This window comes from Paraburkholderia phytofirmans, assembly GCF_046028095.1.
GTDB lineage: Bacteria > Pseudomonadota > Gammaproteobacteria > Burkholderiales > Burkholderiaceae > Paraburkholderia > Paraburkholderia phytofirmans_A.
The window spans coordinates 805,389-863,059 of the sequence record NZ_JAQQDJ010000002.1; the positions used below are offsets into that span (position 1 = coordinate 805,389).

Here is a 57,671-nt window from a genome sequence, read left to right on the forward strand (position 1 = left end):
TCGCCGAAATCCAGCACGGCGGCGATGCGATCCGTGCGTGGCGCGAGCACTGCGAGCCGGTGCCGAAGTCGCGCAAGCTGCATCGCACCGTGGTGACGACCTTCGGCACCGACTTCGCCACCGTCAGCACCGAGTTCACCAGCGACGCCACGCATCTGCTCGGCCGCCAGATGCAAACCTGGGCAAGACTCAGTCCCGACGAAGGCTGGAAAATCGTCGCCGCGCACGTGAGCCTGATCAATTCGCCGGCCGGCCCATGAAACGCCGATAATAAGAAAAAAGGGACCCTGGCATCATGAACGACGACCCGACGAATCTGCTGGAGACGCCTGCCGCGCCGGCCGCGGCCAATCCGCTTGCCGAGCAGGTGTACCAGCAGCTCAAGACCGATATCTTCAGCTTTCGCCTGTTTCCCGGTGACCGCTTTTCCGAGAACGGCATCGCGCAGCACTACGGCGTGTCACGCACGCCGATGCGCGACGGCCTGTTTCGTCTGCAACGCGAAGGCTACCTGGAAGTCGGTTTCCGGCGCGGCTGGAAAGTCTCGCCGATCAACTTCGATCAGCTCGATCAGCTCTACGATTTGCGCATCGTGCTGGAAGTCGCGGCGGTGGAGCGGGTGGGCACGGGCGGTGACGTCGCGCATGCGGCCGTCGAGGAATTGAAGGCGGTCTGGTGCGTCGCGCCCCAATTGCGCGAGAGCGATCCGGTGAAAATGTTCGGCATGGACGAAAACTTTCACCGGCAACTCGTCGCCGCCACGGGCAATATGGAAATGCTGCGCGTGCATAACGAAGTGACCGAGCGCATCCGCATTGTGCGGCGGCTCGATTTTCTGAAACCGCACCGCACCAGCGCCACTTACGACGAGCATTCCACCATGCTCAACCTGATCGAACGCAACCGCCTGACTGAGGCGATCATTCTGCTGCGCGCGCATATCACGCAGAGCAAGCTGGAAGTGCGCAAGATCACACTGTCGATGCTCGCCGCGGCGCGCGATAGCAAACTGCCGTTCGTTTCCTGAGCGGCTTGAACGGCCTAAGCGGATCGATCCGCTGCAAAGCTCAATCGTAAGAGAACGCGCCGCCGAACTTGTCGATGCGTTCGAGCGCCATGCCCGAACCGCGCACCACGCACGTAAGCGGCGCTTCGGCGACGAACACCGGCAAGCCGGTTTCCTCGGCGAGCAACCGGTCGAGATCGCGCAGCAGCGCGCCGCCCCCCGCCAGCATGATGCCGCGCTCGGCGATATCCGCGCCCAGTTCCGGCGGCGTCTGCTCCAGCGCGATCTTCACGGCCGAGACGATCTGGTTGAGCGGATCGGTCAGCGCTTCGAGAATCTCGTTGCTCGACACCGTGAAACTGCGCGGAATCCCTTCGGACATATTGCGGCCCTTGACTTCCATCTCCTTGACCTCGGAGCCCGGAAACGCGGAGCCGATTTCCTTCTTGATCGCTTCGGCCGTTTGCTCGCCGATCAGCATGCCGTAGTTGCGGCGGATGTAGTTGACGATGGCGTCGTCGAACTTGTCGCCGCCCACGCGCACCGAGCCTTTATAGACGATGCCGCCGAGCGAGATAACGCCCACTTCCGTCGTGCCGCCGCCGATATCGACCACCATCGAGCCGGTCGGGTCCGACACCGGCAGGCCCGCGCCGGTGGCCGCGGCCATCGGCTCCTCGATCAGATAGACCTGCGAGGCGCCGGCGCTGTGCGCCGCTTCCTTGATCGCGCGCCGCTCCACCTGGGTCGAACCGCAAGGCACGCAGATGATAATGCGCGGCGACGGCGCGAACATACGCGACTCGTGCGCCATCTGAATGAAGCGCTTGATCATCTGCTGGGTGATGTTGAAGTCGGCGATCACGCCGTCCTTCATCGGGCGGATCGCCTCGATATTGCCCGGCACCTTGCCGAGCATCTGTTTTGCTTCCTTGCCGACGGCCAGAATGATCTTCTTGCCGTTCGGACCGCCTTCCTGGCGAATCGACACCACCGAGGGTTCGTCGAGCACGATGCCCTTGCCGCGCATGTAAATCAGGGTGTTCGACGTGCCGAGGTCGATTGCCAGGTCATTGGAAAAATAGCCGCGCAGAAAACCGAACATGCAAATTCCTGTCTCTCGGAAGTCGGGCGCAAAGCGCCGCTTGGAGTGCCGCCCGAAGGCGGCAGGCGACCAGTTGACGGTCGGGAGAGACGCAAGAATAACAGTTTCGGGTCCGCGGGCTGTCTAGCGGTTGTGATTGCGGCGCCTGGCGGGCCGCTTACTGCGCGTTGGCAAGCGTCGGATCGATATAGGCGCTCACGTTCTGCGACTGTTTGTACACGGCGTTGCGCACGTTGAACTTGTCGGCGTTCACGCTCGAACCGTACACGGAGTCGAGTCCGTCACCCTTGGTGAAGGCCTTTTTCGCCGCCGCCGAGTCGAGCAGATGCGTGCCTTTCAGCAAGGGCAGGTACTGCGCCGGCGTGAGGCCGACCCGCGCGGACATGATCTTGACCGCGTCCGGTTGCGTCTTCGGATCGTTGATATAGGCTACGCAGCGATACCAGACCTTGATCACCTTGGCCCAGTCGGCCTTGCGCGATTGCAGGCTGACGGGATTGACCGTGATTGCGTCGTAGATCAGGCCGGGGGCGTCGGCGGAGGTGAAGATCGGGCGCGAGCCCGGCACGCGCTTGAGCGCTTCGCCGGCGTTCGGTTGCCAGGCGCCGACCGCGGCGACGTCGCCGGATGAGGCGAGCACTTGCGGCAATTCGTTGGTCTTCGCGTTGACGAGGGTGAGGTCCGATTCCTTCAGCGCATGTTTTTCGAGCGCGGTGTCGAGCAGCAGGTGATCGACGAGGCCCATTTCGACACCGACCTTCTTGCCCTTCAATCCTTCCACCGTGCGCACCGGCGGCTTGGCGACGATCATGTCGTTGCCGCTCGAATAGTCGGTGAGCAGGATCATCACGTTCTTCGCGCCGCTTGCGCCGGTCACGAGCGCGTCGCCGTTGGTCGCGCCGACCGCGTCGAGCTTGCCGGCAGAAAATGCATCGAGCGACGCGGAGTAGTCGAACCATTGAAAATTGACGTCCACGCCGGCTTCCTTGAACCAGCCTTTTTCGATGGCGATCTGGAACGCGACGAAGCCGGGCCAGTCGCTATAGCCGATGGCGAGCGGTGCGGCCGCGGCTTGCGCCGGGCTGGCGGCGGGACCCGCGGCAAGACCGACAGCGAGCGCGGCGGCGGCCACAGCAAGGGCGCCGCGCGCGCGCAGGGCCGAAGCGAAGCGGGCAGGCGAGGCGAGCGAAGCGCGGGAAGTGCGAGACGTCAGGGCGGATTCGAAGCGTTTCATCGTTTTCTCCAGGAGACCGGTCAATTGCGATTGTTGAGTTGGATCGCGCGGCGACTGCGCGATGAAACAACATGACCGGTTCCCGCGAGAGAACGAGCAACAGAGCTCGAACGACAAAGCGCGGAAACTGCGGGAGACAAACACCGGCCACGGAGAGGCACGATAGACATTGCTATCGCCAATCTCCCGGGCTTTTGTCCCGCCGTGTAGTGCGGCCGGCGGTTCGTGCTTGCAATGAAAAACTCGCAATCGAACCGCCGGCGCACCGGGCTGCTCTCGGACCAGACATTCTCGCGAACCGGAACCCTAGCATCCCTAAGATGCGACGCTGCCGCACCTCTCGGTGAGTTATCTAGCGAGAAATATGCCAGCGGGTTGCGACGTCAATCCAACGCCGCGAACCGTTGATGCACATAGGCAAGAAACTGCTCCAGGCGTTCCTCGATCGACGCCGCGAGACTCACCTGCTTGATACGGCGATCCTCGGCGGAACTCGTTTCCAGCAGCCAGCCGCTGTCGATCAACTCCTGCACGTACCGCACGGCGGTGCGGCGGCTCACGCCCGGCATGAATTCATAGAGCGCGGTCTTGGCGAAGTAATCGCCCTGATCCACCCACATGCGACAGAACAGGTCGCTGTAGTTCAGGTCGTTCAGGCCGAGATCGCCGAAATGCGCCGACCACTGCCAGTCCATGTCGAGAATGGCGCGCGCGACGGCTTGCCCCTTGGTACGCGCAATTTTCTTCTTCATCGATTCACCACGAGGAGGAGGGCTGCACAGTTTAAGTGCTAATTGAGCCGGAAATCGGGCGCGCGAAAATAATCCGCGACTCTGTATGGATAGTTTATTGACTCGCACATTTCATGTGTACTATTGCATGCAATTTTGCATGTAAATGGAGAGGCGATGAAATTCGAATTGTTCAAGACGTTCTGGGGATTCGACGGCGGTCCTCGCGATGCCGCGCCGCTCGTGCGGGCGGCGGGCTTCGATGGTATCGAAGCGCCGGTGCCGGCCGGCGGCGAAGCGCGCGACGCGTTTGCGCAGGCGATTGCCGACGAAGGCCTGGCATTCATCGCGGAGATCACGACGGCCGGCAGCTATGTGCCGGAGCGCTCGGCGACGCCGGCCGATCATCTGCGGGACTTCGAGGAGAAGATCGTGTGGGGCAAGCCGCTCGAGCCGCGCTTCTTCAACGTGATGGCCGGTTGCGACGCGTGGCCGGCCGCGACCCAGGTGGACTTCTTCGCGCGCGCGGTGGAGATCGCCGCGAAGCACGACGTGACGTGCAGCTTCGAAACGCATCGCGGGCGCTCGTTCTTCAACCCCTGGATTACTCGTGACGTCGCGCGCGCCGTGCCCTCGCTCAAGCTGACCTGCGATTTCAGCCATTGGGTGTCGGTGTGCGAGCGGCTGCTCGACGGCGAGTGGGACACGATCCTCGAATTGGCGCCGCATGCGCATCATCTGCATGGGCGTGTCGGCTATCCGCAAGGTCCGCAGGTGCCGCATCCGGCGGCGCCCGAGTACGCGGACTGCGTGGCCTCGCATCAGCGGATCTGGGAAGCGCTATGGAGCGCGCAGATCGAGCAGGGCTACACCGTCACGACGATGACACCGGAGTTCGGTCCCGACGGTTATCTGCATACGCTGCCGTTTACTAACGCGCCGGTGGCCGATCTGTGGGAGATCAATACATGGATGGGGCGCGAGGAGCGGCGCCATCTGGCTGAGTTCCTTGCCGAGCGCGAAGGGCGCGGCGGGCGCGGCGGGCAAAATGAGCAAACGCAATCTCAAACCATCTCGCAGCTTGTCTAGGCACCTCTCATGAACTCAACCCATACGAGCTTTCAGCAACTACCCATTGTCGACGTGAGCGGCCTGTTCAGCGATGACGACGCCCAGCGCCTCGCCACCGCGCGCGAACTCGATCGCGCGGCACGCGAGGCCGGCTTCTTTTATGTCACCGGCCACCAGGTGTCACGCGCGCAACAAAGCGCGTTGATCGAGCAGGCCAAACGCTTTTTCGCGGCCGAACACGAATGGAAGATGCGCTACTACATCGGCAAGTCTACGGCGCATCGCGGCTATGTGCCCGAAGGCGAGGAAGTCTTCGCGGGCGGCAAACGCGACAGGAAAGAAGCCTTCGACACCGGCCGCGAACTGCCCGCCGACGACCCCGACGTGCGCGCCGGCACGCCGATGCTCGGCCCGAATAGCTGGCCGGAACAAGCGGGGTTTCGCGAAGCGGTGGGCGGCTACTACGAAGCGGCGTTCGAACTCGGCCGCGCGCTGTTTCGAGGTTTCTCGCTCGCGCTCGGCTTGCCTGAACAGCACTTCGATCAGTATCTGCGCAAGCCGCCGAGCCAGTTGCGTTTGATCCACTATCCGCTCGATCCGTCGGCGGAAGACCGGCCCGGCATCGGCGCGCATACCGACTACGAGTGCTTCACGATCCTGCTGCCGACCGCGCCAGGACTCGAAGTGATGAACGGCGAGGGCGAGTGGATCGATGCGCCGCCGGTCGAGAACGCGTTCGTCGTGAATATCGGCGACATGCTGGAAGTGTGGACGGGCGGGACCTATGTCGCGACGTCGCATCGCGTGCGCAAGGTGCGGGAAGAGCGCTACTCGTTTCCGCTCTTCTTTGCCTGCGACTATCACACGGTCGTCGCGCCGCTGCCGCAATTCGCGACGCCCGAAGCGGTGGCGAAATACCCGCCTGTCTCGGCGGGCGACCATCTGTTCGCGCAGACGGCGCAGAGCTTTACGTATCTGAAGGAACGTCTTGAACGAGGAGAACTAATGTTGCCCGATGGTTCGAAAGCGTTGGCAAGCTTCGGGCAACAGGCGCGCTATGCGAGCGCGGAGCTGGATGTTCAAGACTGAACGCTGAAGGCTGAGCGAAAAGGCGCTGTGATCGAATAAGCAAATGCCGGGATGCGCAGCATCACGACAACAGCGCCGCTCCAGTTACGAGCGGCGCTGTTGTTTTTGCAACTCGATGAAACGTGCCGACATCAAGGTGTATAGCGCGCGTCGAATGGCAGCAAGCGTCGGCATGGTCGTGTGAGGAAGGGAGTGGACGTGGCGCATTGTTACGCACACACCATGCCATCGTTCGGAGCCATGTACCGCGGTTGCGCACGCCTGGTTCGAGCCCAATCGTGGTGCCCGGCGCATCCATGTGGTGCGGATTCACATGCGGCGCTGGTGCGCAAGCGATCGGCCCACACATGTCTACCGGCCACGCGCATCGCATCCAATCCCTTGCCACGTCACACTTGCTGCATGTTCACCACATCCCTGGCACACAACTCGCTTAGCTACGCAGCGAGAGGTGCGAAGTAATTTGCATCATCTTCAGGATCGCTAGGGTTCCGGTCGTGCGAGTTTCAATGCGCATGATGCCTGGTCCGAGAGCAATCCGGTCTTGCCGTTCACCTTCTTTCAAGGCGCCGGCGAGGCTCCACGGAGGGATAAAAGCCCGGGAGGTCGCGATGTCGGTCAATCGCCCTCTCATGCTTATTCCCAACCGATACCTGGAGCCTCCATGTCGACGCAATCCTCTGTCGATCTCGCACCGATCCCGCACGCTGCATGGGAAACGGTGATTCCCGCCGGCACGCACTGGTCCGGCGTGCTGCGCCGTGGCATGGCGTTGCGCGTCGTCGATAGCGAAGGTGGCGCGAATCTGGCCGCCGTGTTCTACCGGCACGACGCACCGCTCGAACGCTACAACATGGCCGATACGCTGAAGGCGCAGCACACCGCGCATCTGACGCGCGGCCACGTGCTCTACTCGGACATGGGGCGCGTGCTGGCCTCGATCACCGCCGACACGCTCGGCTGGCACGATCCGCTCGGCGGCATTGGCGACGCGGAACTGTTCGCCGCGAAATACGGCGAGGCCCGCTATCAGCAGCATCGCAATGCAATGATCCGCAACGGCCGCGACAGCCTGCTGCTCGAGCTGGCGAAGCATGGGCTCGGCACACGCGACCTCGTCGCCAATATCAACTTCTTCAGCAAACTCGCGATCGCCGAAGACGGCGCGCTGAGCTTCGTGGCGGGCCATTCGCCGGCCGGCGCCGCGTTCGATCTGCGCTTCGAAATGGACACGCTCGCCGTGTTCTCGACCGCGCCGCATCCGCTCGACCCTTCATCCGAATACAAGCCTCGGCCCGTCAAGCTGATCGCGTACCGCGCGTATGCGGCCGACGCCTGCGTGCCGTCCGACGATCCGTGCCGTTCCGCATGCCCCGAGAACGGGCGCGGTTTCGTCAACACCGACCGTCTGTTCGTTTAAGGAGACCCGCGATGCCTATCATCGAAAGCAAGCTCGAACTCCGTCATGCGGTCTACGACCTCACGCTGCCCTCGGGCGAGCCGTGGCTGCATGAAGTCAAGCGCGGCCAGGTGTTCCGCATTCTCGACCTGGAAGGCAATCAGGCGGTCGACACGCTGTTCTACAACAGCGCCGATCCGCTCGAACGCTATAGCGCGCAGGACACGATCCGCGCGCAGCGCAATCTCTATCTGTCCGCCGGCAGCGTGCTGATGTCGAACCTCGGCAAGCCGATGCTGAGCATCGTGGCCGACACGTGCGGGCGCCACGACACGCTCGGCGGTGCTTGCGCGGCCGAGAGCAACACCGTGCGTTACTCGCTCGACAAGCGCCATATGCATAGCTGCCGCGACAGCTTCCTGCATGCGCTCACGCATTGCACGTGCGGTGTGGGCGCGCAACTCGGCAAGCGGGACATTGTCAGCAACATCAACTTCTTCATGAACGTGCCGGTTACGCCGCTCGGCAAACTGACGTTCGAAGACGGTATCTCCGCACCGGGCAAGTATGTCGAGATGCGCGCCGAAATGGATGTCACGGTGCTCATCTCCAACTGCCCGCAGTTGAACAATCCGTGCAACGGCTACAACCCGACGCCGGTGCGACTGACGATCTGGGATGCCCAATGAGATTCCACAAAGTCCTGATCGCCAATCGCGGCGAGATTGCCTGCCGCGTGATTCGCACGCTCAAGCGGCTGGGCATCGCGTCGGTCGCGGTGTATTCCGAAGCCGACCGCCACGCCATGCATGTGATGCTTGCCGACGAAGCCGTGTGCATCGGCCCGGCGCTCGCGGCGCAGAGCTATCTGAACAGCGCGGCCATTCTTGAAGCGGCGCGCGCGTGCGGTGCCGACGCCGTGCATCCCGGCTACGGTTTCCTGTCCGAAAACGCGGCCTTTGCGCAAGCGTGCGACGAGGCAGGCATCCGCTTCATCGGGCCGACTCCGCAGCACATGCGCGAGTTCGGCCTGAAGCATACGGCGCGCGAACTCGCGCAAGCCAACGACGTTGCCTTGCTGCCCGGCACCGGCTTGCTGCCCGACGTCAGCGCGGCGTTGCGCGAGGCGGAGTCGATCGGCTATCCGGTGATGCTGAAAAGCACCGCGGGTGGTGGCGGAATCGGCATGTCGCTGTGCCGCGACGCGGCGCAACTTGAAGGCGTGTTTGCATCGGTCGCGCGGCTCGGCGCAGCGAACTTTGCCAATGCGGGTGTGTACGTCGAGAAGTTCGTCGAAAACGCACGCCACATCGAAGTGCAGATTTTCGGCGACGGCAAAGGCGGCGTGATCTCGCTCGGCGAACGCGATTGCTCGGTGCAGCGGCGCAACCAGAAGGTGATCGAGGAGACGCCCGCGCCGGGACTTACCCACGCGGAACGCAGCGCGCTGCATGCGAGCGCCGTGCGTCTCGCTCAAGCCGTGAAGTACAAATCGGCGGGCACTGTCGAGTTCGTTTTCGATGCCGACACGCGCCGTTTCTATTTCCTCGAAGTGAATACGCGATTGCAGGTCGAGCACTGCGTGACGGAAGAAGTCACCGGTATCGATCTGGTCGAGTGGATGATTCGTGAAGCCGCGGGCGAGCTCGCGCCGCTCGATACGCTTGCGCCCTTGGCGAAAGGCGCGAGCATCCAAGTGCGGCTGTACGCGGAAGACCCGCACAAACAGTTTCAACCGAGTGCGGGCGTCCTCACGCATGTCGCATTCGCCGCCGATGCGCGGGTCGATACATGGGTCGATTCCGGCACGGAAGTCAGCGCGTTCTACGATCCGTTGCTCGCCAAGCTGATCGTCAAGGGCGAAACGCGCGAAGCCGCGCTCGCAGCGCTGCGAGCCGCGCTGGAACAAACGCAGTTGTACGGCATCGAGACCAACCTCGACTATCTGCGCGCCATTGCCGGCTCGGCGACGTTTGCGCGCGGTGAGCAGACCACCGCGTTCCTCGGACGCTTCATGTTCGCGCCGCACACGATCGACGTGCTCGACGGCGGCGTACAGACCACCGTCCAGCAGACGCCGGGACGCACCGGCTATTGGGACATCGGCGTGCCGCCGTCGGGCCCGATGGACGATCTGTCGTTCCGCCTCGCCAACGAACTGCTCGGCAATCCCGCCGACGCCGCGGGGCTCGAATGCGCGATGGTCGGCGCGACGCTGCGCTTCAATACCGCGACGCTTTTCGTGCTCGGCGGCGCGCCGCTCGCCGCCACGCTCGACGGCGCGCCGGTCACGCTCTGGCAAGTCACGCGCGCACCGGCGGGCGCCGTGCTCAAGCTTGGCGGCGTGACGGGCGCCGGCATGCGCGCGTGTCTCGCGTTGAAGGGCGGCCTGCAGGTGCCGGACTATCTGGGCAGCAAGGCGACCTTCACGCTCGGCCAGTTCGGCGGCCACGCGGGGCGCGCGCTGCGCAAGGGCGACGTGCTGCATCTCGCCGACGACGCGGGCAACGGCGAAGCAGGCGCGCAACTGGATAGAGCGCGCGTGCCGGTCCTGACGCACGACTGGACGCTCGGCGTGCTCGACGGCCCGCACGGCGCGCCCGACTTTTTCACGCCCGACGACATCGCGATGCTCTACGGCACGCGCTGGACCGTGCACTACAACTCCAGCCGCACGGGTGTGCGCCTGATCGGCCCGAAGCCGCAATGGGCGCGCACGGACGGCGGCGAGGCGGGGCTGCATCCGTCGAATATTCACGACAACGCGTATGCGGTCGGCGCGGTGGACTTCACCGGCGACATGCCTGTGATTCTCGGTCCCGATGGTCCGAGCCTCGGCGGTTTCGTGTGTCCGGTGACGGTGGTGGGCGAGGAGTTGTGGAAGCTCGGTCAACTGCGTCCGGGCGATACGGTGCGCTTCGAACGGGTGCCGGTCAAAGCGGTGCTTGCGTCGCCCGAGCACGCTATGCAGGCCAGCGAAGCGGCGGCTCACGATTGCATCCTTTATCGCGACCCGACGGCGGGCGAGGGCACCGGCGTGGTCTATCGCCGCTCCGGCGATCAGAACGTGCTGATCGAATACGGTCCGCTCGTGCTCGACCTGAACCTGCGCTTTCGCGTGCATGCGTTGATGAACTGGCTCGACGCGCACCGCTTGCCGGGCATTATCGATCTGACGCCGGGCATCCGTTCGCTGCAGGTGCATTTCGATCGCCGCGTGCTGTCGCACGACGCGTTGCTCGCGCATCTGCAGCAAGCCGAGCGCGAACTGCCCGCCGTGGACGCGATGCGCGTGCCGAACCGCATCGTGCATCTGCCGCTCTCCTGGGACGACCCGTCGACACGTATTGCAATCGAGCGCTACATGCAATCGGTGCGTCCCGACGCACCGTGGTGCCCGAGCAATATCGAGTTCATTCGCCGCATCAACGGACTGAATAGCATCGACGACGTGAAGCGCATTGTGTTCGACGCGCGCTACCTCGTCATGGGTCTCGGCGACGTGTACCTCGGCGCGCCGGTCGCGACGCCGCTCGACCCGCGTCACCGGCTCGTCACCACCAAATACAACCCGGCGCGCACGTGGACACCGGAGAACGCGGTGGGCATCGGCGGTGCGTATCTGTGCGTGTACGGCATGGAAGGGCCCGGCGGTTATCAGTTCGTCGGCCGCACCGTGCAGATGTGGAACCGCTATCGCACCACGCGCGAGTTCGAAGCGGGCAAGCCGTGGCTGCTGCGCTTCTTCGATGAGATCCGTTTCTACGAAGTCAGCGAGTCCGAACTGGCCGAGTTGCGCACGGATTTCATCGCGGGCCGCGCGAGCCTGAAGATCGAGGAGTCCGTGTTCGATCTGGGCGCGTACAACCGCTTCCTGAAGGACGAAGCCGAGTCGATCGCCGCGTTCAAAAGCACTCAGCAAGCCGCGTTCGACGCGGAACGCGAGCGCTGGGACGCGGCTGGGCATGCCGCGTACGTCGGCGAAACGGATGGCGATGCAGCCGCTGCCGGCAACCCGGCAAACGACACACTCGCGACTGGCCAGCAAGGTATCGTCGCCGACGTGTCGGGCAGCGTGTGGAAGCTGCTCGTCAAGGAGGGCGAACGGGTCGGCGACGGCCAGGTGCTCGCGATCGTCGAGTCGATGAAGATGGAAATCTCCGTTACCGCGAGCGGCGACGGCGTGATCGAAACGATCGATTGCGCGGAAGGCGCGCCGGTCGTCGCGGGTCAACGATTGATGGTGATGCGCGCCGGCATTGCAGCCGACGCCACCGAGGAGGCTACGTGCAAATGAAATCCCACGACGATCTGTTCGAGTCCATGTCGATCGAAGCACTGCGGACGCGCTACCGCGCCGGCAGCCTCACGCCGGCGCAACTGGTGGAAGCCATCGCCGCTCGCACGTCGGGCGACGATCCGCATCACGCATGGATCCGCCCGTTGAGCCGCAACGAGATGATGCGTTACGCCGATGCGCTCGAAAGCCGCGACATCGACACGTTGCCGCTCTACGGCGTGCCGTTCGCCATCAAGGACAATATCGACCTGGCCGGCATTCCGACCACCGCCGGGTGCCCCGCTTATGCGTACACGCCCGAGGCCAGCGCGCCCGTAGTAGCGCGCCTGATCGCCGCCGGTGCGATTCCGATCGGCAAGACCAATCTCGATCAGTTCGCGACCGGTTTGTCCGGCCAGCGCTCGCCGCACGGTGCGTGTCGAAATGCGCTCGACCCGCGCTACGCATCGGGCGGCTCGAGTTCCGGTTCGGCGGTATCGGTCGCACTCGGGCTGGCGGCGTTTTCGCTGGGCACCGACACGGCCGGATCCGGTCGCGTGCCCGCGGCATTCCACGGCCTGCTCGGACTGAAGCCGACCAAGGGCGTGCTGAGCACGCTCGGCGTGGTGCCGGCGTGCAAGTCGCTCGACTGCGTGTCGATCTTCGCGCACTCGGCCGACGACGCGCAGTGCGTGTTCGACGCCGCTCGCGGTGTAGCGCCGAGCGATCCGTATGCGCGCGAATTCCAGCCGCCGCCGGCCGCCGCGCAGCTTGGCGCGCAACCGTCGCTGCGCGGTGTGCGGTTCGGCGTGCCGCGCGCGAACCAGCTCGAATTTTTCGGCGACACCTCGTACGCGCACGCTTTCGATGCCGCGCTGACGCGCTTGCGTGCAGCCGGCGCCGAACTAGTCGAGATCGACTTCGAGCCGTTCCTCGCCACCGCGCGGCTGCTCTACGAAGGGCCGTGGGTGGCCGAGCGGCTCGCGGCGATCCGCGAGTTCGTGGAGACGCAGCCCGACGCGCTGCATCCGGTGATCCGCGAGATCATCGGCGGCGCGGCGCGCTGGAGCGCGGCCGATGCGTTCGCCGCGTTCGACCGCCTCGCGTTCCTGCGCATGCAGGCGGCGCAAGTCTGGCAGCGGATCGACGCCATCGTCACGCCGACTTCGGCGACGACCGCCACCGTCGACGAACTGGAAGCGGACCCGATCCGCGTGAATTCGCGCTTCGGCTACTACACGAACTTCGTCAACCTGCTCGATCTGGCCGCGCTGGCGGTGCCGGCCGGCGTCTGCACGGTGGGCAAGCACGCGGGCTTGCCGTTCGGCGTGACCTTTGTCGCGCGCGCGCATGAAGACATCGTGCTGCTCGATCTGGCGCGCGCGTGGCTCGACGAAACGACCGCCGCTTCAGGGTCCGCATACGACGCAACCGCAGTCCGCCTCGGAGAATCACATGGCCGTCATTGACAGAACCGAATGGTTCGCGGTGCGCCGCGAACTCTCCGCGCGCGGCAAATGGTTCTTAGGGGCGGGCTCGTTCCTGTTGCCGCTCTTTGTCTGGTGTCTGGTCAGCTACGTGCCGTTCATCTGGCATCCGCAGGTGCTGATCGACACGCCGGGCAGCGTCGACTATTTCCAGCCGGGCATGCGCGTCGACAAAGACGTGTTCGCCGACGAACTCGCCCACGCGCGCGAGGCCCATGCGGCCTTGCCGGTCGGCGAGCCGGTCAATCCGGTCTATCTGCCCGCGCCGCATGAAGTGCTGCGCGCGTTCTACACCGCGTTCACCACGCCGCCCGCGTCGCGCGACGGCGTCTGGCTGCATCAGAGTCTGTGGCACAGCATTCAGGTGATTTTCTGGGGCTTCGTGCTGTCGTCGGTGATCGGCGTGCCGATCGGCATCGTGTGCGGCACGTACAGCGCGATCGCGCGCTTGCAGGAGCCGTTCTTCGAGTTCTTCCGCTACTTGCCGGCGCCCGCGTTCGGCGCGCTGATGGTGGCGATTCTCGGCATCTACGACGGCCCGAAGATCGCGATCATCGTGATCGGCACGTTGTTCCAGCAGGTGCTGATCGTGGCCAACACCACCCGCAAGCTCGAGTACGGCCTGTTCGAAGCCGCCATGACGCTCGGCACGAAGAAGCTCAAGCTGCTCACTCATGTGGTGATTCCGGGCATCCTGCCGGACCTGTACCGCGACCAGCGCATTCTGCTCGGCTGGGCCTGGACGTATCTGATCGTGGCGGAGCTGGTCGGCACCAGCTCCGGCATCACCTGGTACATCACCCAGCAGGCGCGCTACGAGCATTTCGACAACGTCTACGCCGCGATCATGATGATCGGCATCATCGGCCTGGGCACCGATCTCGTGCTGGCCTGGCTTGGCCGCAAGCTGTTTCCGTGGGACCGCACGCTCAAGGCGTAGCGGACGGCTTCGTGACACGGCTTATCGCATGCACCGCACCGCACCGCATTCAAAGGATTCCACTATGTTAAATCCGCAACCCGTTCCGTCGTACCTGATCCAGTCCGAAGCGGTACGCGAGCGTTTCGACCGTCTGAAATCGCGCGAGGTGATTCTGGAGGTGAAAGACCTCGGCAAGCGCTTCAAGGCAGCGCAAGGCGAGTGCACGGCGCTCGACGGCATCAGCTTCAAGACACACCGGCGCGAGTTCGTCTGCGTGATCGGACCGTCGGGGTGCGGCAAGTCCACGCTGATCCGCATTCTCGCCGGCCTGGAGGCGCAGACGAGCGGCAGCGTGCTGCTCGACGGCAAGCCGGTGCAAGGGCCGGGCGCCGACCGCGGCATGGTGTTTCAGGGCTACACGCTGTTTCCGTGGCTGACGGTCAAGAAGAACGTCATGTTCGGTCTCAAGATGAACGGCCACAGCACCCTGCATGCGGAACGCGAGGCGTTGCAATGGCTCGATCTGGTCGGTCTGACGAAATTCGCCAATGCGTATCCGCATCAGTTGTCGGGCGGCATGAAGCAGCGCGTGGCGATAGCCCGCGCGCTCGCGAACCGGCCGCGCATTCTGCTGATGGACGAACCCTTCGGCGCACTCGACGCGCAAACGCGCGCGAAAATGCAGACGCATCTGCTCGATATCTGGCGCAACATCGACGTGACCGTGCTGTTCATCACGCACGATCTGGACGAAGCGATCTTTCTCGCCGATCGCATCCTGGTGCTGAAGGCGAATCCCGGCGAGGTGCAGGAGTTGATCGAAGTGCCGGTACCGCGTCCGCGTGACTATTCGCAGGTCACGTCGCCCGAGTTTCTGGCGACCAAGGCGCGGCTCGAAGCCTTGATCCATCCGCCCACGGAGACCCGCGACGACGAGGACGACGTCGTCAAACCGCACATGATCCGTATGACCGATGTGGCGGATAACGTCGAGTAGAGCGCAGCGGGTGCGGCTTTTTTATGAGCGCGTGGCGACGTATCGGCACCGAAGCCGAAACCGCCGATACGTCGCATTGCGGCATGTGCGCCGCCCGCAACCCTTTCGCCCCGATTCTCGGCACACCGCTGTTGCGGTGCCGCATGGAGAAGGCGGCGCGACGCTGGCTCTGCAAAGTTCGTCGGCGACGCGCGCCGCACCTGCCGAGCGCAACGCATCAACATTACCGGATCGTAATCACCCGCCCGAGTGCTTGACGGTATGATTTCACCGTCAACGCCAAGCGGAGCAACCGATGCGAATCCTGGTGATCGAGGACGAGCTGAAAACAGCGGCCTACCTCAAGAAAGGCCTGGAAGAATCCGGCTATGCGGTCGATGTGGCCAACGACGGCCCGCAAGGGCTGATCCTCGCGCTGGAAGAAGAGTACGACGTGATCGTGCTGGACGTGATGCTGCCCGGCATGGACGGCTGGACCGTCGTCAAGACCTTGCGCGCGAAACGCACCACGCCCGTGCTGTTCCTTACCGCGCGCGACGACGTCGACGACCGTGTGCGCGGCCTCGAACTCGGCGCGGACGATTACCTCGTCAAACCCTTTGCCTTCGTCGAATTGCTGGCGCGCGTGCGCACGCTGGCGCGCCGTGGCCCGCCGCGCGAGAGCGAACTGATCAAGGTGGGCGATCTGGAAATGGACGTGAACCGCCGTCGCGTGAAGCGTGGCGGCACGCGTATCGACCTCACGCCGCGCGAATTCTCGCTGCTGCAACTGCTCGCGCGCCGTCAGGGCGAAGTGCTGAGCCGCACGCAGATCGCGTCGTATGTGTGGGACATGAATTTCGACAGCGACACCAATGTGGTCGAAGTCGCGATCCGCCGCTTGCGCACCAAGATCGACGACAACTTTCCCATCAAGCTGATTCACACCGTGCGCGGCGTGGGTTACGTGCTCGAACTGAAGGACGCCGCTTGATGCGCGGCCGCTCGCTTGCCGCGGCGCTCGCGCTGGCGTTCGGCGCCACTACGCTGACGGTTTTCGTGCTGGTCGGCAGTTTCCTGTATATCGCGCTCGAAAAGCAGATCAAGGCGCAGGACAATCTCGACATCGTGCTCGCCGCGCGTCACGCACGGAGGCTCGCTGAGGAACTGGAATCGGCGCAAAGCATTCGCGACCACAGCGAGCGCTTGACCAGCGTCGTGCTCGGCAACGAAGCGCTGTCGATGGAAGTGTTCGATCCCGACGGCAAGCGGGCGATCGAACACAATATCGCCGGCGCGCTCGCCGTGCCGGATGCGGCGAGCGGCGCCGCGACCATTGCGGCGTTGCCGCCGCTCACGCGTGTTGCCGCGACGACGCGCATCACGGAAGCCGATATCGGCGACTGGACCAGCCGCAACGGCGCACCGATCCGCGGCATTTTCACGGACGCGCGGCTGCGTAACGGCGACACGGCGAGCCTGCTGGTAGCGCGCAACATGAGCGACCGCTGGCTGCTGCTGGACCGCTATCGAGACAAGCTCACGCTCGCCGGCGTGGCCGGCGTGGTGCTGGCCATGCTGCTCGGTTACCTGCTGATTCGCGCCGCGCTGCGGCCGTTGCGCGATATGGCGGCGAGCGCGAGCCTCGTCACGGTGAATCGGCTCGATACGCGCATCGCGGTGGCGCGCGTGCCGAGCGAACTTGAAGCTCTGGTGGCCGCGCTGAACGCGATGCTCGAACGCGTCGAGCAGGGTTTCCAGCGTCTGTCGCGTTTCACCGCCGACCTCGCGCACGACATGCGCACGCCGCTCAGCAACATGCGCGGCGCCGCCGAAGTCGCGCTCGCGCGGCCGCGTTCCGTCGATGAATACGAAGCGCTGCTCGCGTCGAATCTGGAAGAGTGCGACCGGCTCTCGCGCATGATCGAGAGCGTGCTGTTTCTGGCGCGCGCCGAGCATCCGCAGTTCGTCAAGCAATTGCGCGCGTTCGACGCGGGGCAGGAGTTGACCCATATCGCCGAGTATTTCGAAGGAATTGCCGACGATGCGAATGTGCGTTTGCGCGTGAGCGGCACGGCTGCCGTGACTGCCGATCTCGAGCTGTTTCGTCGCGCCGTGAGCAATCTGCTCGCCAACGCCATTCGCTATACGCCGCCGGGCGGCGAGATCGTGCTGGACGCCAGCGAGTCGGCCGACGCGGTGCGCGTGAGCGTGGAGAACCCGGGACAGCCGATTCCCGCCGAGCATCTCGAACGGATTTTCGACCGCTTCTATCGGGTCGATCCGTCGCGCAGTTCGCTGCCGTCGGCGGGGCTGTCGCAAGGGTCCACGGGTTCGACCGGGCTCGGGCTCGCCATCGTGCGCGCGATCATGGAGCTGCACGGCGGTTCGGTGCATGCTGAGAGCGATGCGCGCGGGACGCGGTTCGTGTTGAGGTTTGCGCGGGTTGGGTGAGGGTGGGGAACGGCTCCCGCCGCTCCCGCCGCACTCTTCCCATCCTCACCCCAAGCCCCACCCAACGCCTTCAGCAGCAACACACTCGACTCCAGTTGCCGCGCGGCGATCTGATCCGCGATGCGCTGGTTCGTCAGCGCAATCGTCTGCGCGGTCACCACGTCGAGATAGCTGACCGCGCCCGCGTTGAAGCGGTTCGTCGTGAGCCGCAACGACAGGTCCGCGGCCGTGGTGGCGCGCTGCTGGCTGGCGGCTTCGTCGGCGAGGGAATGCAGGGCGGACAGGTTGTCCTCGACCTGCTGGAACGCCACCAGCACCGACTGTCGATAGTCGGCCACCGCGCCGTCGTACTGCGCGGTCGCGCCGTGCAGGGCGGCTTTGCGCTTGCCGCCGTCGAACAGCGTGCCGGCCAGTTGCGGACCGAGCGACCAGAACAGACTCGGCGCGCTCAGCCATGGCGCGAAAAACGTGCTTTCGAGACCCGCGCTCGCAGACAACACCAGATCCGGAAAAAACGCCGCATGCGCCACGCCGATCTGCGCATTCGCGGAAGCCACGCGCCGTTCGGCGGCGGCGATATCGGGGCGCCGTTCCAGCAGCTGCGAGGGGACACCAACTGGAATCGCAGGCGGTGCTACGGCCGAACCGTTCGGCGGCAGCGTGAAAGTCGATGCCGGTTCGCCGATCAGCGTCGCAATCGCGTGCTGCATCTGCGCGCGCGTCACGTCGATGTCGGTGACCTGTGTGCGCGTCGCTTCGAGTTGCGTCGTGGCCTGGGCGACGGCGGAGGCATCGATCGCACCGTTCTTCAGCTGCTGCTGCAACAGCTTCAACGCGGCGGCGTAGGCGTTCACGCTGTCGTCGAGCAGCTTCTTCTGCGTGTCGAGCGAGCGCAGGGAGAAGTAATCGGCGGCGAGGTCCGCGCTCATCGACAGGCGCACGCCTTCGAGGTCCGCCTCGCTCGCCTGAGCGTCGGCCTGCGCGCCGTTCACGCTGTCGCGCACGCGCCCGAACAGATCCGGCTCCCAACTCGCCGACACGCCCGCCGAGTAGTCCGGCACCGTCTTGCCCGCGAGCGATTTTCCTTCGACGTTCTGCGAGGTCCGGTAGCGGTCCTGCGCGACTCCGGCGGTGATGGTCGGGAAGAAACCGGCGCGCTGATAGTCCACCATCGAGCGTGCCTGCTGAACCTGCGCGACGGCCTTGCGCACGGTCTGGTTCGACACGTCGATGCGCGACTCCAGTTCGTTCAGCACGGGATCGTCGAAGATCGTCCACCAGGGACCGCGCGGAGTGGAGTCAGCCGGCGCGGCCTGCGCCCAGCCTGGCGCGTCGCTCGCTTGCACGGCGCCCGTATGCACGGCGCCCGCGTACTGCGCCGGAATGTCGGCGCTCGGGCGCTGATACGCAGGCATGGTCGAGCACGCGCTGAGCAGCGCGCCGATCAGCGTTGCCGCCAGCGCGCGGCGCGGCAAAGACCGGGGAAGAGACAGCTTGATCATCGGAAAATCCTTTTTCTGACGAAACACTCAGCCGCGCATGGCCGGCATGATCTGAACCATCTGGCCAGTGGAGATCGAATCGCCGGGGTTGTCGATCACGCGGTCGGTGGCGGCGAGTCCGGTCGTGATTTCCACGTGCGTGCCGAAATCGCGGCCGATATGCACGGTCTTGAGCAGCGCCCGGCCGTTGCTGTCGACGACGGCGACCGTCACGCCGTCCGGCCTGAACAGCAACGCGCTGACCGGCAGATCGAGCGCCGGCGTGGTCGACTGCAATTGCAGATGCACCTGCGTGTAAGCGCCGGGCAGCAGCGCGCCGTCCTTGTTGTCCACGTCGACCTCGACGCGCAACGTGCGGCTCGAAGGATCGATCGAACCAGTGCTGCGCGCCACCTTCGCCGCGATGCGGCGGCCCGGATACTGCTGTGCGGTCAGATACACGCCCGTGGCCGGCGTGACGTACGGCGCGTCGTTCTGCGGCACATCGACGAACACGCGCAGCACGCCGTTCTGCTGGATATGGAACAGTTCGCCCGACATGCCCGCGGCGCCGGGCGTGCCGCCCGCCGTCACCAGCGCGCCGACATCGACGTTGCGCGCGGTGATCACGCCGTCGAACGGCGCGGTGATCTTTTCGTACGAGACGAGTTCGGCGAGATGCGCGACGTTGGCCTGCGCCGACGCCAGCATCGCGCGGCGCGCTTCCATGTCGCTGACCTTGGTGTCGACGTCCTGCTGCGCGACCGATTGGGTCTTCAGCATGTCCTGCCAGCGCTGCGCGGTGGTCTTCGCGTAGTCGAAATTGGCTTGCGCGGTGGCTTCGTCGGCGCGGGCCTGGCGCAGTTGCGCGTCCAGATCGGGGGCTTCGATCGTCGCGAGCACCTGGCCGCTTTTCACCTGCGCGCCGATGTCGATGTTCCAGTGCGCGAGGTAGCCGCTGGTGCGCGCATAGATGGAGGCTTCGGCGAACGGCGTGACGGCGCCGGGCAGCAGCAGTTCGTTGACGGCCGGCGCAGCGCGCGGCGCGACCACCGACACGCTGAGCATGCTTCGCGCTTGCGTTTGCTCAGTCAGCGCGGCGCTCGCATGCAAGCGCGGCACGATGCCGATGATCAGCAAGACTGCTGCAAGTCCGCTCAGCGCGAACGGCCAGAGACGGCGGCGCGGTTCGGCGTGCGTGTCGCGGTGCGAAACGGCGTCAGCGGCCGTTCTGTCACGCGTGGATTCGGCGGCATGCGCGCGCGCGCCGCGGTCTGATTCCCGCGCGGGCGAAGCTGCCGGCGCGGGGGCAGCGGCATGAGCGACGTCTAGCGCGCGAGTTTCAGCGGCGTTGGCTGCCTGTTCGGCCTGCCCACCCAACTCCGGCGGAAGTGATGAATCGTTCATATAAAAGGTCTCGTCGAAATCAAAGAGTGCGGGCGATGGCTGTGGATTCGTGTTGTTCGCTGCGTGCCGCGCGGCGTTTGTCGAGCCACGTATGCACCATCCCGTAGACGACCGGGACGAACAGCAAGGTCGACACCGTGCCGAGCGCGAGGCCGCCGATCACGGCGCGACCGAGTGGCGCGTTCTGTTCGCCGCCGTCGCCGAGGCCGAGCGCCATCGGCAGCATGCCGATCAGCATGGCGAGGGCGGTCATCAGCACCGGACGGAAGCGGCTGAAGCCGGCTTCGAGTGCGGCCCGCAACGGGGGTTTGCCGCCGTGGTGAAGTTCACGCGCGGTGTTGACGACCAGGATGCTATTGGCCGTGGCAATGCCGATGCACAGAATGGTGCCGGTGAGCGCCGGCACGCTCAGGCGAGTGCCCGTGCTGAACAGCATCCACGCGATGCCGGCGAGCGAACCCGGCAAGCCGCTGATCGTGATGAACGGGTCGAGCCACGACTGGAAGTTGACCACCATCAGCAGATAAACGAGGCCGATGGCGAACACGAGACCGCTCGCGAGACCGCTGAACGAATCGTGCATGGCCTGCACCTGGCCACGTACGACGATGGACGCGCCCGGCGGCAATTGCGGCCTGATCTGTTCGACCAGCCGGTTGACGTCCGCCGCCACGCCGCCGAGATCGCGCCCTTGCGCCGACGCGAAGATATCGAGCACCGGCTGCACGTTGTAGTGCGAGACGACGGCTTGCTGGGTGCCGCGTGTCAGCGTGCTCAACGCGCCGAGCAGATTTTGCGGCGCGGGGCCGGAGCCGTTCGCCGAGGCCGTCGCGCTCGTGCCGGACTTGATGGCGCCGTTCTGCGCGACCGGAATATTGGCAAGCGCCTGCAACGAGTTGACGTCGTACTGCGGCATCATCGCCATCAACGGATAGCTCACGCCGTTGCGCGGATCGAGCCAGAAATTCGGCGTGGTCTGCGAACTGCCGGAGAGCGCGATCAGCAGATTCTGCGACACGTCGCGTTGCTGCAGACCGGCCTGAATCGCCCGTGTCCGGTCCACGTTGACGTTGATCGCGGGCGCGTCGCCGGGTTGTTGAATGCGCGCATCGACGAGGCCGCGCACGCCGCGCAGTTGCGCGAGCAGGCGGTTCGCCACCGCGCGGTTGGCGTCGAGCTTGTTGCCGACGATCTGGATATCGATCGGCGCGGGCAGTCCGAAGTTGAGAATCTGGCTGACGATGTCGGCGGGCAGGAAGGCGAACGTGACGCCGGGGAAATCCTTGGTCAGCGTGTTGCGCAGCGTTGCCACGTATTGCGCGGTCGGCTTGTGTTTCGGCGCGAGCGTGATCATCACGTCGGCATCTTCGGGGCCGATCGGGTCCGACGAGTCGTAGGTCAGATTGATGCCGCTCACCGGCACGCCGATGTTGTCGAGCACCGCCGCGAGCTCCTGCTTCGGAATCACGTCGCGCACGCGGGCTTCGACCTGGTCGGTAATGCTCGCGGTGTCTTCGATGCGCGTGCCGGTCGGCGCGCGCAGATGCAGGCGGATCTCGCCGGTGTCCACAGCGGGGAAAAAGTCGCGGCCGGTGAACGGCACCAGCGCGAGCGAGCCGAGGCAAAGCACGAGGAAGATTGCGATGAAGCGCTTCGGGCTCGCTATCGCCGCGCCGAGCACGCCGCGATAACGCTCGCGCAGCGCTTCGAAGCGCTGCTCGAACCCGGCCTGAAATCGGATCAGCCGCGCAATCGGCCCGTTGCCGTTGACCGGCGCTTTGCTGCGCGCGCGCATCAGATACATCGCGAGCGTCGGCACCAGCGTGCGCGAGAAGAAGTACGACGCGATCATCGCGAATACCACCGCTTCGGCGAGCGGCACGAACAGATAGCGAGCGACGCCGGAGAGCAGGAACATCGGCACGAACACGATACAGATCGAGAGCGTCGAGACGAAGGTCGGCACGGCGATTTCGCCGGAGCCGTTCAGGATCGCGTCCTGCAACGCTTCGCCGTTCTCCAGGTGATGCGTGATGTTTTCGATAGCGACAGTGGCGTCGTCGACGAGTATCCCCACGGCGAGCGCAAGCCCGCCGAGCGTCATGATGTTGATGGTCTGGCCGAGCGCGGACAGTGCGATCAGCGAGGTCAGCACGGCTAGCGGAATCGACACCGCGATGATGAGCGTGGCGCGCCAGCTGCCGAGAAACAGCAGGATCATCACGGCGGTGAGGGCGGCGGCGATGAGCGCCTCGCGCGCCACGCCCACCACGGCCGACTTCACGAACACGGATTGATCGGACAGCGCCGTGATATGCAGCGCGCTCGGCAGGCCGGCTGCGATATGCGGCAACATCGCCTTGACCTGCTGGATGATGGTCAGCGTCGAGGTGCTGCCGGATTTTTCGATTGTCAGAAGCGCGGCGCGTTTGCCGTCGCTGCGCACGATGTTGGTCTGCGGCGCATAGCCGTCGCGCACATGGGCGACGTCGCGCACGTACACCACGCCGCCGGCCACGGTCTTGATCGGCAGATCGTTGAGCGCGGCCACCGTGTCGGTGCTGCCGTTCATCTGAACGTTGTATTCCTTCGTGCCGATCTTCGCCGTGCCGCCCGGCAGAATCAGGTTCTGCGCGTTGACGGCGTTGACCACGTCGAGCGGGGCGAGTCCCTTGGCCTGCAGCGCGCGCGGATCGATATCCACCATGATCTGCCGCACCTTGCCGCCGAACGGCAGCGGCACCGACGCGCCTTGCACCGTCGCCAGTTGCGTGCGGATCTGGCTGTTGCCGAGGTCGTAGAGTTGCTGTTCGGAGAGCGTGTCGCTCGAGAGGCCGAGCTGCAGGATCGGCACCGTGGAAGCGTTATACGTAATGATGTTCGGCGGCAGCGTGCCGGGCGGCAGCACGCGCAGGATCGACGCCGAATTGGACGCCGCCTCCGCGATCGCGCGATTGATGTCCGCACCCGGATGAAAAAAGATCTTCACCACGGAGACGCCGTTCAGCGATTGCGACTCGATGTGCTCGATATCGTCCACGTCCGAGGTCAGCGCGCGCTCGTAGTTCGACGTGATGCGACTGGCCATGTCTTGCGCGGAGAAGCCGTTATAGCTCCAGACGATGCTGACCACCGGGATATCGATATTCGGAAAGATATCGGTCGGCGTGCGCAGTATCGCGAGCGGGCCGACGATAAAGATCAGCACGGCGAGCACCACGAAGGTATAAGGGCGGCGCAGCGCCAGCCTGACAATCCACATGACGGGTTCCTGAAAAAAGGCCGAAGGAGGCACGCGTCGCTGCAGTGCTGCGGAGCGCGTGACGCGGGCTTCGTGAGTCAGGAGTGTGGCGGGGCGGCGCTGACGGACTGCCGTCGGTTAGATTACCGTTCTGTTATGTCGATGCTGATTCGAAGGAACTGGGAGGTGGCATCGCCTCGCGTGGTGGTTCGCCGGGCGTGCATAGATAACAAAACGGTAATCTGAAGGTCAGTGCCCGGACAGGGGAAATGACAAGAATGGGAGGCGTGTTGCTACCCAGTCATTGCCTGCCCCTACCGGAGAGACATCATGAAATTGCTTAACGCTGTTGCCGTCACCGCGCTCAGCCTGGCGTTCGGCGCGAATGCCTTTGCGCAAACCAGCACGTCAGGTCTGACGCGCGCCGATGTGATGGCGCAGTTGAAACAGGCCCAAGCCGAAGGGTTGGTGCCGTCACATGATGACGACTATCCGCTGACGGATGCCGAAATAGCGCGAAATCGGGAGGTCTATGCGATCGAGCACCGCGCGGACAATGCCGCAACGGTGCGCACCGCGCAAATGCCGGCGGCGAATCGGGAGTCGGTATCGAATTGAGCCAATTCACCGCCGTATCAAACAGGCTGCTTCCGGCCGGCGAAAGATTGCCGACGCTATGACCGGTCGCGGTTGCGTGCCCGCGTCGCGCCGGTAATGACGGCAACGCCGAGCAGAATGACCGCCACGATGGCAATCGTATGTTGCGCGACGTGCATGGCCATCAATCCCCATGACACGCCGCCGATCAGAATGATCCAGCCAACCAGGTAAATAAGCAGGGTCATCTTTTCTCCTCGTTCGAATCGACGTAATGGCCTATCGAGTAGCAGGATTCGCGCCCGACGCCGGCTTGTTGCGCCGGCGTCCGCAAGCTGAAGGAGAGAGATGCGATACGAAGCGCGGCTCGTCCGCCTCAACCGCAAGCCGGCGCGGCCTTCTTGCACGCATCCGCCAGTTGCGGCGGCGGATCTTTCTTGAACACGGTCTTATAAGACTCGAGCACGTTCGACTGAACCACCGGCAACGATTGCACACCGATCCACGCCGGCGGTGTCTGGCCGATCAGCGCCTTCATCATCGCCATGGCCTCGGCGACGCCCTGATCGTACGGACGCTGCGAACCGGTTGCCTTCAGCGGTCCGCCCTTGGCGATTTCGATCGCGGATTGCAGGCCGAGATCGACCGTCGTCATTGGAATCGTCACGCCTTGCGCGCGCATCGACGTGAGTGTGTCGAGAGCCGGCTGGTCCCATACGGCGAACAGACCCTTCACGTCCGGATTCCCGGTGAGGAAGTCGCCCGCGATCTGGCCGACTTTAGACGGGTCCGTGAAGGCGACCTGCTTGATCTTGATGTCCGGACGGTTTTTCTTCAGCCAGTCGTTGACGGCCTTGGTGCGCTCCGTCGTGCTGAAATAATCCACGCCGAAATTCACGAGCCCGACCGTCGCGCCTTGCGGCACGCACGAGGCGAGCACCTTCGCCGCGATCTGGCCGTTGCCTTCGCTGTCCGCCGAGATCATCGCCGAATATTCCTCTGGATGCTTCAGGCCGGTCGGCACGTTGTCCATGAACACGAGCTTGATGCCGGCCGCGGACACTTTCTTGTAGGTGGCGGCCGTCGCCGTACCGTCGACTGGAATCGAGATGATGCCGTTCGGGTGGCGCTGGATCGTGTTCTCGATGTCGGCGATCTGCTTGTCGACCTGATATTCCGCCGACGCCGTGCCGATCACTTCCACGCCGTATTTCTTCAGCGTATCGGTAATGCCCGCCACCTGGAGCTGCGACCAGTCGAGATTCATGGTCTGCATCGAAATGCCGACCTTGAACTTGCCGGCCTTGATCTTGGCGATGTCGGCGTCGGTCAGTTTCACGGCATCCACCGAGGCGGCTTTCTCGCCGTTCGGTCCTTGCCCGACAATGCCCTTCGGGCCGATCGAGCCCGCGGGTATGCCGGTCACGCATTGCGCGTAAGCACCCGGGGAAGCCAGACAAGCGACGGCGGCCGCCGCCATGACACCGGCTAACGCTATTCTTGAACCACGACGTTGTTTCATGTTTCTCCTCCGTTGGTCTTCATGTCTGTGCTTCACGTCTTCACTTCCGGACTGCCTCGCTTCTTGCCTCGCGTCTTGCTACTTCCTGGTAAAGGCAACCGCCGCCACGATGATCACGCCTTTAATCACCAGTTGCAGCGATGAACTCACGCCGAGCAGCACCAGCCCGTTATTGAGCGTGCCGATGATCAGACTGCCGAGCAGCGTCCCCAGCACGAAGCCGCGTCCGCCGAACAGACTGCAGCCGCCGAGCGTGACCGATGCGATCACATCCAGCTCCATGCCTTGCACGACGTCGGGTCGCGCCGCATGCGAGCGCGCGGAGAGCACGAGCGCGGCGAGTCCGGCCAGCATGCCGGTGAGAATGAAGGCGAGGGTGGTCACGCGCCGCGTGTTGATGCCCGAATACAGCGCGGCGGTCGGATTGCCGCCCGCCGCGTAGATCTGCCGGCCGAATACGCTGTAGTGCAGCAGCAGAATGCCTGCGATCACGGCGAGCAGTGTCCAGATGATCGGCACCGGCACGCCGAAAATATCGCCCTCGCCGAAGATCGAGATGAACGAGTCGTTGTCGATGATCACGGGCTTGGTGGTCGTGACCATCAGCGCAAGTCCGCGCGCGGCGCTCAGCGTGCCGAGCGTGACGAGAAACGAAGGAATATTCACGCGCGTGGTCACGATCCCGTTGATCGCGCCGACGATCGCGCCGGTGCCGATACCGGCAATCGCGCCGATCACCCAGTTGTTGCCCACATACGCCATGGCGAGCGCCGCGGACATACCCGATAGCGCCAGCGTCGACCCCACGGAAAGATCGATCTGCCGCGCGATGATCACGAAGGTCATGCCGATCGCGATGATCGAGACGAGCGCGGTCTGCCGGCCGATATTCAGGAAGTTATCGATGGACAGGAACCACGGCGACGCGAAGCTGAACACCACCAGCAGAATCGCGAACGCGGCATACAGCGCATAAGGCCGGTCGCCTTGCAGCAGGGCTTGCGCGATGCGCCGCATACGGCTTTTTTGCGGCGGCGATGCCTGCCGTTCGGCCGTCAGCGGCGAGACAGATTCATTCATGTTGCTAACGCCTCGAGGGAAGAACGGGAAAGTTGGATCAGGTGATGCAGCGCTTCGGCGTTGGCGAGTTCCGCGCGCTCGACGGTGTTGACAATGCAGCCGTCCGCGACAATCGAAATGCGGTCGCACAGGCGCAGCAGTTCGTCGAGATCCGACGAGACCACGAGCACGCCGGTGCCGGCTTGCGCGGCGTCGTTCACCACGCCGTAGATTTCCTCGCGCGCGCCGACATCCACGCCGACGGTCGGTTCGTCGAGCATCAGCAGCTTAGGGCGCGGATGATTCCACTTCGCGAAGACCACTTTCTGCTGATTGCCGCCAGATAGAAACTTGACCGCGGTGGAGGAGTTGGGCGCTTTCACGGCCAGCTCTTTCATGGAACGCTTCGCCTGCTGAACGGCGGCCTGGCTGCGCAACCATCCCCAGCGGGAAAAATGCGGCAAGCGCGGCAGCGTCAGATTGCGTTCGATCGAATGATCGAGCACGAGCCCTTCGAGGTGACGATCCTCCGGCACTAGCGCCACGCCGAGTTGAATAGCCTCGGCGGGTGTGATGCGCGAGCGCGTTCGACCATCGAATTCGATGCTGCCGGCGTCGACGGAGCGAAGGCCAAAGACGGTTTGCAGAATTTCGGTGCGTCCGCTGCCGATCAATCCCGCGAGCCCGTGGACTTCGCCGCGGCGAACCACGAGATCGATGTGATGCAAGCGGTCGTTGCTGACGTTCGATAACTTGAGCACGGGCGCGGTGTCGGCATTGGACGCTTGTCCCGATGCCGGCAACGCGCTTACGGTAGTGGCAACCACTGCAGCGCCATCGCCCACCGCCGTTTTCTGCCGCGCCTGCAACGCGGCATGAGCCGGACCGACAATCGCCGCCACCAATTGCTTCATATCCGTTTGCGCCGTCTGGAATGTGCCGGCATTCGCGCCATCGCGGAACACGGTCACGCGCTGCGAAATCCTGAACACCTCGTTCAACCGATGCGTCACATAGATCACGCCGACGCCGCGAGCCGTGACCGCGCGAATCGCGTCGAACAGAATCTGCTCTTCGCCGCCGGTCAACGCGGAAGTGGGTTCATCGAGAATCAGCACGCGCACTTCGCCCATCAGCGCCTTGCAGATCTCGGTCATTTGCCGGTAAGCGAAGGGCAGTGAGCCGACCGACACTTTCGGATCGAGTGGAATGCCATGCGAACGCAGGAACTCGCCGACCGTTGCCATGAGCTGGCGATTCTTCACGAAGCCCAGACGCGTGCGCGGCTCGCGTCCCAACATGAGATTGGCGCCGACCGAGAGTGATTCGACGAGACTCAAGTCCTGATAGACCACGGCGACACCCGCATCGCGCGATTGCGCGGGGGAGTCGAACGCGACTTTCTGTCCGGCGATTTCGATGACGCCGTCGTCATACGCATGCACACCGCTCAGGATCTTGATCAGCGTGGATTTGCCCGCGCCGTTTTCGCCGAGCAGTGCGTGGACTTCGCCGGGCAACACTTCGAGGTTGACGCCGCGCAGCGCGTGCACGCCACCAAATCGTTTGGTGACGCCAGCAACACGGATCAATGGAACCTGAGGCGATGACGCGGCCGCAACCGCAACCGGCTCACTCATCTGGCATGTCTCCTTCGTCCACGCGACGAAATTCTTTTCTTTGTATAACGCTGTCCGGCCGAAACCGTGTTGTGATCTTCGCATCATGAATATGGTGCGTCAATAACATTCACGGGCGTTCACCGGGCTCAACGCTTGATGATGTAACGATTGCTCGCAAAGTTTGTTATGATTCTATCAATCGTTGTAGCATAAGTGCGAACAAATTGTCGGCGGCTGTTGTGCGTCGCATCATATTTTCGGATGTCTTATGCCAGAAGCCCCATTGCAGTCTTCATCGGTCGTCGCGCTGCGCGGCACACCGATCGTTCATCCCGAGCGCAATCCCGGCATGCCGTTCGACGCCTCCTGGCTCGACGGCTTGCGCGTCAACCAGTCGGCGGTTGAACGGCGCACCGCCACACTCGGCACGCGCCGCAGCGTCAAGAAAGATGCGCAGGCGGCCTGGCTGCTCAAAGCCGTCACCTGCATCGATCTCACCACGCTCAACGGCGACGATACCGAAGGCCGCGTGCGGCGGCTCTGCGCGAAGGCGCGGCAACCGGTGCGCGCCGATCTGCTCGAAGCGCTCGGCCTCGCGCCGCAAGGCATCACGACCGGCGCGGTGTGCGTGTATCACCGCTTCGTCGCGGCGGCGGTCGATGCGCTGCACGGCAGCGGCATTCCGGTAGCTGCGGTCTCTACGGGTTTTCCTGCGGGCTTGATTCCGCATCCGCTGAAGCTCAAAGAGATCGAAGCCTCGGTTGCGGACGGCGCGCAGGAAATCGACATCGTCGTCACGCGTGAATATGTGCTGACCGGCAACTGGCAGGCGCTTTACGACGAAGTGCGCGACTTCCGCGCGGCGTGCGGCCCGGCGCATCTGAAAACCATTCTTGCCACCGGCGACATCCGAACGCTCTCGAACGTGGCGCGCGCGTCGATGGTCTGCATGATGGCCGGCGCAGACTTCATCAAGACATCCACCGGCAAGGAAGGCGTGAACGCGACGCTCGACGTGTCGCTCGTGATGGTGCGCATGATCCGCGAATACCAGGAACGCACCGGCGTGCTGATCGGCTTCAAGCCGGCGGGCGGCGTATCGACTGCGAAGTCCGTCCTGTCGTATCAGATTCTGATGAAAGAAGAACTCGGCCGTGCGTGGCTCGAACCGGAGCTGTTCCGGATCGGCGCGTCGAGCCTGCTGGCCGATATCGAACGCCAGCTCGAACATTACGTGAGCGGCCGTTACTCCGCTTTCAACCGTCACCCCGTAGCCTGAACAGAAGACCGATCCCATGAGCGTAGCCGAGTATTTTTCATCGATGGAGTACGGTCCCGCACCCGAGGACGATCAACCCGCGCGCGCCTGGCTGGCGCAGCATGAGGATGGCTTCGGGCATTTCATCGGCGGTGCGTGGCATGCGCCGGCGGCGGGAGAGCGCTTCGCTTCGAACGCGCCCGCGACGGGCGAGCAGCTCGCACAGGTCGCTCAGGGCGACGCGGCCGATGTCGACGCCGCCGTAGCCGCCGCGCGCGCCGCGCAACCGGGCTGGCTCGCGTTGGGCGGTGCCGGACGGGCGCGGCATCTGTATGCGCTTGCCCGCATGGTGCAGCGTCATAGCCGGCTGTTCGCTGTGCTCGAAGCGCTCGACAACGGCAAGCCGATCCGCGAAACGCGCGATATCGATGTGCCGCTCGTCGCGCGTCACTTTCTGCATCACGCGGGGTGGGCGCAGTTGCAGGAGAGCGAGTTCGCGGATTACGCGCCGCTCGGCGTGGTCGGTCAGATCGTGCCGTGGAATTTCCCGCTGTTGATGCTCGCGTGGAAGATCGCGCCTGCAATTGCAACGGGCAACTGCGTCGTGTTGAAGCCTGCTGAGTACACGCCGCTCACCGCGTTGCTGTTCGCCGAACTTGCGCATCGCGCAGGCTTGCCGGCCGGCGTACTGAATGTAGTTACCGGCGACGGGCGCACCGGCGCGGCTTTGGTCGACCATCCGCAAGTCGACAAGATCGCCTTTACCGGCTCGACCGAAGTAGGCCGGCTGATCCGTTCGGCCACGGCTGGTTCGGGCAAGTCGCTGACGCTCGAACTCGGCGGCAAGTCGCCCTTCATCGTGTTCGACGACGCGGACCTGGATGGCGCGGTCGAAGGCGTCGTCGACGCCATCTGGTTCAACCAGGGGCAAGTCTGCTGCGCGGGCTCGCGGCTGCTCGTGCAGGAAGGCATCGAAGCGCGCTTCATCGCCAAGCTGAAACGGCGCATGGAGACGCTGCGCGTGGGCACGTCGCTCGATAAGAGCATCGATCTCGGCGCGATCGTCGATCCGGTGCAGCTCGAACGTATTCAATCGCTGGTGGAAACCGGCCGGCGTGAAGGTTGCTCGGTGTGGCAGTCGCCTGATACGACGATCCCTTCCGGCGGCTGCTTTTTCCCGCCGACGCTCGTCACCGGCGTAGCCCCCGCTTCCACGCTGGCGCAGGAAGAAATCTTCGGCCCGGTGCTGGTCACGATGAGCTTCCGCACGCCCGACGAAGCGATCGCGCTCGCCAACAACTCGCGTTACGGACTCGCCGCGAGCGTGTGGAGCGAAACCATCGGCCGCGCGCTCGATGTCGCGCCGCGCCTCGCCAGCGGCGTCGTCTGGATCAACGCGACGAATCTGTTCGACGCGGCGGTCGGCTTCGGCGGTTACCGCGAATCGGGCTATGGCCGTGAAGGTGGGCGTGAGGGCATCTACGAATATCTGAAACCCCGGGCGTGGCTCAAGCTTGCGGAGCGTCGGACGGCGCCTGCCGTTGCGAGCAACGCGGCGACGCTCGATCCGTTGTCGAACGTCACGTCGATCGATCGCACCGCGAAGCTGTTTATCGGCGGCAAGCAGGCGCGCCCGGACAGCGGCTATTCGCTGCCGGTGCATGCGCCGGACGGCACACCCGTTGGCGAAGTCGCCGCGGGCAATCGCAAGGACATCCGCAACGCAGTCGAAGCGGCGCGCGCGGCGCAGAAATGGTCGCAGGCGAGCACGCACAACCGCGCGCAAGTGCTGTTCTATCTGGCGGAAAACCTCGCCGTGCGCGCGGACGAATTCGTGCGCCAGCTCGTGGTGCGCAACGGTGCGACCGAAGCCGCGGCTCGTGCCGAAGTGGATGCCTCCGTGCAGCGTCTGTTCACGTACGCGGCGTGGGCCGACAAGTTCGACGGCGCCGTCCATACGCCGCCGTTGCGGGGCGTCGCGCTGGCCATGAACGAGCCGCTCGGTGTGATCGGAATCGCCTGTCCGGACGAAGCGCCGCTGCTCGGCTTCGTTTCGCTGGCGGCGCCCGCGCTGGCGATGGGCAATCGCGTGGTGGTCTTGCCGAGCGAAGCGTCGCCGCTCACGGTCACCGACTTCTATCAGGTGGCCGAGACGTCCGATGTGCCCGGCGGCGTGCTGAACATCGTCACGGGTGAACGCGGCGCGTTGCTGCCCGCGCTCGTCAAACACGACGACGTCGACGCGGTCTGGTGCTTCGGCAGCGCGGCGGATTCGACGCTGGTCGAACGCGAATCGGTCGGCAATCTGAAGCGAACGTTCGTCGATTACGGCCGCCAGTTCGACTGGTTCGACCGTGCGAGCGAAGGCCGGCCGTTCCTGCGCCAGGCGGTGCAGGTGAAGAACATCTGGATACCGTACGGAGACTGACCGGCTGATCCGGCAACCGTACCGACGTCTTAAAGTAAAGACACGCACGCCAACCAGAAAATGGAGGAGACAACGTGCTGAAGAATCTGGATTTGCTGTTGCAGTCAGCGGTGTTGTGCGCATGTGAAGCAGCGACTCAAAACCCCTTGAATCAGGCTGTTTTGCAACGAGGGCAACGCACATGAACACGCCTGCGCAATCAAACGGAAAGGGACGCGTCGTCATTCTCGGCATCTATGTGACCGATCTGACGTTTCGCGCGGGACGCATGCCGCAGATCGGCGAAACGATCGCGGGCACGGCGTTCGCCATGGGGCCGGGCGGCAAGGGCTCGAATCAGGCGGTCGCGGCCGCGCGGGTCGGCGCGGACGTAGTGTTCTGCACCCGCATCGGCAACGACGCGTTCGGCTCCATTGCACGCGCTACGTGGGCCGCTGAAGGCATCACGGCGCGCGCGTCGGTGATCGACGGCGTTTCGACGGGCGCGGCGCATATCTTCGTCGACGACAACACCGGCATGAACGCGATCATCGTCGCATCCGGCGCGGCCGGCACGATGGAAGCCGCCGACGTCGACGCGATCGAAGCGGACATCGCCGCCGCCCGCGTGTTCGTCACGCAACTCGAACAGCCGCTCGCAGCCGCGCGCCGCGGGCTGGAAGTGGCGCGCAAGCATGGCGTGATCACCGTGTTCAACCCGGCGCCCGCCATGCCGCTCGACGACGCCATCTTCCCCTTGTGCGACTACATCACCCCGAATGAAACCGAAGCGACCGCGCTGACCGGCGTGCCGATCGCGAACGCCGACGACGCCCGCCGCGCCGCCGACGTATTGCTCGCCAAAGGCGTCGGCACGGCGATCATCACGTTGGGCGAGGGCGGTGCGCTGCTGCACTCGGCGAATCAATCGCTGCTCGTGCCCGCATATCACTGCGGCCGCGTGGTGGAAACCGCCGGCGCCGGCGACGGCTTCACGGGCGGCTTCGCGGCAGCGCTCGCACGTGGCGACGATGCGATCACGGCATTGCGTTTCGGTTGCGCACTCGCGGGGATTTCCGTGACGCGTCCGGGCACGGCGCCATCCATGCCGACGCTCGACGAAGTGAACCAGGTGCTGAACCAGCCGGCCGGCGTATCCCAGCCATCCTGATCTGACCGTTTGCGTAGCCTGAAGGAGCGTGTCGTCACCATGAAGTCTGCGTTCACCGCTGGAAAACTGTTCGGCGACCGGCAACTGAATTTTCTGCTGATCGTCAACGTGCTCGTCGTGCTGGTCGCGACGTGGCTCTCGCGCGGCCAATTCGTCGATATCGACAATCTGCAGTCGATGGGCGGCCAGTTGCCCGAACTCGGCCTGCTCGCGCTCGGCATCATGCTCTCGATGGTGTCGGGCAACGGCGGCATCGATCTCTCGGGCGTCGGGCTTGCCAATCTGTCGGGCATGGTGGCCGCGCTGGTCGTGCCGCGCTTCGTCAATGGCGACGACTCGCCCGCGCTTTATACGTCGCTCTTCTGCGTGATCGTAGTGGCGATGGGTTTGCTCGGCGGACTGCTGAACGGCGTGGTGATTGCGCGCCTCAGACTCACGCCGATTCTCTGCACGCTCGGCACGCAGTTGCTGTTCACCGGCTTTGCAGTGGTGCTCAGCAACGGCGCCTCGGTGCATGTCGATTACGTGGACCCGCTGTCGAACATCGGCAACGGTACGGTGTTTCAGGTGCCGATCGCGTTCTGCATCTTTATCGCGGCGGTGATCGTGCTCGGCTGGCTGCTCAAGCGCAGTCCATTCGGCTTGCGTCTCTATCTGATGGGTACGAATCCGAAGGCGGCGTTCTATGCCGGGATTCCGCGAGCGCGCATGCTGATCACGACGTATGCGATGTGCGGCGTGCTCGCGTCGCTGGCTGGGCTGATCAGCGCGACGCATACGTCCAGCGCGAAGTGGGACTACGGCAACTCCTATCTGCTGATCGCGATCCTGATCGCGGTGATGGGCGGGGTGAATCCCGCGGGCGGTCATGGCCGCATCATCTGCGTGTTCTTCGCTGCGACGGTGCTGCAGTTTCTCTCCAGCCTGTTCAATCTGATGGGCGTGTCGCAGTTTTTCGGCGACTGCGCGTGGGGTTTTCTGTTGCTGCTGTCGCTGGCGTTTGCGGGCGGCGAACGGGTGCGCGCGATCTTCGGCTTTCGCGGCGGAAGCAACGCGGGTGCTTCAAGTGCGGCGCCTAAGCGTTAGCGGCGCACGATAAGGTTTCAGTACGCGGCGGACAACGAGCCCAGGCTGTCCGTGACGGTGAAGTGGGCGACATCGAACGATAAAGGAGACATCGCATGAAATTGACTCGACTGGGTGCCGCGCTCGCGGCAGGCGCGCTGACGGTAGGCGTGATCGCCGCCGCGCAGGCTGCCACGAACGAAACGATCGTCACGGTCGTCAAGGTGACCGGCATCAACTGGTTCAACCGCATGGACGACGGCGTCAAGCAGTTCGCCAAGGACAACCCCAACATCAACGCGTATCAGACCGGCCCAGGCCGTGCCGATGCCGCGCAGCAACTGAAGATCATCGAAGACCTGATCGCCAAGAAGGTCACGGCCATCGCCGTGGTCCCCTACGATCCGCCGACGCTCGAACCCGCGCTGAAGAAGGCGATGGATCGCGGCATCAAGGTGGTCACGCATGAAGCGGACAACGCCAAGAACACGATGGTCGACATCGAGGCGTTCGATAACACCGCTTACGGTGCGGGCTTGAACGAGCGGCTCGCCTCGTGCATGCACGACGACGGTAAGTGGGCCGTGCTGGTCGGCTCGCTCGGCAGCCGCTCGCAGGTGCAATGGGCGGACGGCGGCATCGGCAACGCCAAGGCCAAGTATCCGAAGATGAACCTGGTCGAGCCGAAGCTCGAAACCAATAACGACGGTGAGCGCGCCTATGAAGTCGCGAAGGAAGTGCTGCGCAAGCATCCGGACCTGAAGGGCTTCCAGGGTTCTTCGTCGCTCGACGTGATCGGCATTGGCCGCGCGGTGGAAGAGGCCGGCATGCAGGGCAAGATCTGCGTCTACGGCACGGGTCTGCCGACGGAAGCCGGCAAGTTCCTCGAAAGCGGCGCGATCAACGGCATCGCGTTCTGGGATCCGAAGCTCGCGGGCATCGCGATGAACAAGGTCGCGCAGATGCTGGTGGACGGCAAGACGGTTGAAAACGGCGCCGACCTCGGCATTCCGGGCTACACGAAGGTGACGGTCGCTAAAGGTCCGGGCAAGGGCATCATCGTGCGCGGGCAGGGCTGGGTGAACGTCGACAAGTCGAACTACAAGCAGTATCCGTTCTGAACTTTTTTGCGGCTTCCAGTTTTTGTTTCATGTGTCATGGCGTCCTCGCAAGGGGACGCCTCAACCTGTGACTCGCTACAATGAATCAAGACGCAATCTCACCGAAGTCATCGCAGTCTGAAGCGTCGCAGCCGTTTCTGCAGGTTGTCGGCGTGCACAAACGCTTTACCGGTGTGCATGCATTACGCGGCGTGAGCCTGTCGTTCGAGCGCGGTCAGATCTATCACCTGCTCGGCGAAAACGGTTGCGGCAAGAGCACGCTCATCAAGATCATTTCCGGCGCGCAGCCGCCCGACGAAGGCGAGCTCGTGATCGAAGGCGTGCGGCATGCGCGGCTCTCCGCGCTCGAATCGCTCGCCGCCGGCATCGAGACCGTGTATCAGGATCTCTCGTTGCTGCCGAACATGAACGTGGCCGAAAACGTCGCGCTCACGTCGGAACTGGCCACGCATCAAGGCAAGCTGGCCCGCACCTTCGACCGCCGCGAACTGGCGCGCACGGCCGCACGCGCGCTCGAAGCGGTCGGCCTGCCCGGCAGCGCGGAGTTTCAGGCCACGCTGATCGAACAATTGCCGCTCGCCACGCGGCAGCTCGTGGCGATTGCCCGCGCGATCGCCAGCGAGGCGAAGTTCGTCATCATGGACGAGCCCACCACGTCGCTCACGCAGAAGGAAGTCGACAATCTGATTGCCGTGCTCGCCAATCTGCGCGCGCAGGGCGTGACCGTGCTGTTCGTCAGCCACAAGCTCGACGAATGCTATGCGATCGGCGGCGAAGTGATCGTGCTGCGCGACGGCCAGAAAATGGCGGAAGGACCGATCGCGCAATTCACCAAGGCGCAGATCAGCGAGTTGATGACAGGGCGGCATCTGTCGAATGAGCGCTATCGCGAAGGCGCACACGAGCCCAACGTCGTGCTCGACGTGCGCGGTTATACGCGCGCCGGCCAGTTCAGCGATGTGTCGTTCGCTCTGCACGGCGGCGAGATTCTCGGCATTACCGGTCTGCTCGACTCGGGCCGCAACGAACTCGCCCGTGCGCTCGCGGGTGTCGCTCCGGCCCAATCGGGGCAAGTGACGCTCGACGGCAAGTCGATTTCACTGCGCACCCCCTCGGACGCGAAGAATCATCGCATCGGCTATGTGCCGGAAGACCGCCTGAACGAAGGGCTTTTTCTCGACAAACCGATTCGCGACAACGTGATCACCGCGATGATCTCCAGCTTGCGCGACCGCTTCGGCCAGATCGACCGCGTCCGCGCGCAGGCGCTTGCGGAGCAGACAGTGAAGGATTTGCAGATCGCCACGCCGGGTGTCGACAAGCCGGTGCAATCGCTGTCGGGCGGCAATCAGCAGCGCGTGCTGATCGGCCGCTGGCTCGCCATCGACCCGCGCGTGCTGATCCTGCATGGACCGACGGTCGGCGTCGACGTGGGATCGAAGGACATCATTTACCGCATCATGCAGCGCCTCTCGCAACGCGGCATCGGCATCATTCTGATCAGCGACGACCTGCCCGAACTGCTGCAGAACTGCGACCGCATCCTGATGATGAAGAAAGGGCGTGTGGCCAGCGAATACCAGGCCGACACGTTGAGCGAAGCCGATCTGTATCACGCGCTGCTTTCGGAAGCCGCATAAAGGACGTTCCCATTTATGAACTCGCGCATCGATTCGCGCCTGAACCAGACCATGACCACCCCGACCGTTGTCGAAGTCGCCCCCGAGGTCAAGCCGCCGAGCTTACGGACCAGGCTCGCGCGCAATCCCGAATGGTTCACCCTGGCATTGATCGTGGTGACGTGCCTGATTGTCGGTGCGATCAATCCGCGTTTCTTCCAGCTGGCGACGCTGTTCGACCTGTTGCATTCCGCGACCACCATGTCGCTGTTCGCGCTGGGCACGCTCGTGGTGCTGGCCTCCGGCGGGATCGACGTGTCCTTCACCGCGATTGCCGCGCTGACGATGTACGGCATCACCAAGGCCGTGTTCGCATGGTGGCCGGATGCGCCGTTCGCGCTGATCCTCATCACGGGCGCGCTCGGCGGCGTCGTGCTCGGCATTGTGAATGGGCTGCTGGTGCATCGGCTGAAGGCGCCTTCGCTGATCGTCACGATCGGCACGCAGTATCTGTATCGCGGGCTGTTGCTGACGTTCATCGGCACGACGTTCTTCATGAACATTCCGCACAGCATGGATCGTTTCGGCCGCATTCCGCTGTTTTTCTATCACACCGCCGACGGCTTGCGCGCGGTGCTGCCGGTGTCGGTGGTGGCGTTGGTGGCGGCCGCGGTGGTCACGTGGTGGCTGCTGAATCGCACGATGATGGGACGCGGCGTCTATGCGATGGGCGGCAGCCTCGCGATTGCCGAGCGGCTCGGCTACAACCTGCGCGCAATCCATCTGTTCGTGTTCGGCTATACCGGCATGCTGGCCGGCATCGCGGGCATTCTGCACGTGTCCAACAACCGGCTCGCCAATCCGTTCGATCTGGTGGGCACGGAACTCGATGTGATCGCCGCTGTGATTCTGGGCGGCGCGCGCATTACGGGCGGCACGGGAACGGTGGCCGGCACGTTGCTCGGCGTGGTGCTGGTCACGCTGATCAATAGCGTGCTGATTCTGGTGGGCGTGCCGAGCACCTGGCAGAAGGTGATTATCGGCGCGTTCATTCTGATCGCCGGAACGCTGTTCGCCTTGCAGCGCAAGAACTGAAGATTGAAGCTGCGGCCTCCGCGTTGTAAGCGGGGCCGCAAATGCGGAGGCAAGCAAGCGCGCCTAGCGGCGCTTGCGATGCTCCTGGCCTTTCTCGGTGATGATGGAGTCGAAGTCGTCCACTTGCGAGAAACGCACGGCTTTCACCACGCCGAACTTGCTCTGGTCCACCACCAGATGCCGCTCGACCGCGCTCGCCATGGCCGCCTGTTTCAGCGCGACCTCATGAAAATTCCAGCACGTCACGCCGCGCGCCGCGTCCACGCCGCCGGCTGAAATGAACGCCTTGTTGATACCCATGCGGCGCAACATCTCCAGACTTTCTTCGCCCGCGAACGAATCGGAAGAGGGCACATAGACGCCGCCCAGCAGAATCATCCGCACATTGGGTTTGCGCCGCAAAATCTCCGCGACGTTCAGCGAATAGCACACCACCGTGACATGCCGCTCGACAGGAATCAGCCGGGCCAGTGTGGTCAAAGTCGTGCCGCAGTCGATGAACAGCGTCTCGTTGTTCCCGATGAGTCCCGCCGCAATCGCCGACGCTTCAGCCTTGGCCTGCGCGAAGTGATCTTTCTCTTCTTCGAGCGAGTAGCCGGCGTTATTGGGGACGTCGGTCGCGCTGACGATATAGCCGCCGAGATACGTGAATCGCTCGGGACTGCCGGCGATGTCGCGCCGCACAGTCATTTCCGAAACGCCCAGCAGGCCGGCGGCGTCGCGCAGGCGCATCACGTTTTGCCTGCCCAGTGCATCGGCAAGGGCGCGGAGGCGGTCGGGTTTCAGCATGAAGCTCCTGTCGCGCAGTGTGTGGAAGGGCGTTATGTTTTGTTCGATTTGGTGAAAGAATTATAACAAGAGGTGGTGCGCACGGCGAGCGGGATATCGGTTGTTTGGGAGGATTGGAGGCATACGTTTCACGGTTTCGGCGCTGTCGTGCTCGGGGATGTTGCCGAAGTCAATCGACGGATAGCTCTCTTGCGGGAGGTTAGCCGCACAGCTACTGAATCTCATTGCGCCAATTTGTTAAATGAAGCGAGGCATTTATTGTTAAGCCGCGTGGATCACCGCGGAACACGATTGCATTCAGAAACGATGCATCATTTTTTAATCCGAACCGCACTACGGCATTCATTCATTTACATTTCTGTAAGCCTCGTTATAATCCGAACGCTTACGTCACGGCTTTTTTGCGGCCGGAGAAAAACTGACAACGTCACATGCAAAACGGATCACGATAATGGCAGGCGGACAAAATATCAAAACCCTGTGCGAGAACCACTGGACGCGGTGGAAAGCCGATTGCAGCGGCTTCCTGAAGGCCGTCGCGGCGGACCTCGATATTACGCTGACGGGTGATGCGAATAGCATTATCGACACGATCGGCCGTGCACCATGGACTCAACTCGGCTCGGATGCCGATAAGGCCGTCGCTTATGCCGGGCTCGGCTATCTGGTGGTTGCCGGATTGAAGGCGACGCATCACGGTCATGTCGTGATTATCATGCCGGGCCAATCGAAACCTTATCCGCTCGCGTATTGGGGCCGATATGGCGGCGTCGGACGAAAAAACACCGCCATTGACTTTTCCTGGACGCATGCGGATCTCGCGAACGTCCAGTATTACGCTATCAAACCATGAAGCAGAGTCTTATCACGCGAGCGGTCATGGCCGTTGCCGGCCTGTTGATTGCGGCGCCGGTTGCCATCGCGCAACCGTGTCATTACAGCGAAGTGAATCCTGGCACGGGCAAGGTCAGCGTAGGCGACCTGTCCATCGATCTGGGCCAGAGCGACGGCACGGATAGTCCGACGGCCTGGCTCGGTCCGGTTACGCTAAGCCGTGCGGGCGGTGCATCGTGCTCCGTGGATCCGAACGTGAGCATCGTCGAGCGGCCGCTTTATACGAACGGCAAGCAGCTTCTCGTCTCCACGTATTCCGGCAGTGAGCAGGTGGTCTATGCGATCGATGCGTCGACCTGCAAGATCCAGTGGAAGAGCGGTTCGTTTTCCGGCAAGGTCAAACTGAGCGGCAACCGTTTGCAACTGGATAAGCGCAAGGTGAAGTTGGGCTCGAACTGCGCGCCTTGAGGTGGCTTGCGAGAGCACGCTGCACCATCAACTCGCTCAACTCACGCAAGTCGCGTCCGATGATCAGGCAGGCGCGACGCGCGACTCTTGCGAGTCCGCCGCGAGATATCGGCCCGGCGTGGTTCCCATTGCTTTGCGGAACATATCGATAAACGCGCTGACGTTGTCGTAACCCAATTCGAGTGCAATCGTCGTTACGGGTACGCTATCCGCGACGAGTTCAAGCGCGCGCAGCAACCGCGCCTGCTGACGCCATTGCGCGAATGACATGCCTGTCTCGCTCACGAAGCGGCGGCTCAGCGTGCGCGGCGCGAGACCGGCCCACGTCGCCCATTCTTCCAGACGCCGGTTATCGGACAGATCGCTAACCAGCGCATCCGTGATGCGCACCAGCCTCGGATCTTCCGGGCGCGGCAAATCGAGCGATTCCTCTTTCGACGCTATTAACTCGTCGATGATCACCTCTGCAATCCGCGTCTGCCCCTGATCGAGTTCGACACCCGGCCAGGTGGCGACGCGTCTCACCGCTTCGCGCAACAAAGGCGTGGTTTTGATCGCGCGCGGCTCACGCGGCAACTGCGCGCAGCGGTGCTCGGTAATGAAAACACTCCACCCCGAGAACGGACCATACGAGCGAACCGAGTGGACGCAATGCGGCGGAATCCAGATCGCGTGAGTGGCCGGCACGACCCAATGGCGCTTATCGAGCCCGACCGATACAAGCCCGCTCAACGCGCCCATGAGTTGCCCGCGTGCGTGACTGTGCGACGACGTCGCGCGCGCCTCGCTCTGCGTCAATTCCGCCGCGGCGAGGAACGGCCCTGCGGGCGATGTGACGAGATCCGGTCGGATTAAATGCTTCGGCATGGCTGGAACACCGTATTGAATGGCCTTTATACCGGAGACCGGCCGCTTTTGCACGCCTACACTCGCTTCCATTCTTTCAATGACTGGAGGGCAATGACATGCGAGCCGAACAGGTTCTCCCCGATTCCGCCGATCGAATCGAAATACGCGGCGCGACGATCCGCAAGGGCACGGTAGGCGCTTTCCTCGCCAACGCGCGGGTCTGGACCGACCCGCAAGCCAGTGAACAGGCCCGCGCCGAAGCCGAGACCGACATGCTCGACGCACTGCCCGCGCTACGCGCGATCGGCTTGTTCGACGTGCTCGACATTCGCGATGTCGCGCTGCGCGATTGGGTCGATGCGCACTGAGCGACGCCTCGCGGCAACCACACAGCAAGGAGTCACCATGAAAGCAGCAGTCGTGAAGGCAGCGGGCCAAGCGCCCGTGTATGCCGATTTCGAAGCACCCGTTGCAGCGGCCGGCGAGTGTGTCGTCGACGTGACGGCTTCCGCGCTCAGTCACGTGACGCGGTCGAGGGCAGCGGGTTCGCACTATTCGTCGACGGGGAGTTTTCCGTTCGTTGCGGGCGTCGACGGTACCGGGCGCCTGGAAGACGGACGGCGTGTCTACTTCTTCAAGCCGCAAGCGCCATTCGGCGCCATGGCCGAGCACAGTCTCGTGTCCGCCACGCATTGCATCGCATTACCCGACGCGCTCGACGATGTCACCGCGGCCGCCATCGCGATTCCCGGCATGTCGTCGTGGGCGGCGCTGATCGAGCGGGCGCGCTTCGTGGCCGGCGAGACGGTGTTCATCAACGGAGCAACGGGTACGTCGGGGCGATTGGCTGTGCAGATCGCGAAGCATCTCGGAGCAGGGCGCGTCATCGCAACCGGCCGCAATGCCGCGGCGCTCGAATCGCTGGCGCTTGCCGGTGCCGACAGCACGATCTCTCTCTCGCAGGACGAGAGCGGTCTCACGCGCGCATTCGAAAACACCTTCCGCAACGGCGTGGACGTGGTGCTCGATTACCTCTGGGGCTCCAGTGCGCAGTCGTTGCTTATCGCGGCAGCAAAGGCTTCACCGGACGACTATCCGGTGCGCTTCGTTCAGATCGGTTCGGTGAGCGGCGCGAATATCCAGTTGCCAGGCGCGGTGCTTCGTTCAGCGGCCATCACGCTGATGGGCAGCGGTATCGGCAGTATTCCTTTCGCGCGTCTACTCGACACGATGAACGCCGTATTCAATGCCGCCGTGCCCGCCGGATTGCAGGTCGCCACCCAAGCCATCCCGCTCGCGGAGTTGGGCTCACATTGGGAAAACGCAAACAGCGCGACGCGCACGGTCTTCATTCCCACACCATAAGATCGTCATGCGTGGACCACTCTGAATGAAGATCGACTGCGAACGCGTCGTCATCTTGCCGGTGAAAAATGCCCACGCTGTTCACCTCTACTTCGAACCGGATATCCGCCTGCGCCGGCGTGGCCTCAGGGAATTACCTGAGACGCGAAAGCCACGGTTTTCGTCTACCTTGTCCGATACGAATCGGTTTGCGCTGAATGCCAGGTGCACAAGGAGCTTCAATGACTGCTCTGGACCAGATTGACACCATCGTGATCGTCATGATGGAAAACCGTTCCTTCGATCACGCACTCGGCTATCTGAGCCTGAACGGCAGCCAGGTCAACGGCCTTTCCGCAGATCCGGCGTGGCAGGCGAACTTCACCAACGTATACAACGGCAAGCAATATCCCATCCATGCACTGGGTCCGACCGGACCTGCCATCTCGGATCCGCCTCACGACCGCGCCCCGATCGCCACGCAGATCAACACGCCGTGTGCGCCGGGAGGATGCCCGGAACTCGGCGGATTCGTGCAGAGCTATGCCACCCGCAAACCGGCAGCGTCGAATCTGGCCGACGTGATGGGTTATTACGACGCGCGCACCGTGCCCACTTTCGACTTTCTCGCGAAACACTTCACTGTGTGCGACAACTGGTTTGCTCCATTGCCCTCGGGAACTCAGGCGAATCGCCTGATGGCGATGGCGGGGACCAGCCTTATCAGCGACAACGTGCAAGGGCTGAGCTTTCTGCCCGATCAGCCACTTGCGTACGATTGGCTTCGCGAGCGCGGCATACCCTGGTGTGTCTACCAGTCGGGGAGCTTCTTTCCGTTCTTCAGCCTGATGAAGGAGTGGCTTCCGGAAATCCTGCTGTCGTTGACACTGCCGCTCAACGATGCCGGCGGAAACTTCCGGCGCTATTCGAGGTTTGCGCGTGACTGGCAAGGCAACAGCATTCTGCCGAAAGTGATTTTCATCGAACCGGAATATACCGACGGTCCTCATCACACCGCTAACGACGATCATTGTCCAACGGGGATGGCCGGAGGACAGGCGTTCGTTGCGGATATCTACCGGACCTTGATTTCGAACCCCGCCAGGTGGCAAGAGACGCTGTTGATCGTGACGTACGACGAGCACGGTGGTTTCTTCGATCATGTGGCGCCTTTGGACATTGCGGCCGACATCGCGGGATATTCTTTCAAGACCACCGGTCTGCGCGTGCCGGCATTGCTGGTGTCGCCTTATGTCACGCCGGGGGGCGTCTACTCGGGCAAACTCGACCACACTGCAGTGCTGCAGATGCTTGCGGAGAAGTTCGACTCGCAGAAGCAGTACTCCGTTGCTGTCAGCACGCGCAGCGCCCAGCTCGACCGGCTGGCGAGCGCTCTGAATAGTCAACCTGTGGTTCAGCCTCCTCCTGCGTTGGCCGGTGCGCCGATACAGACCACGGCGGCTGCATTCAACGCGACTGTGCAAGCGGGCGTGTCGGATACGACGCAGGGTTTTCATAATGTCGCGCTGCAGGTGGCAAGGGATCATCCGCAATTGCTGAGCTCGCCGCAGTGGACGGGACTGGCGGAATATCTGTCTGTGTATGGGAAGCATTGAAAGAGAACACGTGCAATAACGGAGCGCTTTCCGCGGCACGTCGAAACGAACGCTTCTTCGAAGCCGATAGCGCCGATAACGCCGATCGCGCCGACATTGCGCAGCGCTTCGCACTTTATTCAAGGCTGATCGGCCTCGGCTCTTATCGAGTGAGTGCCCGAGATGGACGAGATCGCAACGGTTTCGTCCCCCATGCCGTTTTGCCTATCTGCATTTGCCCACGTCCCCCGCAAAAAGTCTAAACGCGCAAGCCGGCATCGCGTGATCCGGTTCACTCCGATCTTTTTTATGCGTGCGCAGGAATCCAAATACGGAATTCTTTGTTCACTTCAATATGGCGTGCGGATAACGTATTTCACTTCTCGTAGCGACGCGGCGCAAAACCGCCCGCGCTTCATCGTGCAAGGTTTCAGGAGATCGGTCGTGAGCAGCACAGGCTATAGCTACCGGAGTGATGCATGTCGACAGAGCTGATTTCCGGGTCTGCGTCGTCGGGCGCAGGTCCACGCCAGTACGGGCGTCGTCCGCAGAATCCGGTTCGCCGCTACGCCGGCATCACCGTGGTCCTGCTGCTGCACGTCTTGTTCATCTGGGCGCTGACGAACGGCCTCGCGAATAAGGTCGTGCAGATCGTGCAGAAGCCGATCGAGACCAGGATCATCGAACCGGTAAAGCCGCCACCGCCGCCGCCGATCCCGACGGTGAAACTGCCACCGCCGAAATTCACGCCACCGCCGCCACCGCGACCATTCGTGCCGCCGCCCGAAGTGGCGGTCACGCCGCCGCCCGCGCCGACTATCACGCATCAGGCCACGCCTGAGCCGACTCCGGTTGCCCCGCCGCCCGCGCCCGTGGCGCCGCCGGCGCCCGCGCCAGCGAAGCCGGTTAGCCATGCGATCGGCGTGGTGTGTCCGAACTCGGACGAGATACGCCGCTCGATGGGCTATCCGCAGGAAGCGCAGGACAACAACATTACGGGCGACGTGACGATCTCTTTCGTGGTCGACCCGCAGGGGCACGTGACCGACGAGAAGGTCGAGCAGTCTGCCGATCCGATCCTCGATCGAGCGGCCTTCGTCGCGGTGAAGAAGTTCAACTGTATTTCGCAAGGGCAGCCGGTCCGCGTCCAGGTGCCGTTCTCGTTCAACCTGAACTGAATGCCGCGTGCGCGATCCTCGTCTGCCTCGATGCCAACTCACTCACTATCAAAGACGGCACCGTCTGGAGCATTTATGAAGAAGCGTTCTTTTGCCGCCGTGGCGGCCAGCTTGCTGATCGCGGCTGCGCCCGTCAGCTTTCTTGCAGCGCCGCAGGCCGTTTGGGCCCAGGCAAGCGCGTCCACTGCCTCTGTAGCGGCAACACCCGCTGCATCGGGTGTCGAGCATGCCCCGGCGACGTCGCAGCCGGGCGCAGCCTCGGACCAGCCGGTGCCGCCGCCACTCGCGGCGACCAGCACCGAAGTGACCAACCCGTACGGGCTCGGCGCGCTTTGGGCGAATGGCGACTTCGTCGCGCGTTTCGTGCTGATTCTGCTCGTGCTCATGTCGATGGGAAGCTGGTACATCATGATCACCAAGTTCTTCGAGCAACTGCGCGCGAACCATCGAGCGAAATCGGCCGACGAGCAACTATGGAGCGCGCCGTCGCTCGCCCAGGGCGCGCAGCAGCTCGACGAGAATTCGCCGTTCCGTTTCATCGCGCAAGTGGGCATCGAGGCCGGCAAGCACCACGACGAAGCTTTGCTCGAAGCGGTGGACCGCAACACCTGGATCGACGTGTCGATCGAGCGCGCCATTACCAACGTGTCGAACCGCTTGCAGGACGGCCTTGCATTCCTCGGCACAGTCGGCTCGACAGCGCCGTTCGTCGGCCTGTTCGGCACGGTATGGGGGATTTATCACGCGTTGACCGCGATCGGCATCGCCGGACAGGCGTCCATCGACAAAGTGGCGGGCCCGGTTGGCGAAGCGCTGATCATGACGGCGATCGGCCTCGCGGTCGCGGTGCCGGCCGTGCTGGGCTATAACTTCCTCGTGCGTCGCAACAAGTCGGTGATGGAACGCGTGCGAGCCTTCGGCGCGCAGTTGCACACCGTCCTGCTGCCGGGCACGAAGCGCCAGGTGCGCGCGGTCGCGAACGCGCATTGAGCCGCCCAATACGCGGAGCTAGAAGTCATGGCCATAAACGTTGGACAGGACGGTCAGGAGGACGAGGTCATCGCCGCCATCAACACGACGCCGCTCGTCGACGTGATGCTGGTGCTGCTGATCATCTTCCTGATCACGATTCCGGTCGTCACGCATACAGTGCCGGTGCAGTTGCCGAAAGAAACCGTGAATCCGTTGCAGTCCAAACCGGACAGCATCGAGATCGCGGTCAACAAGGACGGCGACCTGTTCTGGAACGAGAAGCTGGTCGATCGGCCAACCTTGCTCGCGCGGCTGAAGGTGGCGTCGGTGAAGCTGCCGCAGCCCGAGGTGCACGTACGCGGTGACCAGACCACGCGCTATGAATTCATCGGCCGTGTGGTCACAGCCTGCGAGCGTGCCGGGATTTCGAAGGTATCGTTTATTACGCAACCGCCGGCGCGCGGCGGCTAGATTTGCATGGGATCGGACCTGGTGCCAAAGCGCCGGGTCCGACAGGAGCCTACGATGGGAATGAACGTATCTTCGGGTGGCGGCAGCGAACCCGAGGTGATGGTGGACATCAACACCACGCCCTTGATCGACGTGATGCTGGTGTTGCTGATCATGTTGATCATCACGATTCCGATCCAGATGCACTCGGTGAAGATGAATCTGCCGGTCGGCAACCCGCCGCCACCAGCCGTGCCACCGCCGGTCGTGCAGGTCGATATCGATTTTGACGGCACAATCAGGTGGAACGGCGCGCCGGTTGCGGCCGGCGCTGATCTGGATAAGCATATGGCCGAGGTCGCGGCGCAAGGGGACCAGGCGGAGATTCATCTGTTGCCGAACAAGCTCGCGCCGTACAAGGACGTGGCCGCCGTACTGGCGGCCGCGCAGCGCGAAGGGGCGACGAAGATCGGGCTTATCGGCAACGAACAATCTATGCAGTGAGCGCGTCTGCGCAGTCGTCGCGTATCTGGAAGGAGATCCCATGAGTACGCTTCACAATGAAATCGACCTGGATGCCGACGGACGTCATGTCGGCTATCTGCGCTTACCTCACTCGGTTCATCGTTCCGCGTACGGCTGGATTCCGATTCCGATCGCCTCGGTGCGCAACGGCGACGGTCCCGTCGTGCTGCTCATGGGCGGCAATCACGGTGACGAATACGAAGGACAGGTACTCGTTTCCAGTCTGATCCGCGAGATCGAACCGCAATGGGTGCGCGGCCAGCTGATCTTTCTGCCGATGGCGAATTTTCCCGCCGCGGCCGCGGGCCTGCGGACTTCGCCGCTCGACGGCGGCAACCTGAACCGCAGTTTTCCAGGCGATCCGCAAGGCGCGCCGACCGCCGCGATTGCCGACTACATCGAGCACTCGCTGCTTGCGCGCGCGCAATATCTGATCGACCTGCATTCGGGCGGAAGTTCGCTTCTCTACCACGGCGCCAATATGCTGGCCATGGAGCCGCGCGACCCCGAAGAAGAGGAGCGGCTCAAAGCATTGCTTGCCGCGTTCGGGTTGCCGCGTGCATTTTTGCATCGGCCGAATCCGGTCCATGCGGCGAGCGCCGCGCGGCGGCAGGGCGCGATTTCCATTCTCACCGAACTCGGCGGCGGCGGCACCGTGCAGGCGAGCCTGCTGCGCGATGCGCGACACGGACTGCTGAATCTGCTCGGCTTCATCGGCGTGTTGCGCGGACCGCTCGTTCCGGACGGCCCGCCCGCGCGGACGCGCTTCTTCACGGTGTCCGGCTCGCGCCACTATGTGTATGCGTATGATCGCGGCGTGTACGAGCCGCTCGTCGAGTTGGGCGATCAGGTCGTGGCGGGGCAGCCTGCTGCACGGATCCATTTCCCCGACACGCCGCTACGGGAACCGGTCACCACCTTTTTCGCTAGCGCGGGCGAGGTCGTTTGCAAGCGTGTGCCTGCCGCCGTGGAGCGTGGCGACTGTCTCTTCCATCTCGCCGAGCCCGTTTGAAAACGAAGCGGTCAGGTGCAGTGCCGCTATCGTGGACAGATTGCACGTTTTATCGACGTGTCATTCCGCGTGCAATGAGATGAATAGCGACACGAAATGAATGATTCGAATTAGCCAGAAATAAAAATCCAAGACGCTATTCTGGAAATTTACACGCTTTATTAGACGTCCCGGACGTTCTGGTGCGATCTGCCCAATCAATCCCAATTCAATAATTGAAAGCAATTAGAAATAATCATGCAATTAGTGGACGTTAAACCCGAGAAATAAAATCATTGCAGGGCATATGTTTTCTGTGGGCCGGTCGGCGAAGCAACACAGGCGTGAAAGCAAGATGAAATAAACGTGCAATCAAGAAACAGCAAGCCGGCCTATATCACCCACATCCAGCACACTGCCGCTATAGCGAGATTAACGACGTCAATTAAATATACGAATTACACGGAATAACGATTCGTTAAATGTTTGGTTCATTCGGAATGGGTGGCCTGTTATCTTCTTTCTAGTTCGACGGCAATCAAAAGTCGGGCGGAAAAAAGAGTTCAACGACAGGAGCGGTAGGGATAAGAGCTATCCCCCTATTCAGCATGACCTACGAAATTATTGACACCACGCCGCTGGATCCGATTGCACGGCCGCTACTGGACGCGCTGAACGTCGAATACACGACACGCTATCGCGAGTTCCGGCCGGCAAGCGCGGCCTCGGTGAGTGAAGAGATGTTGCGTTATCCGGCCGAGTTGTTCGCGCCGCCCGATGGCGCGTTCATCGTCGTTGTACGCAATGGGGAAACGGTCGGCGGCGGTGCGTTCAAGCGCTATGACGCGACGACCGCGGAACTCAAGCGCATCTGGACACATGCGAGCCAGCGACGTCAGGGATTGGCTCGCCGCGTCGTGCAGGAACTCGAGGATCGAGCGCTGCGCCAGGGATATCGCCGCGTCTATCTGACCACCGGCTTCAAACAGCCGGAAGCAACCGGACTCTATTTCAATGCGGGCTATGAGCCGATGTTCGATCGCTCGATCGCACCGGAGATCCATTTTCGTCTTCCGTTCGGCAAGGATCTGCTGGAGCCGGGTCGCGTCGATTCATTACACGATCTGGTTGCGCCTGAGCCGCTCGGCCAACGGTAGTTACATGCGCAATGCAGCGCATCGATCAATTCGTTCATCTCATGGAGTACATCAAGTCATGAAGCAAAGCAGGGGAATTCGGGTAGCCGTGGCCGGGACTTTCGCCGCATTGGCGATGGGTGTAGCAGGCATCGCTCTGGCGGCAGGCAGCACCTTCAATCTGAGTCCGGATCAGCACGACCAGATCCGGACCACCGCCGACACCGCCGCCATCAAGGCGGTGCCGGCGACGTTTCCATTTGCCGCGAAGGACGAACTGGTCATCGGCATGACCGTAGCGTGGCCGCCGCTGGGCACGTATGCGACGGATAACAAAACGGTCGTCGGCTTCGACCCGGATCTCGCGCAACTGGTCGCGGACGGGTTGGGACGCAAGCTGAAAATCGTGGTGCTCGCATGGGAAGACTGGCCGCTCGCCGTGCAATCGGGCAAGGTCGACGCGGTTCTGTCGAATGTGACGGTCACCGAGCAGCGCAAGGAGAAATTCGATTTCTCGACCTACAGACGCGACGTGCTCGGGTTTTACGTAGCCAGTTCGAGCCCGATCAAGGCAATCCGCGAACCGAAGGATGTTGCCGGCCTTCGTGTCATTACCGATTCGGGAACGAATCAGGAAAAGATCCTGCTGGCGTGGGACAAAGAGAACATTGCGCACGGACTCAAGCCCGTGCAGATCCAGTACTACGACGACATCGCGGTCAGGGATGTGGCGCTGCGCTCGGGGCGCGCCGACGCGATTCTTAGCGTCAACTCGGCGCTCGCCTACGAGGCGGCGCAAAGAGGAGGAATACGCGCGGTCGGCACCATCAGCGGCGGCTGGCCGATCATGGCCGATGTCGCGATCACGACGAAGAAGGGCAGCGGACTCGCCGCGCCGCTCACGGTGCTGCTGAACGACCTCATTCGCAGCGGTAAATACACCCAGGTACTCGACCGCTGGAATCTCGGTTCCGAAGCGATCGACCAGGCCAAGACGAATCCTCCCGGGCTTCCCAGGAGTTAAATCGTCGGGGCAGTTGATTCTGCCTCGATAAGGTCGGTTTTCAATCACAAGTATTACTACAGAGTGGCTTTGCGCGTGGCTGAGATCGGCCACGTGCTGGAGCAGTGTGTCCGCCAATAACCAACGGAATAGTCGATGCGCGGGAAAGACAGGAATAATAGGGCCGTTCGGCCAATCATCGGGGTTCGCGGGAAAGTGCTGTCGGTCGCGGTTCTGGCAGCCACCTGCAATAGCGCGGCATGGGCACAGAGCGCGGCAGCGCCGGCGGAAGCGAGCGACGCTGCCGCCGTTGCACCGGGCGCCGCTCAACCGAATGCGGGAACGGCGTCCGCGAAGCAGTCCGGCGCAGTGAATACCGTGCAGCAGGATACGGTGGTCGTAACCGGTACGCGTACCGATACGAAGGCCAGCCAGAGCCTGACACCGGTGGACGTGATCAGCGGCGCTCAATTGCGCGCCACCGGTCAAAGCAATCTGCGCGACGCGCTCGTTCAGCTATCGCCGTCGATCTCGCGTGAGAACTACGCGGGCGACGCCGCCGTGCTGACCGACGCGCTGACGCTCCACGGACTGAGCCCGGACCACGTGCTCGTGCTGGTGAACGGCAAGCGCCGTCATACCACGGCGAATATCGCGCTCGACGGCGGCTTGAACCAGGGCTCCACCGGTGTCGATATCGACATGATTCCGGTCGGCCTGATCGATCACATCGAGGTGCTGCGTGACGGCGCGGCCGCGCAGTACGGGTCGGACGCCATCGCGGGCGTTATCAACATCATCCTGAAGAAAAGTTCGCACGGCGGAGAGTTGCAGACGACCAACGGCCAGACTTATGCGGGCGACGGCTTCAAGAACGGCGAGTCGGCCAATATCGGTTTGGACCTGGGCGGCAAAGGCTTTCTCGATCTGAGCGCGGAATACAACCGTCAGAACCATACGATCCGCACCGGCCCTGACGACTACTTCGGCTCGTTCCAACCGGGCCACGGTTACTACAACCCGATCGAGGGCGATCCGGCGAGCACGCGCACGTCGGTGGGTTACAACGCTGGCTACTACCTTGGCGACGATGTCGAACTCTATGGCTTCGGCACGTATGCGCATCGCGACGCGGAGTCGTATCAGAACTATCGTCCGCCCTCAGTGCTGCCGCAAATTTATCTGAACGGCTTCGTGCCGGTGGAAACGATCAACGAGAACGACTTCTCGGTGACGACGGGCATCAAAGGGCAGAATCTGTTCGGCTGGTCGTGGGATCTGAGTTCGACATACGGTGGCGACCATGACGTCGTGGGCTTGCGCAACTCGGCCAACACGGGGCTCTATGCCGCGCAGGGCTATACGCCGACCAGCTTCCACTTGTCCACCGTCAGCAACACGCAGCTGACGAACAACCTCGATTTCTCACGGGCTTTCCAGTTGCCGCTACTCCCGGCGCCGGTAAATGTTTCGTGGGGCGTGGAGCAGCGCCGCGAGACCTACTCGGTAGGGGCGGGCGATTACGCGTCGTATATCGACGGCGGCTCGCAGGCGCTGCCCGGCCTCGCGCCTGTGAGTGCGAGCGACAATTCTCGCAACGTGCTCGGCACCTATCTCGACCTGTCGACCCACGTGACGCCGAAATGGACGGTCGATCTGGCAGGACGCTTCGAGCATTACAGCGACGTGGGCAACACCACCAACGGAAAGCTATCGACACGTTACGACTTCACGCCGGCATTCGCGATTCGCGGCAGCGTCAGTACCGGTTTCCGTGCGCCGTCGCTCGCCGAGGAGTACTACAGCAATATCAACGAATCGCCTGCCTCCGTGTTCGGTCTGCTCGCGGCCAACTCATCGGCGGCGAAGCTGATCGGTGCGCAGCAACTGCAGTCGGAAAAATCGACCAACTACAACATCGGCTTCGTGCTGACGCCGGTCAAGAATCTGCACGTGACACTCGACGCTTATCAGATCGACATCCGCAACCGGATCGTCGAAGGCGGCACGGCGTCGGGCGCGGATGCCATCGCCGCAATGCAGGCGGCGGGCCTGTCGGTGCCCACTTCAGTGCCGGCCTCGGCGGTATCCGCGAGTTACTTCACCAACGGCGCCAGCACGCGCACCCGCGGGATCGATCTGACCGGCACGTACCACACGGGCTTTGGCCAATTCGGATGGGTCGACTGGGACCTGGGCGTGAACATCAATACGACCTCGGTCACGCATGTCGCGAACGGCGCGAACGGCAAGCCGGAACTCAATGCACAACAGGTCGCGTGGCTGAGCACGTCCACGCCGAAGAACAAGATCATCATCGGCGGCACGTGGCATCTCGACAAGTGGGGTGTGAGCCTGCACGAGACGCGTTATGGCGCCACGTCGAGCGAGGAAACCTACATTGTCGGGCCGAACGCGTTCTCGACGACACAGTTTCTCCATTTCGAGAATGCAGCCCGCTATATCACCGACGTCGAAGTCCGCTATGACGTGACGAAGAAATTCCAGATCGCGGTGGGCGCCAACAATCTCTTCAACGTCTATCCGAGCAAGCTGCCTTATGAAGCGCAACTCGAAGGCGTGCAGTACGACGCATTCGCTTCGACGACAGGCGTGAATGGCGGCTTCTACTACGCACGCGCCCGCTACGTGTTTTGATGTTTTCTTGATATGCATAGAAAAATTTGCTCGAACGGTTTTGCACCCCGATCGCCATAATGGGATCAGCAGAGTCGTTCGGCGAATTCCATCCATTTCTTTTCCCGTGTACCGCAGCGTGCATTGGGAGGGTTCGATATGTCCTACTCACTTTCGATTCTCGACAAGAGTCCGATCGCCGACGGAAAGAGTGCTCATGATGCGTTGCGCTTTACCGTGCGGCTCGCGCAACGCGCGGAAGCGCTGGGTTACAAGCGTTACTGGATCGCCGAGCATCATGGCGCACCAGGGCTCGCGAGTTCCGCGCCGGAGATCGTCGTGTCGCATCTGCTCGCGCACACCTCGCGCATTCGTGTCGGTTCGGGTGGCGTGATGCTGCAGCACTACAGTCCGTTCAAGGTCGCGGAAACGTTCCGGGTGCTCGCGTCACTCGCACCGGGGCGAGTCGACCTTGGCATCGGCAAGGCGCCGGGCGGACTGCCGTTGACGACGCGCGCGCTGCAGTGGTTTCACGACAAGGCGAAGAAGCCGGACTTCGCGCATCAGTTCGCCGAACTCGACGCGTTCCTGACGTGGGGCGTCGCGGAAGATCACCCGCTGGCCGGCGCGATCGCGTTGCCGACGCCGCCCGAAGCGCCCGAGCGCATTCTGCTTGGCGCGAGCGCCGAGAGTGCGGCGCTTGCCGCGCAGCATGGCTGGCAGTTCTGCTATGCCGGCCATTTCAACGGCGACGAAGCCAACATCGAGCGCTCGCTCGATGCCTATCGCAGCGTGACTGGACGCACGCCGCTGCTCGCGCTCTACGCGTTCGCGGCACCCTCGCGCGCCGAGGCGCAGCGCCAGGTCGGCGCACTGCGTATTTTCAAGCTTCAGCTTGCAACGGGGCAGAGCGTCAATCTCCCGAGTCCAGAAGCGGCAGCGGAATTCGCGCGGCAAACCGGCGTGACTGACTATCGTCTCGACGAGTTGCATCCACACGTGATCGCCGGCACCGCGGAAGACGTGCGCCAGCAACTCGACGCCTTGCACGAACGCTTCGGCATTGAAGAATTCGTGATCGACACCCCGATAACAGACTACGCGCAGCGCCTCGCTTCGGTCGAAGCGCTGGCCGGCGCGGAACAGACCGCACGCGTCTGATTAGCTCAATCTATTTACGGACCAGACTATGACTCAGCGAAATCTCACATTCGGCATCATGCTGCACGGCGCGGGCGGCCATATGAACGCGTGGAAGCATCCGGCCGGTCCCGCGGACGCCAGCGTCAACCTTGATTTCATCACCGGCGTTGCGCAGAAGGCCGAGGCCAACGGTGTCGCGTTTGCGTTCGTCGCCGATGGACTCTATATCAACGAGAAATCGATTCCTCACTTCCTGAACCGCTTCGAGCCCATCTCGATCCTGTCCGCACTCGCGACATCGACCTCGAAAATCGGTCTCGCCGGCACGCTGTCGACCTCGTATAGCCATCCGTTCACGGTGGCGCGGCAGTTCGCGTCGCTCGACCTGATCAGCGGCGGGCGCGCGGGATGGAATGTGGTGACTTCGCCGCTCGAAGGGTCCGCGAAGAATTACGGCGGCCAGCATCCGGACCATGAACTGCGCTACGAGATCGCCGACGAGTATCTGGAAGTCGTGCAGGGACTGTGGGATAGCTGGGACGACGACGCATTCATTCGCGAACGCGAGAGCGGCCGTTTCTTCGACCGCGACAAACTGCATACGCTCGATCACAAGGGGCGGTTCTTCGAAGTCGCCGGGCCGTTGAACATCCAGCGTTCGCCGCAGGGACAGCCGGTGATCTTCCAGGCCGGTGCGTCGGATTCGGGGATCGCGCTTGCCGGCAAATACGCGGACGCGGTGTTCACGCATTCGCCTTCGCTCGAAGAAACCAAGGCGTTCGCCGACCAGGTTCGCCAGAGCGCGGTCGAGCACGGCCGCGCGGCGACCGACGTGAAGATCTTTCCCGGCATCGGACCCATCGTCGGCGCGACGGCGGAAGAAGCCGAAGCGAAGTATCGCGCGATTCGCGACCTGCTGACGATCGACGACGCGCTCGCCTATCTCGGGCGCTTTTTCGAGCATCACGACTTCACGCAATATCCGCTCGATGAACCATTCCCCGAGTTGGGCGATCTCGGCTCGAACAGCTTCCGTTCGACGACCGACCGCATCAAGGCCGACGCGAAGCGTACCGGAGCAACGCTGCGCGAGGTCGCGCTGGAAGTGGCCACGCCGAAGACGCAATTCACCGGCACCGGCGAGCAGATTGCCGACGAGCTGATCCGCTGGTTCGACGCGGGCGCATCCGACGGCTTCATCCTCGGTTTTCCGGTGCAGGCAGAAGGGCTGGACGACTTCGTTCGATACGTGATCCCTGCGCTGGAAGCGCGCGGCCGTTACAGCCGCACCCTGGCCGGCACGACGCTGCGCGATCACCTGGGCCTGCCGCGCCGGGAAAGCCGCTACGTGACCGCGGAAACGGCCTGATGAACGGCATGCCACGCATGAGGACAGCATCATGAACGACACGACCCAGCTTGCCGGTCCCGCTCACGCGGTTCATGCAGCACACGCGATCGGCGCCGATGACGGTCACGGCTACGCGCACTATCGGATCGTGCCGGCGCGGCATCATGCGCGCACGGCCGGCACGGTGCTAGCCATCGTCGTGATCGGGCTCGTACTGAATTCGATATTCGGTAATCCGCGCTGGGGCTGGGGCGTTTTCGCGCAGTGGTTCTTCGCCGAACCGGTGCTCTCGGGGCTCGGCCGTACGCTGGTGCTGACGGCGCTCGGCGCGCTGTTCGGCTTTGCACTCGCGACGCCACTGGCCCTGGCGCGCGTATCGCGTTCTCCGCTACTGGCGGGCTGCGCGTGGGCCTTCATCTGGCTGTTCCGCTCGATCCCGCCGATCGTGCTGCTGCTCCTGCTGAACAACCTCGGCTATCTGTACGAGACGATCTGGATCGGCGTGCCGTTCACGCATTTCACGCTGCTCAACCAGTCGACCACTGATCTGATCAGCCCGTTTTTTGCGGCAGTGCTCGGCCTTACGCTGAACCACGCGGCGTTTTCGGCCGAGGCGATCCGCGGCGGGATTCTGTCCGTCGACCACGGACAACGTGAAGCGGCCGCCGCGCTCGGCTTGCCGGGCGCGCGCCAGGTCCGGCGTATCGTCCTGCCGCAGGCGATGCGCTCGATTCTGCCGACCGCCTTCAACGACGTGATCGGTCTCGCGAAAGGCACGTCGGTTGTCTATATCCTCGCAATGCCGGATCTGTTCTACACGGTGCAGATCATCTATCACCGCAACCTGGAGGTGATTCCACTGCTGATGGTCGCGACGGTCTGGTATCTGATCATCCTGACCGTGTTGTCGGCGCTCCAGGTTCACATCGAACGTTACTACGCCCGCGGCGCGACGCGCGAACAGGTGGCGGTGTCGCCGCTGACCGCGCTATTCGGGCGGTGGCGTACCGCGCGGGCTGCACGCAGCGATAGCTCCGATCCGTCGGACCGCCAGCAACGCACGCCGACGACAGGGGAAGCGGCAGCGGGAGGCTGGGCCCAGCGGCGCGTCGGCGGCCGGGTCGGCATCCACAACGTGTCGAAAAGCTTCGGCACGCTGAAGGTGCTCGACAACGTCTCATTGTCGGTCCCGTCGGGCAGCGTCACCGTGATTCTCGGCCAGTCCGGCTCGGGCAAGTCGACCTTGCTGCGCTCGATCAATCATCTTGAGCGTGTCGACGACGGCTTCATCGACATCGACGGCGAACTCGTTGGATACCGCCGCGAAGGGCGCACGCTCTATGAGCTCAAGGAGCGGGACATTCTTCAGCGCCGTCGCGACGATGTCGGGATGGTGTTCCAGAGCTTCAACCTGTTTCCGCATCTGAGCGTGCTCGACAACGTCGTCGAGGCGCCGCTCGCGGCGGGCGTGCCGCGGGCGCAGGCAGAAGCGGAGGCGCGCGCTCTGCTCGCGCGCGTTGGACTCACTGGCAAGGCCGATGCGTGGCCGCGCCAGCTATCCGGAGGCCAGCAGCAACGCGTGGCGATCGCGCGTGCGCTCGCGCTCAAGCCCAAGGTTCTGCTGTTCGACGAACCGACCTCGGCGCTCGATCCGGAACTCGTCAACGAGGTACTGGACGTGATCCGTCAGCTTGCGCGTTCCGGCACGACGCTGCTCATCGTCACGCACGAAATCGGCTTCGCGCGCGAGGTCGCCGACACGATCGTCTTCATGGACGGTGGCCGCATCGTGGAGTCCGGTCCGCCGTCGCGCGTGCTGCTTGACCCGGCCCATCCGCGTACCCGCGAATTCCTTTCGAAGGTGCTTTGAAACGCATGTCACGCAGACAATCCCAACCCCCGACTCGATCGATGACGAAACGCCGTACATTCCTCGGCAATATGGCCGCGCTTGCCGCCGTGCCGCTCGCATGGTCTTCCGGCCTCGC

The 57,671-nt window shown here is 63.3% G+C and carries 48 protein-coding genes, 1 pseudogene and 2 riboswitches (2 of these 51 cut by a window edge); of the genes and pseudogenes, 37 read left to right on the forward strand and 12 right to left on the reverse strand.

Annotated features, from left to right (window positions below; genetic code table 11):
- Together hpxZ and PQR54_RS08130 are read left to right on the forward strand one after the other, a co-directional pair.
- On the forward strand, positions 1 to 260 hold the 3' portion of the coding sequence (gene hpxZ, locus PQR54_RS08125; RefSeq protein WP_408244863.1) for an oxalurate catabolism protein HpxZ. 136 nt of this gene lie to the left of the window's left edge; the window shows 260 of its 396 coding nt (coding positions 137–396); its start codon lies beyond the left edge, outside the window; its stop codon occupies positions 258 to 260.
- A 35-nt stretch (positions 261 to 295) separates the two neighbouring features.
- Positions 296 to 1,027 (forward strand): GntR family transcriptional regulator, encoded by a 732-nt coding sequence (locus tag PQR54_RS08130; protein WP_408244864.1) that lies wholly within the window; start codon positions 296 to 298, stop codon positions 1,025 to 1,027.
- 40 nt (positions 1,028 to 1,067) lie between these two features.
- Here the strand turns inward: PQR54_RS08130 and PQR54_RS08135 are convergent, their stop codons facing one another.
- The 3 genes from PQR54_RS08135 to PQR54_RS08145 form a co-directional block, all read right to left on the reverse strand.
- On the reverse strand, positions 1,068 to 2,111 hold the full coding sequence (locus PQR54_RS08135) for a rod shape-determining protein (protein WP_106278011.1): 1,044 nt from the start codon (positions 2,109 to 2,111) through the stop codon (positions 1,068 to 1,070).
- A gap of 157 nt (positions 2,112 to 2,268) precedes the next feature.
- Positions 2,269 to 3,345: an ABC transporter substrate-binding protein gene (locus tag PQR54_RS08140; protein ID WP_408244865.1), complete on the reverse strand. Its 1,077-nt coding sequence runs from the start codon at positions 3,343 to 3,345 to the stop codon at positions 2,269 to 2,271.
- Positions 3,346 to 3,526: 181 nt separating this feature from the next.
- Positions 3,527 to 3,666, reverse strand: a riboswitch (guanidine-I (ykkC/yxkD leader).
- A 62-nt stretch (positions 3,667 to 3,728) separates the two neighbouring features.
- Positions 3,729 to 4,097: a MarR family transcriptional regulator gene (locus PQR54_RS08145; RefSeq protein ID WP_408244866.1), complete on the reverse strand. Its 369-nt coding sequence runs from the start codon at positions 4,095 to 4,097 to the stop codon at positions 3,729 to 3,731.
- 156 nt (positions 4,098 to 4,253) lie between these two features.
- Between PQR54_RS08145 and PQR54_RS08150 the strand changes: the two genes are divergently transcribed.
- From PQR54_RS08150 to PQR54_RS08195, 10 genes and pseudogenes are all read left to right on the forward strand, one after another.
- Positions 4,254 to 5,165: a sugar phosphate isomerase/epimerase family protein gene (locus PQR54_RS08150; RefSeq protein WP_408244867.1), complete on the forward strand. Its 912-nt coding sequence runs from the start codon at positions 4,254 to 4,256 to the stop codon at positions 5,163 to 5,165.
- Positions 5,166 to 5,174: 9 nt separating this feature from the next.
- Positions 5,175 to 6,236 (forward strand): isopenicillin N synthase family dioxygenase, encoded by a 1,062-nt coding sequence (locus PQR54_RS08155; RefSeq protein WP_408244868.1) that lies wholly within the window; start codon positions 5,175 to 5,177, stop codon positions 6,234 to 6,236.
- 472 nt (positions 6,237 to 6,708) lie between these two features.
- Positions 6,709 to 6,843, forward strand: a riboswitch (guanidine-I (ykkC/yxkD leader).
- Positions 6,844 to 6,900: 57 nt separating this feature from the next.
- Complete coding sequence (locus tag PQR54_RS08160) at positions 6,901 to 7,656, forward strand: urea amidolyase associated protein UAAP1 (protein ID WP_408244869.1); 756 nt, start codon at positions 6,901 to 6,903, stop codon at positions 7,654 to 7,656.
- Positions 7,657 to 7,667: 11 nt separating this feature from the next.
- Positions 7,668 to 8,324 carry an urea amidolyase associated protein UAAP2 gene (locus PQR54_RS08165; RefSeq protein WP_408244870.1) on the forward strand — a complete coding sequence of 219 codons (657 nt, stop codon included), beginning with the start codon at positions 7,668 to 7,670 and terminating at the stop codon, positions 8,322 to 8,324.
- Entirely contained in the window at positions 8,321 to 11,932 is a 3,612-nt protein-coding gene (uca, locus tag PQR54_RS08170) for an urea carboxylase (protein WP_408244871.1), read from the forward strand. Before PQR54_RS08165 ends, uca begins: the two co-directional genes overlap by 4 nt.
- Entirely contained in the window at positions 11,929 to 13,383 is a 1,455-nt protein-coding gene (gene atzF, locus PQR54_RS08175) for an allophanate hydrolase (RefSeq protein ID WP_408244872.1), read from the forward strand. The genes uca and atzF overlap by 4 nt, the downstream gene beginning before the upstream one ends.
- Positions 13,370 to 14,341, forward strand: coding sequence for an ABC transporter permease (locus PQR54_RS08180; RefSeq protein WP_408244873.1), 972 nt, complete (start codon positions 13,370 to 13,372; stop codon positions 14,339 to 14,341). The genes atzF and PQR54_RS08180 overlap by 14 nt, the downstream gene beginning before the upstream one ends.
- A 64-nt stretch (positions 14,342 to 14,405) precedes the next feature.
- A complete protein-coding gene (locus PQR54_RS08185; protein WP_012427092.1) occupies positions 14,406 to 15,320 on the forward strand; it encodes an ABC transporter ATP-binding protein in 915 nt (304 codons plus the stop codon).
- 295 nt (positions 15,321 to 15,615) lie between these two features.
- Positions 15,616 to 16,293: a heavy metal response regulator transcription factor gene (locus PQR54_RS08190; RefSeq protein WP_408244874.1), complete on the forward strand. Its 678-nt coding sequence runs from the start codon at positions 15,616 to 15,618 to the stop codon at positions 16,291 to 16,293.
- Positions 16,293 to 17,681, forward strand: a pseudogene (locus tag PQR54_RS08195) (heavy metal sensor histidine kinase); the annotation flags it as partial. The gene PQR54_RS08190 and the pseudogene PQR54_RS08195, both read left to right, overlap by 1 nt.
- Here PQR54_RS08195 and PQR54_RS08200 read toward each other — a convergent pair.
- The 3 genes from PQR54_RS08200 to PQR54_RS08210 are packed head-to-tail and all read right to left on the reverse strand — an operon-like array spanning position 17,570 to position 23,903.
- Complete coding sequence (locus PQR54_RS08200) at positions 17,570 to 19,255, reverse strand: efflux transporter outer membrane subunit (RefSeq protein ID WP_408244875.1); 1,686 nt, start codon at positions 19,253 to 19,255, stop codon at positions 17,570 to 17,572. The pseudogene PQR54_RS08195 and the gene PQR54_RS08200 sit on opposite strands and share 112 nt — an antisense overlap.
- A 27-nt stretch (positions 19,256 to 19,282) precedes the next feature.
- Entirely contained in the window at positions 19,283 to 20,641 is a 1,359-nt protein-coding gene (locus PQR54_RS08205) for an efflux RND transporter periplasmic adaptor subunit (RefSeq protein WP_408244876.1), read from the reverse strand.
- Positions 20,642 to 20,660: 19 nt separating this feature from the next.
- The gene (locus PQR54_RS08210; RefSeq protein ID WP_408244877.1) at positions 20,661 to 23,903 is read right to left on the reverse strand and encodes an efflux RND transporter permease subunit; all 3,243 of its coding nucleotides are present in this window, start codon (positions 23,901 to 23,903) and stop codon (positions 20,661 to 20,663) included.
- A 309-nt stretch (positions 23,904 to 24,212) separates the two neighbouring features.
- Between PQR54_RS08210 and PQR54_RS08215 the strand changes: the two genes are divergently transcribed.
- Positions 24,213 to 24,500, forward strand: a complete 288-nt coding sequence (locus tag PQR54_RS08215; protein ID WP_408244878.1) for a DUF4148 domain-containing protein — start codon at positions 24,213 to 24,215, stop codon at positions 24,498 to 24,500.
- A 56-nt stretch (positions 24,501 to 24,556) separates the two neighbouring features.
- On the opposite strand, the gene PQR54_RS08220 is transcribed toward PQR54_RS08215, so the two are convergent.
- From PQR54_RS08220 to PQR54_RS08235, 4 genes are all read right to left on the reverse strand, one after another.
- Positions 24,557 to 24,727 (reverse strand): hypothetical protein, encoded by a 171-nt coding sequence (locus PQR54_RS08220; protein WP_165923918.1) that lies wholly within the window; start codon positions 24,725 to 24,727, stop codon positions 24,557 to 24,559.
- 128 nt (positions 24,728 to 24,855) lie between these two features.
- Entirely contained in the window at positions 24,856 to 26,001 is a 1,146-nt protein-coding gene (locus tag PQR54_RS08225; protein WP_121310541.1) for a substrate-binding domain-containing protein, read from the reverse strand.
- Positions 26,002 to 26,079: 78 nt separating this feature from the next.
- Complete coding sequence (locus PQR54_RS08230) at positions 26,080 to 27,081, reverse strand: ABC transporter permease (RefSeq protein WP_106308951.1); 1,002 nt, start codon at positions 27,079 to 27,081, stop codon at positions 26,080 to 26,082.
- A complete protein-coding gene (locus PQR54_RS08235) occupies positions 27,078 to 28,700 on the reverse strand; it encodes a sugar ABC transporter ATP-binding protein (protein ID WP_408244879.1) in 1,623 nt (540 codons plus the stop codon). The genes PQR54_RS08230 and PQR54_RS08235 overlap by 4 nt, the downstream gene beginning before the upstream one ends.
- 250 nt (positions 28,701 to 28,950) lie before the next feature.
- On the opposite strand from PQR54_RS08235, the gene deoC reads away from it, so the two are divergent.
- The 7 genes from deoC to PQR54_RS08270 all read left to right on the forward strand — a co-directional run bounded on the left by deoC (position 28,951) and on the right by PQR54_RS08270 (position 38,418).
- Positions 28,951 to 29,961 (forward strand): deoxyribose-phosphate aldolase, encoded by a 1,011-nt coding sequence (gene deoC / locus PQR54_RS08240; RefSeq protein WP_012427063.1) that lies wholly within the window; start codon positions 28,951 to 28,953, stop codon positions 29,959 to 29,961.
- A 16-nt stretch (positions 29,962 to 29,977) separates the two neighbouring features.
- Positions 29,978 to 32,368, forward strand: a complete 2,391-nt coding sequence (locus PQR54_RS08245; RefSeq protein ID WP_408244880.1) for an aldehyde dehydrogenase family protein — start codon at positions 29,978 to 29,980, stop codon at positions 32,366 to 32,368.
- A 181-nt stretch (positions 32,369 to 32,549) separates the two neighbouring features.
- Positions 32,550 to 33,518, forward strand: coding sequence for a ribokinase (gene rbsK / locus PQR54_RS08250; protein WP_408244881.1), 969 nt, complete (start codon positions 32,550 to 32,552; stop codon positions 33,516 to 33,518).
- A gap of 39 nt (positions 33,519 to 33,557) precedes the next feature.
- Complete coding sequence (locus tag PQR54_RS08255) at positions 33,558 to 34,604, forward strand: ABC transporter permease (RefSeq protein ID WP_408244882.1); 1,047 nt, start codon at positions 33,558 to 33,560, stop codon at positions 34,602 to 34,604.
- Between the two features lie 95 nt (positions 34,605 to 34,699).
- Positions 34,700 to 35,704 (forward strand): autoinducer 2 ABC transporter substrate-binding protein, encoded by a 1,005-nt coding sequence (locus PQR54_RS08260; protein WP_012427059.1) that lies wholly within the window; start codon positions 34,700 to 34,702, stop codon positions 35,702 to 35,704.
- An 80-nt stretch (positions 35,705 to 35,784) separates the two neighbouring features.
- The gene (locus PQR54_RS08265) at positions 35,785 to 37,344 is read left to right on the forward strand and encodes a sugar ABC transporter ATP-binding protein (protein ID WP_408244883.1); all 1,560 of its coding nucleotides are present in this window, start codon (positions 35,785 to 35,787) and stop codon (positions 37,342 to 37,344) included.
- 15 nt (positions 37,345 to 37,359) lie between these two features.
- Positions 37,360 to 38,418, forward strand: coding sequence for an ABC transporter permease (locus PQR54_RS08270; RefSeq protein WP_408244884.1), 1,059 nt, complete (start codon positions 37,360 to 37,362; stop codon positions 38,416 to 38,418).
- 63 nt (positions 38,419 to 38,481) lie between these two features.
- Here PQR54_RS08270 and PQR54_RS08275 read toward each other — a convergent pair whose 3' ends face one another.
- Positions 38,482 to 39,207, reverse strand: coding sequence for a DeoR/GlpR family DNA-binding transcription regulator (locus PQR54_RS08275; protein ID WP_168790509.1), 726 nt, complete (start codon positions 39,205 to 39,207; stop codon positions 38,482 to 38,484).
- Between the two features lie 451 nt (positions 39,208 to 39,658).
- On the opposite strand from PQR54_RS08275, the gene PQR54_RS08280 reads away from it, so the two are divergent.
- Together PQR54_RS08280 and PQR54_RS08285 are read left to right on the forward strand one after the other, a co-directional pair.
- Positions 39,659 to 40,060 carry a hypothetical protein gene (locus PQR54_RS08280; protein ID WP_408244885.1) on the forward strand — a complete coding sequence of 134 codons (402 nt, stop codon included), beginning with the start codon at positions 39,659 to 39,661 and terminating at the stop codon, positions 40,058 to 40,060.
- Positions 40,057 to 40,509 (forward strand): hypothetical protein, encoded by a 453-nt coding sequence (locus tag PQR54_RS08285; RefSeq protein ID WP_408244886.1) that lies wholly within the window; start codon positions 40,057 to 40,059, stop codon positions 40,507 to 40,509. Before PQR54_RS08280 ends, PQR54_RS08285 begins: the two co-directional genes overlap by 4 nt.
- 63 nt (positions 40,510 to 40,572) lie before the next feature.
- Here PQR54_RS08285 and PQR54_RS08290 read toward each other — a convergent pair whose 3' ends face one another.
- Positions 40,573 to 41,376, reverse strand: coding sequence for an AraC family transcriptional regulator (locus tag PQR54_RS08290; protein WP_408244887.1), 804 nt, complete (start codon positions 41,374 to 41,376; stop codon positions 40,573 to 40,575).
- 98 nt (positions 41,377 to 41,474) lie between these two features.
- On the opposite strand from PQR54_RS08290, the gene PQR54_RS08295 reads away from it, so the two are divergent.
- The 15 genes from PQR54_RS08295 to PQR54_RS08365 all read left to right on the forward strand — a co-directional run.
- Positions 41,475 to 41,726, forward strand: coding sequence for a hypothetical protein (locus PQR54_RS08295; protein ID WP_408244888.1), 252 nt, complete (start codon positions 41,475 to 41,477; stop codon positions 41,724 to 41,726).
- A 37-nt stretch (positions 41,727 to 41,763) separates the two neighbouring features.
- Entirely contained in the window at positions 41,764 to 42,723 is a 960-nt protein-coding gene (locus PQR54_RS08300; RefSeq protein ID WP_408244889.1) for a quinone oxidoreductase family protein, read from the forward strand.
- Positions 42,724 to 42,944: 221 nt separating this feature from the next.
- Positions 42,945 to 44,318, forward strand: a complete 1,374-nt coding sequence (locus tag PQR54_RS08305; protein WP_408244890.1) for an alkaline phosphatase family protein — start codon at positions 42,945 to 42,947, stop codon at positions 44,316 to 44,318.
- Between the two features lie 458 nt (positions 44,319 to 44,776).
- Positions 44,777 to 45,475 (forward strand): energy transducer TonB, encoded by a 699-nt coding sequence (locus PQR54_RS08310; protein ID WP_408244891.1) that lies wholly within the window; start codon positions 44,777 to 44,779, stop codon positions 45,473 to 45,475.
- Between the two features lie 75 nt (positions 45,476 to 45,550).
- Positions 45,551 to 46,465: a MotA/TolQ/ExbB proton channel family protein gene (locus tag PQR54_RS08315; protein ID WP_408244892.1), complete on the forward strand. Its 915-nt coding sequence runs from the start codon at positions 45,551 to 45,553 to the stop codon at positions 46,463 to 46,465.
- A 27-nt stretch (positions 46,466 to 46,492) separates the two neighbouring features.
- Positions 46,493 to 46,918: an ExbD/TolR family protein gene (locus PQR54_RS08320; RefSeq protein ID WP_408244893.1), complete on the forward strand. Its 426-nt coding sequence runs from the start codon at positions 46,493 to 46,495 to the stop codon at positions 46,916 to 46,918.
- Between the two features lie 54 nt (positions 46,919 to 46,972).
- Entirely contained in the window at positions 46,973 to 47,401 is a 429-nt protein-coding gene (locus tag PQR54_RS08325) for an ExbD/TolR family protein (RefSeq protein WP_408244894.1), read from the forward strand.
- Positions 47,402 to 47,441: 40 nt separating this feature from the next.
- Positions 47,442 to 48,434 (forward strand): succinylglutamate desuccinylase/aspartoacylase family protein, encoded by a 993-nt coding sequence (locus tag PQR54_RS08330; protein ID WP_408244895.1) that lies wholly within the window; start codon positions 47,442 to 47,444, stop codon positions 48,432 to 48,434.
- 587 nt (positions 48,435 to 49,021) lie between these two features.
- Positions 49,022 to 49,570 carry a GNAT family N-acetyltransferase gene (locus PQR54_RS08335; RefSeq protein ID WP_408244896.1) on the forward strand — a complete coding sequence of 183 codons (549 nt, stop codon included), beginning with the start codon at positions 49,022 to 49,024 and terminating at the stop codon, positions 49,568 to 49,570.
- A 58-nt stretch (positions 49,571 to 49,628) separates the two neighbouring features.
- Entirely contained in the window at positions 49,629 to 50,573 is a 945-nt protein-coding gene (locus PQR54_RS08340) for an ABC transporter substrate-binding protein (RefSeq protein ID WP_408244897.1), read from the forward strand.
- Between the two features lie 135 nt (positions 50,574 to 50,708).
- Positions 50,709 to 53,210 carry a TonB-dependent receptor plug domain-containing protein gene (locus PQR54_RS08345; RefSeq protein WP_408244898.1) on the forward strand — a complete coding sequence of 834 codons (2,502 nt, stop codon included), beginning with the start codon at positions 50,709 to 50,711 and terminating at the stop codon, positions 53,208 to 53,210.
- Positions 53,211 to 53,348: 138 nt separating this feature from the next.
- Positions 53,349 to 54,350 carry an LLM class flavin-dependent oxidoreductase gene (locus PQR54_RS08350; RefSeq protein ID WP_408244899.1) on the forward strand — a complete coding sequence of 334 codons (1,002 nt, stop codon included), beginning with the start codon at positions 53,349 to 53,351 and terminating at the stop codon, positions 54,348 to 54,350.
- A 28-nt stretch (positions 54,351 to 54,378) separates the two neighbouring features.
- Complete coding sequence (locus tag PQR54_RS08355) at positions 54,379 to 55,701, forward strand: LLM class flavin-dependent oxidoreductase (protein WP_408244900.1); 1,323 nt, start codon at positions 54,379 to 54,381, stop codon at positions 55,699 to 55,701.
- Positions 55,702 to 55,732: 31 nt separating this feature from the next.
- A complete protein-coding gene (locus PQR54_RS08360) occupies positions 55,733 to 57,553 on the forward strand; it encodes an amino acid ABC transporter permease/ATP-binding protein (protein ID WP_408244901.1) in 1,821 nt (606 codons plus the stop codon).
- Between the two features lie 41 nt (positions 57,554 to 57,594).
- Positions 57,595 to 57,671, forward strand: the beginning of a protein-coding gene (locus tag PQR54_RS08365) for an ABC transporter substrate-binding protein (protein ID WP_408244902.1). 865 nt of this gene lie beyond the right edge of the window; 77 of the gene's 942 nt are visible here — the first part of the coding sequence; it begins with the start codon at positions 57,595 to 57,597; its stop codon lies beyond the right edge, outside the window.

What these genes read in the sequence shown, in the direction of transcription:
- PQR54_RS08320 (WP_408244893.1), top strand. Translation starts at nt 46,493, where the DNA reads ATGGCCATAAACGTTGGACAGGACGGTCAGGAGGACGAGGTCATCGCC.
- PQR54_RS08360 (WP_408244901.1), top strand. Translation starts at nt 55,733, where the DNA reads ATGAACGACACGACCCAGCTTGCCGGTCCCGCTCACGCGGTTCATGCA.
- PQR54_RS08145 (WP_408244866.1), bottom strand. Translation starts at nt 4,097, where the DNA reads ATGAAGAAGAAAATTGCGCGTACCAAGGGGCAAGCCGTCGCGCGCGCC.
- PQR54_RS08340 (WP_408244897.1), top strand. Translation starts at nt 49,629, where the DNA reads ATGAAGCAAAGCAGGGGAATTCGGGTAGCCGTGGCCGGGACTTTCGCC.
- PQR54_RS08205 (WP_408244876.1), bottom strand. Translation starts at nt 20,641, where the DNA reads ATGAACGATTCATCACTTCCGCCGGAGTTGGGTGGGCAGGCCGAACAG.
- rbsK (WP_408244881.1), top strand. Translation starts at nt 32,550, where the DNA reads ATGAACACGCCTGCGCAATCAAACGGAAAGGGACGCGTCGTCATTCTC.
- PQR54_RS08190 (WP_408244874.1), top strand. Translation starts at nt 15,616, where the DNA reads ATGCGAATCCTGGTGATCGAGGACGAGCTGAAAACAGCGGCCTACCTC.
- PQR54_RS08325 (WP_408244894.1), top strand. Translation starts at nt 46,973, where the DNA reads ATGGGAATGAACGTATCTTCGGGTGGCGGCAGCGAACCCGAGGTGATG.
- PQR54_RS08270 (WP_408244884.1), top strand. Translation starts at nt 37,360, where the DNA reads ATGAACTCGCGCATCGATTCGCGCCTGAACCAGACCATGACCACCCCG.
- PQR54_RS08200 (WP_408244875.1), bottom strand. Translation starts at nt 19,255, where the DNA reads ATGATCAAGCTGTCTCTTCCCCGGTCTTTGCCGCGCCGCGCGCTGGCG.
- PQR54_RS08155 (WP_408244868.1), top strand. Translation starts at nt 5,175, where the DNA reads ATGAACTCAACCCATACGAGCTTTCAGCAACTACCCATTGTCGACGTG.
- PQR54_RS08150 (WP_408244867.1), top strand. Translation starts at nt 4,254, where the DNA reads ATGAAATTCGAATTGTTCAAGACGTTCTGGGGATTCGACGGCGGTCCT.
- deoC (WP_012427063.1), top strand. Translation starts at nt 28,951, where the DNA reads ATGCCAGAAGCCCCATTGCAGTCTTCATCGGTCGTCGCGCTGCGCGGC.
- PQR54_RS08335 (WP_408244896.1), top strand. Translation starts at nt 49,022, where the DNA reads ATGACCTACGAAATTATTGACACCACGCCGCTGGATCCGATTGCACGG.
- PQR54_RS08235 (WP_408244879.1), bottom strand. Translation starts at nt 28,700, where the DNA reads ATGAGTGAGCCGGTTGCGGTTGCGGCCGCGTCATCGCCTCAGGTTCCA.
- PQR54_RS08225 (WP_121310541.1), bottom strand. Translation starts at nt 26,001, where the DNA reads ATGAAACAACGTCGTGGTTCAAGAATAGCGTTAGCCGGTGTCATGGCG.
- PQR54_RS08220 (WP_165923918.1), bottom strand. Translation starts at nt 24,727, where the DNA reads ATGACCCTGCTTATTTACCTGGTTGGCTGGATCATTCTGATCGGCGGC.
- PQR54_RS08215 (WP_408244878.1), top strand. Translation starts at nt 24,213, where the DNA reads ATGAAATTGCTTAACGCTGTTGCCGTCACCGCGCTCAGCCTGGCGTTC.
- PQR54_RS08305 (WP_408244890.1), top strand. Translation starts at nt 42,945, where the DNA reads ATGACTGCTCTGGACCAGATTGACACCATCGTGATCGTCATGATGGAA.
- PQR54_RS08345 (WP_408244898.1), top strand. Translation starts at nt 50,709, where the DNA reads ATGCGCGGGAAAGACAGGAATAATAGGGCCGTTCGGCCAATCATCGGG.
- PQR54_RS08130 (WP_408244864.1), top strand. Translation starts at nt 296, where the DNA reads ATGAACGACGACCCGACGAATCTGCTGGAGACGCCTGCCGCGCCGGCC.
- PQR54_RS08265 (WP_408244883.1), top strand. Translation starts at nt 35,785, where the DNA reads ATGAATCAAGACGCAATCTCACCGAAGTCATCGCAGTCTGAAGCGTCG.
- PQR54_RS08245 (WP_408244880.1), top strand. Translation starts at nt 29,978, where the DNA reads ATGAGCGTAGCCGAGTATTTTTCATCGATGGAGTACGGTCCCGCACCC.
- PQR54_RS08295 (WP_408244888.1), top strand. Translation starts at nt 41,475, where the DNA reads ATGCGAGCCGAACAGGTTCTCCCCGATTCCGCCGATCGAATCGAAATA.
- PQR54_RS08280 (WP_408244885.1), top strand. Translation starts at nt 39,659, where the DNA reads ATGGCAGGCGGACAAAATATCAAAACCCTGTGCGAGAACCACTGGACG.
- uca (WP_408244871.1), top strand. Translation starts at nt 8,321, where the DNA reads ATGAGATTCCACAAAGTCCTGATCGCCAATCGCGGCGAGATTGCCTGC.
- PQR54_RS08260 (WP_012427059.1), top strand. Translation starts at nt 34,700, where the DNA reads ATGAAATTGACTCGACTGGGTGCCGCGCTCGCGGCAGGCGCGCTGACG.
- PQR54_RS08160 (WP_408244869.1), top strand. Translation starts at nt 6,901, where the DNA reads ATGTCGACGCAATCCTCTGTCGATCTCGCACCGATCCCGCACGCTGCA.
- PQR54_RS08290 (WP_408244887.1), bottom strand. Translation starts at nt 41,376, where the DNA reads ATGCCGAAGCATTTAATCCGACCGGATCTCGTCACATCGCCCGCAGGG.
- PQR54_RS08355 (WP_408244900.1), top strand. Translation starts at nt 54,379, where the DNA reads ATGACTCAGCGAAATCTCACATTCGGCATCATGCTGCACGGCGCGGGC.
- PQR54_RS08135 (WP_106278011.1), bottom strand. Translation starts at nt 2,111, where the DNA reads ATGTTCGGTTTTCTGCGCGGCTATTTTTCCAATGACCTGGCAATCGAC.
- PQR54_RS08330 (WP_408244895.1), top strand. Translation starts at nt 47,442, where the DNA reads ATGAGTACGCTTCACAATGAAATCGACCTGGATGCCGACGGACGTCAT.
- PQR54_RS08165 (WP_408244870.1), top strand. Translation starts at nt 7,668, where the DNA reads ATGCCTATCATCGAAAGCAAGCTCGAACTCCGTCATGCGGTCTACGAC.
- PQR54_RS08275 (WP_168790509.1), bottom strand. Translation starts at nt 39,207, where the DNA reads ATGCTGAAACCCGACCGCCTCCGCGCCCTTGCCGATGCACTGGGCAGG.
- PQR54_RS08255 (WP_408244882.1), top strand. Translation starts at nt 33,558, where the DNA reads ATGAAGTCTGCGTTCACCGCTGGAAAACTGTTCGGCGACCGGCAACTG.
- PQR54_RS08350 (WP_408244899.1), top strand. Translation starts at nt 53,349, where the DNA reads ATGTCCTACTCACTTTCGATTCTCGACAAGAGTCCGATCGCCGACGGA.
- atzF (WP_408244872.1), top strand. Translation starts at nt 11,929, where the DNA reads ATGAAATCCCACGACGATCTGTTCGAGTCCATGTCGATCGAAGCACTG.
- PQR54_RS08140 (WP_408244865.1), bottom strand. Translation starts at nt 3,345, where the DNA reads ATGAAACGCTTCGAATCCGCCCTGACGTCTCGCACTTCCCGCGCTTCG.
- PQR54_RS08285 (WP_408244886.1), top strand. Translation starts at nt 40,057, where the DNA reads ATGAAGCAGAGTCTTATCACGCGAGCGGTCATGGCCGTTGCCGGCCTG.
- PQR54_RS08180 (WP_408244873.1), top strand. Translation starts at nt 13,370, where the DNA reads ATGGCCGTCATTGACAGAACCGAATGGTTCGCGGTGCGCCGCGAACTC.
- PQR54_RS08210 (WP_408244877.1), bottom strand. Translation starts at nt 23,903, where the DNA reads ATGTGGATTGTCAGGCTGGCGCTGCGCCGCCCTTATACCTTCGTGGTG.
- PQR54_RS08230 (WP_106308951.1), bottom strand. Translation starts at nt 27,081, where the DNA reads ATGAATGAATCTGTCTCGCCGCTGACGGCCGAACGGCAGGCATCGCCG.
- PQR54_RS08185 (WP_012427092.1), top strand. Translation starts at nt 14,406, where the DNA reads ATGTTAAATCCGCAACCCGTTCCGTCGTACCTGATCCAGTCCGAAGCG.
- PQR54_RS08310 (WP_408244891.1), top strand. Translation starts at nt 44,777, where the DNA reads ATGTCGACAGAGCTGATTTCCGGGTCTGCGTCGTCGGGCGCAGGTCCA.
- PQR54_RS08315 (WP_408244892.1), top strand. Translation starts at nt 45,551, where the DNA reads ATGAAGAAGCGTTCTTTTGCCGCCGTGGCGGCCAGCTTGCTGATCGCG.
- PQR54_RS08300 (WP_408244889.1), top strand. Translation starts at nt 41,764, where the DNA reads ATGAAAGCAGCAGTCGTGAAGGCAGCGGGCCAAGCGCCCGTGTATGCC.